At 71.3% G+C, this 57,671-nt stretch carries 46 protein-coding genes, 1 tRNA gene and 1 pseudogene (2 of these 48 cut by a window edge); 30 read left to right on the forward strand and 18 right to left on the reverse strand.

From position 1 onward, the window contains the following. From OG272_RS44955 to OG272_RS44980, 6 genes are all read left to right on the forward strand, one after another. On the forward strand, window positions 1-312 hold the 3' portion of the coding sequence (locus tag OG272_RS44955; protein ID WP_405895903.1) for an ABC transporter substrate-binding protein. 1,017 nt of this gene lie to the left of the window's left edge; only the last 312 of its 1,329 coding nucleotides appear in the window; its start codon lies off the left edge, out of view; it ends in the stop codon at window positions 310-312. A gap of 79 nt (window positions 313-391) precedes the next feature. Continuing rightward, window positions 392-1,345 (forward strand): sugar ABC transporter permease, encoded by a 954-nt coding sequence (locus OG272_RS44960; RefSeq protein WP_328224587.1) that lies wholly within the window; start codon window positions 392-394, stop codon window positions 1,343-1,345. Further along, entirely contained in the window at window positions 1,342-2,208 is an 867-nt protein-coding gene (locus OG272_RS44965) for a carbohydrate ABC transporter permease (RefSeq protein WP_326584591.1), read from the forward strand. Before OG272_RS44960 ends, OG272_RS44965 begins: the two co-directional genes overlap by 4 nt. Window positions 2,209-2,222: 14 nt before the next feature. Next, a complete protein-coding gene (locus tag OG272_RS44970) occupies window positions 2,223-5,639 on the forward strand; it encodes a Tat pathway signal sequence domain protein (RefSeq protein ID WP_405895904.1) in 3,417 nt (1,138 codons plus the stop codon). A gap of 95 nt (window positions 5,640-5,734) precedes the next feature. After that, on the forward strand, window positions 5,735-6,916 hold the full coding sequence (locus tag OG272_RS44975; RefSeq protein WP_327726365.1) for an alginate lyase family protein: 1,182 nt from the start codon (window positions 5,735-5,737) through the stop codon (window positions 6,914-6,916). 45 nt (window positions 6,917-6,961) lie between these two features. After that, window positions 6,962-7,756 (forward strand): alpha/beta fold hydrolase, encoded by a 795-nt coding sequence (locus tag OG272_RS44980; RefSeq protein ID WP_405896138.1) that lies wholly within the window; start codon window positions 6,962-6,964, stop codon window positions 7,754-7,756. Between the two features lie 48 nt (window positions 7,757-7,804). Here OG272_RS44980 and OG272_RS44985 read toward each other — a convergent pair whose 3' ends face one another. Next, complete coding sequence (locus OG272_RS44985) at window positions 7,805-12,517, reverse strand: NB-ARC domain-containing protein (RefSeq protein WP_405895905.1); 4,713 nt, start codon at window positions 12,515-12,517, stop codon at window positions 7,805-7,807. 161 nt (window positions 12,518-12,678) lie between these two features. Between OG272_RS44985 and OG272_RS44990 the strand changes: the two genes are divergently transcribed. Continuing rightward, entirely contained in the window at window positions 12,679-13,587 is a 909-nt protein-coding gene (locus OG272_RS44990; protein WP_405895906.1) for an S-4TM family putative pore-forming effector, read from the forward strand. 179 nt (window positions 13,588-13,766) lie between these two features. Next, window positions 13,767-14,300, forward strand: coding sequence for a hypothetical protein (locus tag OG272_RS44995; RefSeq protein WP_405895907.1), 534 nt, complete (start codon window positions 13,767-13,769; stop codon window positions 14,298-14,300). Window positions 14,301-14,520: 220 nt separating this feature from the next. Here the strand turns inward: OG272_RS44995 and OG272_RS45000 are convergent, their stop codons facing one another. Beyond that, the gene (locus OG272_RS45000; protein ID WP_405895908.1) at window positions 14,521-15,423 is read right to left on the reverse strand and encodes an aminoglycoside phosphotransferase family protein; all 903 of its coding nucleotides are present in this window, start codon (window positions 15,421-15,423) and stop codon (window positions 14,521-14,523) included. Between OG272_RS45000 and OG272_RS45005 the strand changes: the two genes are divergently transcribed. Continuing rightward, entirely contained in the window at window positions 15,422-15,676 is a 255-nt protein-coding gene (locus OG272_RS45005; protein WP_405895909.1) for a hypothetical protein, read from the forward strand. The two genes, OG272_RS45000 and OG272_RS45005, sit on opposite strands and share 2 nt — an antisense overlap. A gap of 118 nt (window positions 15,677-15,794) precedes the next feature. Then, entirely contained in the window at window positions 15,795-16,289 is a 495-nt protein-coding gene (locus OG272_RS45010; RefSeq protein WP_327726360.1) for an HAD domain-containing protein, read from the forward strand. Window positions 16,290-16,396: 107 nt separating this feature from the next. Here the strand turns inward: OG272_RS45010 and OG272_RS45015 are convergent, their stop codons facing one another. The 7 genes from OG272_RS45015 to OG272_RS45045 form a co-directional block, all read right to left on the reverse strand. After that, entirely contained in the window at window positions 16,397-18,550 is a 2,154-nt protein-coding gene (locus OG272_RS45015) for a beta-galactosidase (protein ID WP_327726359.1), read from the reverse strand. A gap of 49 nt (window positions 18,551-18,599) precedes the next feature. Then, on the reverse strand, window positions 18,600-19,529 hold the full coding sequence (locus tag OG272_RS45020) for a carbohydrate ABC transporter permease (protein ID WP_405895910.1): 930 nt from the start codon (window positions 19,527-19,529) through the stop codon (window positions 18,600-18,602). Further along, window positions 19,526-20,404 carry a sugar ABC transporter permease gene (locus OG272_RS45025; protein WP_326573874.1) on the reverse strand — a complete coding sequence of 293 codons (879 nt, stop codon included), beginning with the start codon at window positions 20,402-20,404 and terminating at the stop codon, window positions 19,526-19,528. The genes OG272_RS45020 and OG272_RS45025 overlap by 4 nt, the downstream gene beginning before the upstream one ends. Before the next feature lies 1 nt (window position 20,405). Beyond that, complete coding sequence (locus OG272_RS45030) at window positions 20,406-21,797, reverse strand: extracellular solute-binding protein (RefSeq protein ID WP_327732035.1); 1,392 nt, start codon at window positions 21,795-21,797, stop codon at window positions 20,406-20,408. 366 nt (window positions 21,798-22,163) lie between these two features. Continuing rightward, window positions 22,164-23,306, reverse strand: a complete 1,143-nt coding sequence (locus tag OG272_RS45035) for a LacI family DNA-binding transcriptional regulator (RefSeq protein WP_327726358.1) — start codon at window positions 23,304-23,306, stop codon at window positions 22,164-22,166. A gap of 167 nt (window positions 23,307-23,473) precedes the next feature. Next, the gene (locus OG272_RS45040; protein WP_327726357.1) at window positions 23,474-25,141 is read right to left on the reverse strand and encodes an amidohydrolase; all 1,668 of its coding nucleotides are present in this window, start codon (window positions 25,139-25,141) and stop codon (window positions 23,474-23,476) included. Window positions 25,142-25,229: 88 nt separating this feature from the next. Then, window positions 25,230-26,771: an APC family permease gene (locus OG272_RS45045; RefSeq protein ID WP_405896139.1), complete on the reverse strand. Its 1,542-nt coding sequence runs from the start codon at window positions 26,769-26,771 to the stop codon at window positions 25,230-25,232. Between the two features lie 187 nt (window positions 26,772-26,958). Between OG272_RS45045 and OG272_RS45050 the strand changes: the two genes are divergently transcribed. Further along, window positions 26,959-27,651, forward strand: a complete 693-nt coding sequence (locus tag OG272_RS45050) for a TetR/AcrR family transcriptional regulator (RefSeq protein WP_405895911.1) — start codon at window positions 26,959-26,961, stop codon at window positions 27,649-27,651. A 123-nt stretch (window positions 27,652-27,774) separates the two neighbouring features. Here the strand turns inward: OG272_RS45050 and OG272_RS45055 are convergent, their stop codons facing one another. Beyond that, window positions 27,775-28,014 carry a hypothetical protein gene (locus tag OG272_RS45055; protein ID WP_327726354.1) on the reverse strand — a complete coding sequence of 80 codons (240 nt, stop codon included), beginning with the start codon at window positions 28,012-28,014 and terminating at the stop codon, window positions 27,775-27,777. Between the two features lie 797 nt (window positions 28,015-28,811). Here OG272_RS45055 and OG272_RS45060 point away from each other — a divergent pair. The 5 genes and pseudogenes from OG272_RS45060 to OG272_RS45080 all read left to right on the forward strand — a co-directional run bounded on the left by OG272_RS45060 (window position 28,812) and on the right by OG272_RS45080 (window position 33,527). Continuing rightward, window positions 28,812-29,079: pseudogene (locus tag OG272_RS45060) on the forward strand (hypothetical protein). Beyond that, a complete protein-coding gene (locus OG272_RS45065) occupies window positions 29,076-29,207 on the forward strand; it encodes a hypothetical protein (protein WP_327732389.1) in 132 nt (43 codons plus the stop codon). Before OG272_RS45060 ends, OG272_RS45065 begins: the two are co-directional and overlap by 4 nt. Window positions 29,208-29,243: 36 nt before the next feature. After that, window positions 29,244-29,315 (forward strand) — tRNA-Pro (locus OG272_RS45070). 3 nt (window positions 29,316-29,318) lie between these two features. Further along, window positions 29,319-31,619: a hypothetical protein gene (locus OG272_RS45075; RefSeq protein WP_405895912.1), complete on the forward strand. Its 2,301-nt coding sequence runs from the start codon at window positions 29,319-29,321 to the stop codon at window positions 31,617-31,619. Window positions 31,620-32,099: 480 nt separating this feature from the next. Next, a complete protein-coding gene (locus tag OG272_RS45080) occupies window positions 32,100-33,527 on the forward strand; it encodes a hypothetical protein (RefSeq protein ID WP_326573862.1) in 1,428 nt (475 codons plus the stop codon). Window positions 33,528-33,546: 19 nt separating this feature from the next. Here OG272_RS45080 and OG272_RS45085 read toward each other — a convergent pair whose 3' ends face one another. The 4 genes from OG272_RS45085 to OG272_RS45100 all read right to left on the reverse strand — a co-directional run bounded on the left by OG272_RS45085 (window position 33,547) and on the right by OG272_RS45100 (window position 38,783). Further along, complete coding sequence (locus OG272_RS45085) at window positions 33,547-33,783, reverse strand: hypothetical protein (protein ID WP_327726352.1); 237 nt, start codon at window positions 33,781-33,783, stop codon at window positions 33,547-33,549. A 278-nt stretch (window positions 33,784-34,061) separates the two neighbouring features. Continuing rightward, on the reverse strand, window positions 34,062-34,193 hold the full coding sequence (locus tag OG272_RS45090) for a hypothetical protein (RefSeq protein WP_405896140.1): 132 nt from the start codon (window positions 34,191-34,193) through the stop codon (window positions 34,062-34,064). Window positions 34,194-34,768: 575 nt separating this feature from the next. Beyond that, window positions 34,769-37,573: a glycoside hydrolase family 78 protein gene (locus OG272_RS45095; RefSeq protein WP_327726350.1), complete on the reverse strand. Its 2,805-nt coding sequence runs from the start codon at window positions 37,571-37,573 to the stop codon at window positions 34,769-34,771. Window positions 37,574-37,742: 169 nt separating this feature from the next. Further along, on the reverse strand, window positions 37,743-38,783 hold the full coding sequence (locus OG272_RS45100) for a LacI family DNA-binding transcriptional regulator (protein WP_327726349.1): 1,041 nt from the start codon (window positions 38,781-38,783) through the stop codon (window positions 37,743-37,745). Between the two features lie 266 nt (window positions 38,784-39,049). Here OG272_RS45100 and OG272_RS45105 point away from each other — a divergent pair, with 266 nt between their 5' ends. From OG272_RS45105 to OG272_RS45155, 11 genes are all read left to right on the forward strand, one after another. Then, complete coding sequence (locus tag OG272_RS45105; protein ID WP_326573853.1) at window positions 39,050-40,375, forward strand: extracellular solute-binding protein; 1,326 nt, start codon at window positions 39,050-39,052, stop codon at window positions 40,373-40,375. A 12-nt stretch (window positions 40,376-40,387) separates the two neighbouring features. Further along, window positions 40,388-41,326 carry a sugar ABC transporter permease gene (locus OG272_RS45110; protein ID WP_327726348.1) on the forward strand — a complete coding sequence of 313 codons (939 nt, stop codon included), beginning with the start codon at window positions 40,388-40,390 and terminating at the stop codon, window positions 41,324-41,326. Beyond that, the gene (locus OG272_RS45115; protein ID WP_326573849.1) at window positions 41,323-42,150 is read left to right on the forward strand and encodes a carbohydrate ABC transporter permease; all 828 of its coding nucleotides are present in this window, start codon (window positions 41,323-41,325) and stop codon (window positions 42,148-42,150) included. The genes OG272_RS45110 and OG272_RS45115 overlap by 4 nt, the downstream gene beginning before the upstream one ends. Window positions 42,151-42,247: 97 nt before the next feature. After that, on the forward strand, window positions 42,248-43,678 hold the full coding sequence (locus OG272_RS45120) for a family 43 glycosylhydrolase (protein WP_328224593.1): 1,431 nt from the start codon (window positions 42,248-42,250) through the stop codon (window positions 43,676-43,678). Window positions 43,679-43,733: 55 nt separating this feature from the next. Next, entirely contained in the window at window positions 43,734-47,096 is a 3,363-nt protein-coding gene (locus OG272_RS45125; protein ID WP_405895913.1) for a discoidin domain-containing protein, read from the forward strand. 114 nt (window positions 47,097-47,210) lie between these two features. Further along, window positions 47,211-47,852 carry a superoxide dismutase gene (locus OG272_RS45130; protein ID WP_327726345.1) on the forward strand — a complete coding sequence of 214 codons (642 nt, stop codon included), beginning with the start codon at window positions 47,211-47,213 and terminating at the stop codon, window positions 47,850-47,852. Window positions 47,853-48,057: 205 nt separating this feature from the next. After that, complete coding sequence (locus tag OG272_RS45135) at window positions 48,058-48,600, forward strand: RNA polymerase sigma factor (protein ID WP_328508079.1); 543 nt, start codon at window positions 48,058-48,060, stop codon at window positions 48,598-48,600. Beyond that, window positions 48,597-49,451 carry a zf-HC2 domain-containing protein gene (locus tag OG272_RS45140; protein ID WP_405895914.1) on the forward strand — a complete coding sequence of 285 codons (855 nt, stop codon included), beginning with the start codon at window positions 48,597-48,599 and terminating at the stop codon, window positions 49,449-49,451. Before OG272_RS45135 ends, OG272_RS45140 begins: the two co-directional genes overlap by 4 nt. Further along, the gene (locus tag OG272_RS45145) at window positions 49,448-50,314 is read left to right on the forward strand and encodes an ATP-binding cassette domain-containing protein (protein ID WP_405895915.1); all 867 of its coding nucleotides are present in this window, start codon (window positions 49,448-49,450) and stop codon (window positions 50,312-50,314) included. The genes OG272_RS45140 and OG272_RS45145 overlap by 4 nt, the downstream gene beginning before the upstream one ends. Beyond that, a complete protein-coding gene (locus tag OG272_RS45150) occupies window positions 50,311-51,843 on the forward strand; it encodes an ABC transporter permease (protein ID WP_405895916.1) in 1,533 nt (510 codons plus the stop codon). Before OG272_RS45145 ends, OG272_RS45150 begins: the two co-directional genes overlap by 4 nt. Then, window positions 51,840-52,526, forward strand: coding sequence for an ABC transporter (locus OG272_RS45155; RefSeq protein WP_326573835.1), 687 nt, complete (start codon window positions 51,840-51,842; stop codon window positions 52,524-52,526). The genes OG272_RS45150 and OG272_RS45155 overlap by 4 nt, the downstream gene beginning before the upstream one ends. Before the next feature lie 112 nt (window positions 52,527-52,638). On the opposite strand, the gene OG272_RS45160 is transcribed toward OG272_RS45155, so the two are convergent. Continuing rightward, window positions 52,639-53,205 carry an alpha/beta fold hydrolase gene (locus OG272_RS45160; protein ID WP_326573833.1) on the reverse strand — a complete coding sequence of 189 codons (567 nt, stop codon included), beginning with the start codon at window positions 53,203-53,205 and terminating at the stop codon, window positions 52,639-52,641. Window positions 53,206-53,266: 61 nt separating this feature from the next. Between OG272_RS45160 and OG272_RS45165 the strand changes: the two genes are divergently transcribed. The 3 genes from OG272_RS45165 (at window position 53,267) to OG272_RS45175 (ending at window position 55,956) form a co-directional block, all read left to right on the forward strand. Next, entirely contained in the window at window positions 53,267-53,617 is a 351-nt protein-coding gene (locus OG272_RS45165; protein WP_327726341.1) for a MerR family transcriptional regulator, read from the forward strand. 1,022 nt (window positions 53,618-54,639) lie between these two features. Further along, window positions 54,640-55,569: an alpha/beta hydrolase gene (locus OG272_RS45170; RefSeq protein ID WP_405895917.1), complete on the forward strand. Its 930-nt coding sequence runs from the start codon at window positions 54,640-54,642 to the stop codon at window positions 55,567-55,569. 9 nt (window positions 55,570-55,578) lie between these two features. Next, window positions 55,579-55,956 carry an MFS transporter gene (locus tag OG272_RS45175; RefSeq protein ID WP_405895918.1) on the forward strand — a complete coding sequence of 126 codons (378 nt, stop codon included), beginning with the start codon at window positions 55,579-55,581 and terminating at the stop codon, window positions 55,954-55,956. Here the strand turns inward: OG272_RS45175 and OG272_RS45180 are convergent. The 3 genes in view from OG272_RS45180 to OG272_RS45190 are tightly spaced (at most 49 nt apart) and all read right to left on the reverse strand, a layout consistent with a single transcriptional unit that may run on beyond the window. Continuing rightward, window positions 55,919-56,887 (reverse strand): helix-turn-helix domain-containing protein, encoded by a 969-nt coding sequence (locus OG272_RS45180; RefSeq protein WP_327726340.1) that lies wholly within the window; start codon window positions 56,885-56,887, stop codon window positions 55,919-55,921. The two genes, OG272_RS45175 and OG272_RS45180, sit on opposite strands and share 38 nt — an antisense overlap. A gap of 49 nt (window positions 56,888-56,936) precedes the next feature. After that, window positions 56,937-57,656, reverse strand: coding sequence for an SDR family NAD(P)-dependent oxidoreductase (locus OG272_RS45185; RefSeq protein ID WP_327726339.1), 720 nt, complete (start codon window positions 57,654-57,656; stop codon window positions 56,937-56,939). Next, on the reverse strand, window positions 57,653-57,671 hold the end of the coding sequence (locus OG272_RS45190) for an alcohol dehydrogenase catalytic domain-containing protein (RefSeq protein WP_327726338.1). 1,019 nt of this gene lie beyond the right edge of the window; the window shows 19 of its 1,038 coding nt (coding positions 1,020-1,038); the start codon falls outside the window, past its right edge — the gene reads right to left on this strand; it ends in the stop codon at window positions 57,653-57,655. Before OG272_RS45190 ends, OG272_RS45185 begins: the two co-directional genes overlap by 4 nt.

Consider the following 57,671-nt stretch of genomic DNA (forward strand, 5'->3'; position numbering starts at 1 on the left):
ACCGACCCCGCCTCCAAGTCCGGTCTCTTCCCGGCGGTCCCGGACGTCTCGCCGTACGTCGACAAGATCATCCCCACCGAGATGTTCAACGGCGAGTCCGACAGCGCCGAGGTGATCACGACCGCCGCCTCCCGGGTGGGGGAGCAGTGGCAGTACGGCCCGAACTACGCGGCCATGTACTCCGAGATGCAGAAGCAGTGGGGCAAGGTCATGAAGAAGGAGATCACGGTCGAGGAGATGCTGACGAGCATCGAGAAGTGGACCGTCGACGACCTCAACGACAAGGGCATCAAGGCGGTCGCGGGCAGCTGACCCCCGCCGGGAGCCGCGCGGTCGCGCCCCGCTCCGCCGACAGCCGACCCACCCTCACCCGGAGACATTGGAGACACCCGTGTCCACCCTGACGCGACCGGCGAAGGCCGCGACCGACTCCCCGGTCCGGCGGCCCTTCCCCCGCCGGGCCGGGAGGCGGGGAGCCTACAAGGGGCTGCTGTTCATGCTCCCCTTCCTGCTGGGCTTCATGGCCACCTACGTCGTGCCGATCGGCTACGCCTTCGGCCAGAGCCTGCACGAGAAGAGGAGCAGTGGCCTCGGCTTCGGCCCGACACGGGTCGTCTACACCGGCTTCGCCAACTTAGCCTCGGTTCTCGGGGACAGCGCCTTCTGGACGGGCATGGGGCGCACCCTGCTGTTCGGCGCGGCGCAGATCACGGTGATGCTGGGCATCGCCCTGCTGCTGGCACTCCTGCTCGACGGGGTGGCCGCCCGCGCGGTGCGCTTCTTCCGCGCGGCACTGCTCATCCCGTACGTCATCCCCGCCGTGGTCTCCACCCTGATGTGGCTGTTCCTCTACAGCCCGACGGGCAGCCCGCTGCTGGACCTCGCGGAGCGTTTCGGCGCGGAGATCACGTTCTTCGGCGGCCTCAACACGTACCTCTCGCTGGGCAATCTGCTCACCTGGCAGGGGATCGGCTTCAACATGATCCTGATCTCCGCCTCGCTGCAGGCACTGCCCCGCGAGCTGTACGAGGCGGCCCGGCTGGACGGCGCGCGGGAGTGGCGGATCGCCTGGTCGATCAAAGTGCCGAACATCACCGGGATCCTGGTGCTGACCGGCATGTTCTCCCTGATCAGCCGGCTCCAGCTGTTCGGTGAGCCGCTGATCATGCGGCAGATCGCACCGGAGTCCATCAACACGGACTTCACGCCGATGATGGAGATCTACGACAAGGCCTTCAAGGTCGGCGACTACCAGTACGCCGCCGCCGAGTCCCTGGTCCTGGCCGTCGTCACCGGCATCCTCGCCTTCGTCTTCTACCGCGCCACGAACAGGAAGATGTCATGAGCAGTGTTGCCTCCGGGGGCGGCGTGCGCCCCTCCCGCCGCGCGGTGGTGCTCACCACCGGTCTGCTGGTGGTCTTCCTGCTCTACTCGCTCGCCCCGACCTGGTTCCTGATCGTCTCCGCGACCAAGGACCAGACCGACCTCTACTCCACGTTCGGTCTGTGGTTCTCCTCCAACCACCTCGGCGACAACCTCCAGGACATCGCGACCTACCACGACGGGGTGTTCCTGCGCTGGATCGGCAACTCCGTCCTCTACTCCACCCTGGGGGCGGCGGGTTCCACCCTCGTCTCGCTCGCCGCCGGGTACGGACTGTCGAAGTTCGACTTCCGCGGCCGGGGCGCGCTCTTCGCCGTCATCGTCGGCGCCTCGCTGCTGCCGAGCACGCTGCTGGCGTTCCCGCTGTACCTGGTGTTCTCCGAGATCGGGCTCACCAACACCATCTGGTCGGTGCTCATCCCGTACTTCATCAACCCCTTCGGGGTCTACCTCGGCAAGGTGTACGCCGACAGTTCGGTGCCCACCGAGCTGATGGAGGCGGCCCGTATCGACGGCGCCGGCGAGCTGCGGATCTTCTACGCGGTCGCGCTGCGGCTGATGAGCACCGGCGGCATCACCATCTTCATGCTCGAGTTCATCAACATCTGGAACAACTTCTTCCTCCCCCTGTTCATGCTCAACGGCGAGCGCACCTTCCCTGTCACCCTGGGCCTCTACTCATGGCTCCAGCAGGCGCAGACCGCACGCGACATGAACACCCTCGTGCTCACCGGGTCCCTGCTGTCGATCGTTCCGCTCGCGATCTTCATGTTCACGCTCCAGAAGTACTGGCGCAGCGGAATTCTCATGGGCAGCCTCAAGTAAGAAGGAACAGTGTCGTGTCCCACGCCCCCAGAAGACGTGAAGTGCTCAAGTACGCCGGGACGACCGGCGTCGCCGCCGCCGGCCTCGGCCTGCTGACCTCCCAGCCCGTCGCCGCGGCACCGGTCACCGAGTCCGACGACTCGGCCGCGTTCAAGAAGGCCGTCTGCGAGCCCCTCGACATCGTCGTCTTCGGCGATGCCGAGTCCGAGGCCGCGCACGACCTCACCGCCACCCTCTCCGACACCGTCACCGGCGGCCTCGGCCAGAGCGCCCGCGTCCTCAACCCCACCGCACCGGCGAGCTACTGGGGCGGCACGCTGACGTTCGACGTCGCCGTCAGCCCGACCGACACCACCTACGTCACGGTGCGCCTGTGGGGCGACGACCACGACGACACCGCCGAACAGGCCGGCTCCGGCACGAACATGTGGCGGCTGCAGCTCTTCGTCGACGGCCGCCAGGTCGGCTACCAGGACGAGGGAGCCGTCGACAGCCTCGACATCCTGGACACCGCGCCGCGCACCCCGGGCCGCTTCTTCTTCCACACGCTGCCGCTGCCGGAGAGCATGACGTCCGGGAAGAAGAAGGTCACGCTGGAGATCCGCGCCATGGGGCGCATCTGGTCGTACGGCCAGAACCCCGAGCAGCTGTACCGGAGGATGACGACGCCCTCGCGCGGCATCTATCGCGTCTACACCCACACCGAGCCGTACTTCGTGCCGCCGAAAGGCGAACAGCAAGGACCCGCACCGGAGTTCAAGCCGCGAGCGGTCGAGGGCGCCGAGGTGCTGGAGGCCGTGCGCCGGCGCGTCGCGAAGGACCAGAAGCACTACCTCACCACGGCGAACCCGGCCGGCATGGACGCCTTCGCGTTCCAGTCCCTCGCCGAGGGCTATCTCTGGTCCGGCAGCCCCGCCCACCAGAAGCCGGCCGCCCTGGACCGCGTGCTGCGGGCCATCGACGGCCGCTACATGGCCTGGAAGTCCGACGCCTCGGTCCTCACCGGCTCCGACCAGCAGTGGCAGGGCTTCGGCCGCGTCGGCCTGACACTGGCCCTGCTCTGGGAACACCTCGGCGACCGCCTCGACCAGCGGGTCACCGGCTCCCCGTACGAGATCACCAACCCGGGCTTCGAGGAGGGCGACGAGACCCCCATGGGATGGTCGGCGCCCGGCTGGGGGCAGACCTCCGGCGCCACCTGGTCGCGGGACACCACGGCCTCCCGTACCGGCTCCGCCTCGCTGAAGCTCCAGGTGCCCGCCTCCGGCGGCAACATGTACACCTACTCCAGCCCCAAGACCCGTATAAGAAAGGGTACTTACACCTACGGGACCTGGATCCGGACCGAGGGCGTCACCGGGACCGGCGCGCACATCGACCCGCTGTTCTACGACGCCGACGGCAAGCTCGTCGGCAGCGACCACAAGAAGTTCGCGACCACCGGCACCCACGGCTGGGAGTACGTCTCCATCGACCTGGAGACCCCGTCCGGTGCCACCCAGGTGGAGATACACCTACGGCTGTCCGGCCCCGGCACCGCCTGGTTCGACTCCGTGGAGCTGGTCGAGCCGACCGAGATACGCAACCCCGGCTTCGAGCAGGGCACCGCCACCGTGCCCACGGGCTGGACCGTCCCCAGCTGGGGCAGGACCGCCGACGCCACCTGGTCCCGGGTCACGGACGTCTCCCGCTCCGGCTCCGCCTCGCTGAAGGTCGCGGCGACCGCGTCGAACGGCTTCGTCACCGCCTACAACACGACGAAGTTCCAGGTCGGCGAGGGCACGTACACCTACAGCGTCTGGATCAAAACGGACGGCGTCACCGGGACCGGTGCCCATGTCGACCCGCTGTTCTACGACGCGAACGGCAAGCTCGTCGGCAGCGACCACCGCGAGTTCGCGGCCACCGGCACCCACGGCTGGGAGCAGGTCTCGATCGACCTGGAGACCCCGTCGGGCGCCACCCAGGTGGAGTTCCACCTGCGGCTGTCCGGCCCCGGCACCGCCTGGTTCGACGACCTGACCGTCACCCCGCCGAAGAGCGCCGGCACCGCCGAACAGCCGGTGCGCCGCGCCGCGTACACCGACATGCTCAAGTCCAGCCGGGACTACTGGCGGCAGCACTTCCCGCACTACACCAACCAGTCGCAGATCTGCGCCATCGGCCTGTACCAGGCCAACCGGGGCCTGAGGCTCCTCGCCCCGGACCTCGCACTGCCGGAGGACAGGGCCCGCGACTACCTGTACCAGTCGCTCGGCATGAAGCCCTACCTCGGCCGGGAGGACAAGGACGGCAACCCCACCAAGCCGCTCGGCGAGACCTACCATCAGGTCACCAAAGCCGGTCTGACCCGCGAGTTGGGCTATGTGGGCAGCTACGGCGAGGTCATCGACTGGCTGGTCATGATGTACGAGTCCGTCACGCGCGGCCACGACGCCCAGGAGGCGCCCGAACTGCGCGAACAGATGGTCAAGATCATCAAGGCGCGCGGCCGGTTCCGGGTCGTGGACGTCGACGAGACGGGCGCCCGCGTGTCCCGGATCGAAACGGTCATCGGCTGGCGCAACGAGGTCTACCCCGGCGAGATCGCCTACGCGTCCCGCACCGCCTGGGACTCCAACCCCGTGATGTCCGCCGCGGTCTTCAAGGACCCGGACATCGTCGGCTGGACCCAGGAGATGGTGGACGACGGCCAGTTCTTCCGGCAGCTGGGCCTGCTCGTCAACCACACCTGGACCCGCGTCGGCCTCTCCGCGCTGCGCCTGGTCTCCCGCGACTGGGACGCCTTCCAGGCCCTCGCGAACCGCCCCGCCCGCATCCCCACCGCCTGGGAGCAGCCCGACTTCGTCTTCACCGACGAGGAGAACGGCTGCCTGGCCGTCAAGAACGGCGAGGAGCTGCTGTTCGCCTCCCTCTACTGGCGGTCCCGCCAGGGCGTGAACAACTACGCCCGCATCCACCACCTCACGCCCGTCGACCAGCGCTCGGCGACCGTCCGTGAGCGCAGTGCGGGCACGACGGACGAGACGTTCACGGCCCGCGACTGGATCCTCTGGGACTACGCCATCAACGACCCCGGCGCCGGACATCTCCCGCCGGGCGGTTTCCCTCCGCCGGGCGACACGCTCCACCAGTCGCAGGAGGGCGACGTCTACCGTCTCGCCCCGATCCCCGACGACATCCCCGACCCCGCCCTGGGCGTCCACTTCGACGGCGTGGAGACCATGCTCGTCGGCCGCGCGCCGTTCTACCTCTGCGAGTACGGCGACTACCTGATCGCCATGAACACCACCACCGACAGGACGTTCACCCTGCCCGCCCGTCAGGACTTCGGCCCGGCCCGTGACCTGGCCACCGGCAGGACGATCGGTGCCGGGCAGCGACCGAAGCTCGGCCCCCTCAGCACCCTGGTGCTTCACCGGGGCCGCTGACCGACCAGCGGGCCGGTGCGGCGCGGGGGACCGCACCGGCCCCCGTTCGCCTCCACTTCCGCACTCAACGTCGAGTGAAAGAGGACCGACAGCCCATGGCAGAGCCGCGACCCTCCACGACGCCGGGCACCCCCGGCCGTCGGCGCTTCCTCCAGATCACCGCTGCCGGCGTCGGCACCGCGGGCTTCGCCGGAGCGTCCCTCGCCGGGGCGAACCCGGCCGCCGCCGTCACCTCCGGCCTGGCCTCCCTGACCCATCCCGGGGTGCTGCACAGCCGTGCCGACCTCGACCGGATGCGCGCCAAGGTCGCGGCCGGCGCCGAACCCTGGCTGAGCGGCTACAACGTCTTCAAGAACGACTTCTTCTCCCGCTCCACCTACACCGTGGCGGGCGGCCGGGCCACGGTCACCCGCGACCCCGCCGGCGATCCCGGCAACGCGGAGCTCTGGTACGACTGCAACGCCGCGTACCAGAACGCCCTCATGTGGTACATCACCCGCGACACCGCGCACGCCACCAAGGCCCTGAGCATCATCAAGTCCTGGACCGACGCCCTCCAGGAGATCAACGGCAAGGACGCCGGACTCGCCGCCGGAATCTACGGGGCCAAACTCGCCGCCGCCGTCGAGATCATGCACTACACCGGCCCCGCGGGCAGCTGGACGGCCGCCGAACTCGCCGACACGGTCGCCATGTTCGAGAACGTCTTCGTCCCGCTCATCAACATCTACGGCGACGGCGCCTACGGCCTGATGGGCCTCAAGGGCATGCTGCAGATCGCGGTGGCCTGCGACAACCTCACCCTGTTCGACCACGCGTACAACGCCTTCATGACGCACACCTGCTGCGGACTCACCAAGCTCATCCAGTCCGGCACGGGCCAGTGCTGCGAGTCCGGCCGCAGCCAGGGGTACGCCCAGCTGATCCTCGGCTCGCTCGCCGAGATCTGCCAGACCGGCTGGATCCAGGGCCTCGACCTGTTCGGCGCCTCCAACTCCCTGCTGCTGGCGGGCTACGAGTACACGGCGAAGTACAACCTCGGCAACACCGTCCCGTACGACGCCACGTTCGGACGGTGCGACTGGCACTGGTCGACCATCTCCACCGACGGGCGCGGCACCTACCGCGCCATCTACGAGATCGCCCACAACCATTACGTGAAGCGCGCCGGCAAGTCCGCCCCGTACACCGCCCAGGTGGCGAGCCGACTCCGGCCGGAAGGCGCTCCCCAGCAGTGCGACCACCCGGGTTTCGGCACCCTGCTGTTCACCCTCTGACTCCGATCACTCACTGCGGAGCTTTTCGTGATCCACAACCCCGTCCTGCTCGACCTCGGCCGCATCCGTGTCTTCTGCACGTCCCTCGGTCCGGACGACGCCCCGGCGCTGCTGCTGGTGCACGGCTGGGGCGGCGACGGACGGGAGTGGTCGCCCCACGCCGAGGCACTGGCCGACCGGTTCCGCGTCCTCGTCCCCGACCTGCGCGGCCACGGCCGCTCCGAGGTGCCGGACGAGGGCAACACCCCGGCGGAGATGGCGGATGACCTGGCCGCGCTGATCGGCTCCCTGGGCGTCGGGCCGGTCGTCGCCGTCGGTCACTCCATGGGCGTGCAGGTCGTCAACCTGCTCGCCACCCGCCACCCGCGAACCGTACGGTCGGTCATCGCCCTCGACCCCGCGCACGGCGCGCACGGAGCCGAGGTCGCGAAGATCCCCGCCCGCCTCGCCGAGTACCGGGAGCACGGCGCCCGCGCCGCCGCCTCCTTCGTGGCCGGTGCCTTCTCCCCACAGGCCCCGCCCGGCCTTCGTACGGCGCACATCCGCACCATGCTCGGCACACCGGACCACGTCGTCGCCCAGGCCTACGCGGGCATGTACACCGACCCCGGCGCGGTGGGCGCCCGCCCCTACAGCGAGGCGTATCTGCGCCGTCGAACGCAGCCGGCGCTGACCGTGTGGACGTTCGACAAGGCCGCCGAGTGGGAACGCGGCACACTGCGGGTGCCCGGCTCACGGGTCGAGCACTGGCCCGACACCGGCCACTATCTGCACGAGGAGCGGACCGAGCGCACGATCCGGCTCATCCGTGACTGGGCGGACGGGGAGACGCCCGGCTGAGGGTGGCGCCCGCGCTCGGCCGTCCGGTTCGACCACGGAGTCCGACGACTACACAGCCGGGTACGCGACCTCACTCACCGGCCCGGCGGCCTCGCACAGGTAGAGGCCGGCCGAGCCGCCGAGGACGATGCGGTCGTCGTGCGGGTGGAACGCGCAGGAGGACAGGTGGTTGTCCACGCGAAGGCGGCACGGCTCGGCCGCCGACTCGGTGTCCCAAAGGAAGGCGGAGCCTTCCATGGTGACGGCGACCAGACGGTTCCCGTCGCGTGACAGGGCTACGGACCACACCGCCGTGCCGTCGCCCTCGAGCACGCGGCGGGGCTCTCCCGTCGCCGGATCCCACAGCAGCGTGTAGCCGTCGTACCCGGCGGTGGCCAGGTGCCGGCCGTCGGGCGACCAGGACACCGAACTGATCGAACCGACATGACCGTCCCACTCGCCGACCGTGCCCGTGGGCCGGCCGGTCGGGTCGAGAGGGACGATGCGCAGCTCCATGGACGAGGTGGCCACGGTCAGTCGGGACCCGTCGGGTGCGAACGCCAGGGCGTTGACACTGGCGCCCACCGCAATGGTGCCGGCCCGCTGCCACTCGGTCGTCCGCCACAGCAGCACATCGGTGCCGTCCCCGGCGGCCACCCAGCGGCCGTCGGCGCTCCAGGCGACCGCGCCCGGATAGGTCAGCCTCCGGGCCAGGACGCGGATCACCTCATGCCGTTCGGCGTCCCACAGCACCAGCCGGTTGTCGTCACCGGCGGTGAGCAGTCGCCGCCCGTCCGGCGCCCAGGCGACGGCCCGCAGGTCGCCTTCGTGGGCGGACACCGCGTACTCCGACCAGACCGGCAGGTCCGCGACACCCGCCGGTGTCGACATCAGCTGTCCTCCGGTGTTTCCGGCGGCCAGGGCACCCCTGGAGGACCAGGCCACGGTGTTCACCCGGTCGGCCAGTCCGGCGTCGGGGGAGTCCTGTCGCTCGGGGATCCAGAGGCGCACCACGGGCTGACGGGTGCCGACGGCGATCCGGTCCTCGCGCGGATGCGGAGCGATAGCCTTCGCCTGGACACCACGGGCGGAGAAGCTGTCGGTGAGCTCCAGCCGCGGTGTGTTCGCCCACCAGGAGACCTTCCAGACGAAGACGGTGCCGTCGTTGTCGCCCGTGAGCAGGGTGTCGCCCGACCGCGTCCAGGCCAGCGACTGGAGCCAGGTCGCCCGGGAGGGGTCCTCTCCGTGGATCCGGGCCACGGCGTCGGACCCGGCGCAGTCGATGAGGGTCACCTTCGCCGAGTGCCCGGCGACGGCCAGCAGGTTCCCCTCCGGATGCCAGTCCAGGGCCTGGACCACGGACTGCCCGCTGCCGAGCACCGCGGGTTCGCCCGCCGGCTCCCCCCGCCACAGCTGGACCCCGCCGTCGCCGAGGCCGACGGCCAGCCCGCCCCGCTCGTGCCAGCCCACTACCGTGCAGGTGGCGTCGCGTCGGCCGGGCAGAGGCGGCCCCAGACTGTCCTCGGTGAACGGCGCGTGCCAGAGCCGCACGTCGCTCCCGCAGGCGACGGCGACGGCCCGGGAGTCGGGAGCGAAGGCCACCTGGACCCGGGGACGGTCATCGTCACCGACGGTCAGCCGCCGCACGATCCGTCCCTCCGAGGGGTCCACCAGCAGGACGTCACCCCAGTCGGTGCCCACGGCCAGGAACACCACGTCCGGGCTCCACGACAGGCCGATCACCGCACCGTCGTCGCCCGCCGCGTCCACGCCGGGTTCCGGTCCGCCGCCCGCCGCGTCCACCACGAGGTCCGGTCTGCCGTCCTCGTCGACCCAGCGGATCCGCACCGTGCCGTCACCGCCGCCGGTGGCCAGCAGCCGGCCGTCCGATCTCCAGCACAGGGCGTGCACGGACCCCGTATGACCGGTCAATACCCGCAACAACCGCCCGTCGGGACCATCGGGGAAGGGCGCCTTCGCGATCAGCCCTCCGGCCAGGACCTCATGGGAGTGGTGCAACCGCCGCATCACCTCGGGTGAGGCCAGGCAGCGGCTGTACAGGGTGACGGCCAGGTCGACGCGTCGCGCGTGCCCGGTCAGCAGATGGGCCTCCCCGTAGACCAGCGAACCGAGTTCCGCCGCGTAGATGTCCATGCCCAGGGGCAGGAAGACCTGCCTGCGGCGCACCGCTTCCGCCTCCAGGGCCGTGGGGCCGCTGCGCCAGACCCGTTCCACCAGGAAGCGGAAGTCGGTGGTGGTGTGGCCGATGCCGATGCCGTCGTCGGCTGCGGCGAGGTGGTACGTGACCTGGTCCAGGAACTCGGGGTCGGCGTCGGGCTCGGCCAGGGCGTGCCAGCCCGCTCCGCCGCACAGCGGGGCGTGCGCGTCCAGCAGGGTGCGATGGGCCCGCCGTACCGCGTGCGGGTCGCGGCGGCGGAGGACGTCACGGATGACGTCGTGGAGCCGTACGCCCTCGGCGTCGAGCTGGGCCAGCAGGGAGTGGTCGTCCAGGCGGAGGCACTCCTGCCGCGCGGTCAGCTCGGACACTCCCCAGAGCCGGGCGAGCCAGCGGTACGGGATGTGCTGGTCCTCCGGGAAGCAGGCCGTGGCCAGCAGCCGGGCCAGGGAGGCATGGCCGGTGTTCCGGATCCGGGCGAGTTCGACGAGACTGAGGTCGACGGTGGCTTCCATCGTGCGCGTGTGGGGGTCCGGGTAGGTGTGGATCGGATCCCGCAGCCCTCGGCGGTCCAGTTCGTCGGTCATGGCGCGCACGACGTCCGCCAGGTCCATACCGCTGCGCTGCACCATGCTGCGCAGCACGCCGTTGAACAGGCGCAGTGCCAGCGGCCAGCGGCCGGAACGCTCGGACAGCGGCAGCACGGTGGTGTTGTCGGCCCCGTCGATTCCCGCCGTCAGCAGGTTCAGCGACTGGGCGAAGGACATCCGGTCCACGCGGATCAGCGGCGCCGACCGGTCCAGGACCCCGCGTCTGCGGGTGGTCACCAGCCGGACGCAGCCGCTGCCGTCCCGCAGGAACGGCTCCAGGTCCTCGCGCCGCCACACGTCGTCGACGACGAGCAGGACGCGCCGCCCGTCGAGCGCCGCCCCCAGTTCGACGCCCGCCGCCTCCACGGTCGCGTAGGCCGGGGGTTCGGCGCCGGTGAGGAGGGCGACCAGGTCACGCGCCACGGCGATGATCCGCTGCTGCGACGCGTCCTGGCCGAGCTGTACCCACAGCACGCCGTCGGGGAAGGCCGCCAGTACGTCGGGGTGGTGGCAGGCCCAGGCGGCCAGCGTGGTCTTGCCGAACCCGCCGGTGCCGTGGACGCCGGTGACGGTGGAGGTCAGGCCCACGGCGGAGGGGGCGTCGGCGGGACCGGCCCCGCCCTCCGGCGCCGCTGCCTTCAGCAGCGACCTGACCACGTCCTCGCCCTGCTCGGGCCGTTCGACGAAGTCCGAGGGGACGGGGGGCGCCATGTGCGGCATGCCCCTCGGCCGCCGCGAGCCGGAGGACGGGGCCGCCTCCACCCCCGGCCCGCGCGCGGGCCGGCCGGGCACGGTCACGGCGCCCGTGGACGGAGGCGGCACGATCTTCATTGCGGACGGTGGCCGTTCCACCTCGTGCCGCGCCAGCAACTCGCCGCCCGCGTAGGCCGCCAGACGGAAGAACCGCCATCTGCAGGTGTCGCCCAGGTTCGTGTAGGTGGTGAAGCGCAGGGCCGTCGCCTGGACGGACAGGAGCAGCTGATCCGCCCACAGGTCCTGCCAGCTGTCTGGGACGACGTCGGCGCAGGCGGTGTGCATGCCGTCCACGAGCTCCCGCAACCAGGGGACGAGATGGGGGACATGGGCATCCCGGGGGTTCACCACGTGGGACAGCAGCGCGTGTTCCTGCCGCGGGTCGAGGCCGACGGGCACCTTCTCGTCGGCCAGGACCGACAGCATCAGCGTCGCGAGGTCCCGCGTCAGCGGGGCCTCGTCGGAGAAGTCGGGCAGATCGATGAGTCGATAGGAGTCGGGGCGCAGCGTCCCTCCGGGAGAGGGCACCATGACGTTCTGCAGATGCAGGTCGGAGTGGGCCAGACCGTGCACCACGTGGAACAGCGGGTCGGCCGGCCGGGGGTTCTCCCCTGCCATGAGCAGCGGGTTCGGTACGACGACACCGTCGATCTCGATCCACCCCGGCTCGTTCGGGTCCAGCAGACGCGCGTCGACTCCGGCGGCGTACGCCCGTACCTCCCCCTCTTCCTCGACCAGTGCCCCGAGTTCACCGCGCAGGAATCGGGAGACGGGGACCTCCTGGGCCTCCCGGTCCCGGACTCCTCTGTTCCAGTCGGTCACCAGCCCCGTGACCACGGCACGGAAGACGGACAGCAGTTCCTCCGGGCCCAGGCGGGCCATCGTCACCACATCGCGCAGGCTGCCGCCGGCGGGCTTCTGGAAGGTGAGCAGCCGTCCGTCACCCACCGGGTACGGCGGGAAGGCCTGCTCGGTCAGGTGCCGTTTGGCGAAGTCCCCCCGGAGCCGGGAAGCGCGGAACGCGTGCTCGTGCGTGGCGTGTTCCGCGTGCTGGTCGGCGGGACACAGCTTGACCACGACGATCCCCGGCCCCGGAATGACCGTCACGGCCGTGAGCGCCGCGCCCGTGTAGCCCTTCCCCGACGGTTTCCACCGGGGCCTGACCGGCGTGACCTTCGACCTGTTGCCGTCGGCCCACCGCAGCAGGGCCCGTGCCGCGTCCTCGTCCCCCAGGCACGCGGTCAGCTCGACAAGTTCGGTCATCGTCCCCCCGCGCGAAGGCGCCGGTACGCCGGTCATGGCTCGCCACGCATCGATCGGAGCCATTGTGGCACCGCCGAGGGCGGCGGCCGGCCCATGCCCTGTGTACACCGGACCGCGCGGCGGGCACAGTTGAGGGTACGGCCGAGGACGAGGGGGACGTCATGGGCAGTGAGCCGGTCGGGGGCTCCCGCATCCTGTCGGAACAGAACGAGGAGGCGGCCCGGCACCGGCTGCGGGCCATGACGGTCTCCCACCGCAGGGCCCAGCGTCTGGCCAACGCTCGCCTGGGTGTGTCGGTACTGCTGGCCGCCGCGGGACTCGGCACCGCCCTCCTTCCCGAACTCACCGTCACCGTGACCGTGTTGGGCGGAGTCTGGGCCGTGGCGCACTCCGTCGGCCTCACCTCGTGGGAGAGCAGCGAGTCCCGTCGCGCGGCGCTGCTGCAGGAGTCGTTCGACGTCCGGCTGTTCCACCTGGAGTGGAACGGCGCGATGGCGGGATCCCCGCCCGCCCCGCAGCTGATCAGCAGCCTCAGCAGGCGCTTCACGGGCGACGAGGCCGAACTGCGCGACTACTACGAGATTCCCGAACTGCCGCACCCCTACGACGTGCTCGCCTGCCAGCAGCAGAACCTCGGGTGGGGTGCCCGGGTCCGCCGCCGCTACGCCCGGACCGTGCTGACGGCCCTGCTGCTCTGGCTGGGCACGGGGCTCGCCATCGGCCTCTCGGCACGCATGAGCCTGCTCGACCTGCTGCTGTTGTGGTACGTGCCCTCCCTCGGCGCGGTGATGATGGGCGTGGAGGTGTGCCGTACGCAGTGGCAGGTGGTCGCGGACCGGGAGCGCGTGATGGAACTCCTGGAGGCCAGGGTCGCCGCCGGCGGTGACACGGCCGCCCTGCTGCTCTTCGCCCGGCAGGTCCAGGACGTGATCTTCCAGTCCCGGCAGCGGCACACCCGTGTGCCCGGCTGGTTCTTCCGCCGCTTCAAGAGCGCGGACCGGGTCGACTTCCAGGCAGCGATGCACGACCTGCAGACCGTCGTCGCACGCACGACACCACAACCCAACTGACAACGGGGCGACTTGGTACGACAGGAGGGCTGGGGAGGCCTCGACGCTCCCGTGACGGCCATCCGGTGAAGTGATGTACCGTCAGCGTCTGCTCAGGTGGGCGCGTCGTCCGGACACCCGCGAAGCCGAAGCCGAGCGCGGCGTCGGGCGCGGACGGTTCCTGGACGGGGGAAGGCGCGGTGGAGAACGAGGACGGCCTCAGGGATCTGTTCGACGACGAGCCGGCCTCCGACGCCCTGGTCCAGTGGGCCCGCCACGGAGGACACGGCGGCACCGTCCGGCCGCTCGCCCCCCGCTGGCGGCCGACCGGAGTGAGCGCCAGTGGGGCCCTGCTGACCGCGGTACTGGTCGCCCCGCGCCCCGGTGCCGTGGTGGTCAAGGTGTCCACCGCCGCACAGGCCGACGAGGGGCACACCCACGCCCGCGCCCAGCGGACGGCACCGGACCGCGTCGCCCCGCTGCTCTGGACGTGGCCGGTGGGCGACGGGCGCATGCTGACGTTCCAGTCGCCGGCCGGCGAGAGCCTGTACGACGTGGACACGATGGCGTACCTGGGCACCCGCGAACTGCCGGACGCCTGCGCCTTCGTGACGCGGTGGCTGTTGACGGAGTGGAACGACGGACCGGCAGTCCGGGAAACCGTTCCGACGGCCCTCTCGACGCTCCTGCGCGGCGAACTCGGCGCGCTCACCAGGTCAGGGCTTGTTTCGTGAGCGCGCGCACGGGCGGGTGGGAGCCTTCCGGAAGGCCGTCGGCCCAGGACTCTCGAACCACCGCCGCATCGCGGCCCCGGGCCCGTCGGGGCGGCGTACGCCCTCGTTCCCGGCGGACCGGAGGTCCCCGATTTCGGCGTGCGGGCGCACGACGACTCCCGATCGCGTGAACTGCAACCGCGCTTGAGGGGCGTCACGAACCGACGTCGTCGCTGCGCGCCTACACCAAACCGTCTCTCAGCACACGATCGAGCGCTGCCCGGCCCGCGGGTCCCCATGTCGGCTTGCCGCCAGGAAGTCCCCGGTCCCCGTTCTGGCCCATCAGCATGAGGAACAGGCACTTCATCGCAGCCAGCCCGCGGGCGCGCCGGATCGTCGCCTCGTCCGCGTGCGCGTACACGTCGAAGAAGCGTGAGGCGGCGCCCGCGGGAAGGATCACCCATGCGGCCGCGAGGTCCCATGCCGGATCGCCGGCGAACAGGGCATCGAAGTCGATCACGCCTGAGAGCGTCCCGTCCGAGACGACGACATTCGCGGGATGAAGGTCACCGTGCACCCATACCTGCGGGCCTTCCCACTCGGGGGCCGCGACGGCGTCGTCCCAGACGGCCCGGACCTCGTCGGCGATGTCGCCGGGTGCGACGGCTCGAAAGAAGTGGTCGAAGCCGTCCGTGCACTTCTCGGGATGAGCGCCGCGGTCCGAACTGGCCGGCGCCTCGGCGGGAGCCTCCACGTGGAGCGCCCTGAGGAAGCCCGCCAGATGGTCGGCCGCGTGGTCGCCGCAGCTGATCGAGGTGTGGTCCAGTGGCTCGCCCGGAACCCACGTCATGATGGTCCAGGGCTTCGGGAAGCGGGCGGACGGTTCACCGATCCGTACAGGCCGGGGGACCGGGAGCGGCAGGCGCGGAGCCAGGACGGGCAGCCACCGGTACTCCTTGCGCAGGAGGTCCGGGGCATCTTCTGTACGCGGCATGCGCACAGCCAGGTCGTCCCCAAGGCGCCACATCTGATTGCCCCACCCACCCGCCACTTCGCGGATGGCCAGCCCCGCAAGGTCCGGATGCTGCTCCCGCAGCAGGTCATGGACCAGGCCTGCGGTGATCTTGATTTCGGAATCGGTCATGCGAAGCCACAGTACTGGGGCGCCGTGTTTCAGGGATGAGAAACCCAGCGGCCTCCGTCCCGAGGGGCCCGGCTGGTACACCACCCCGACCCTGGCGTACGCCGAGGAGCTCGGCTGCGAGATCCGCCCGGTCGAGGCGTATCTGCGTCGCGACACGGGCGCCTACCTGGACCCGTGGCACGACCGGCTCAAGAACGCCTACCTCACCACCAGCGAACGGCTCGCCAGGTCTGCCGATGGTCGTCACGCGTGACATCGCGGCGACGCGGATGCGGGCCGAGCGGGCCGAGCGGGCCGAGGTGATCTGATGCCGATCGCCGTCGAGTGCCGACCGGCGACCTGCCGCGCCGGAAAACGGAGAAGATGCGGTCATGACCGATCACCCGAGGTCCCCGCTGCTCTTCCTGGACGTCGACGGAACCCTCCTGCCCTACGGCGGAGCGCGACTTCCGGCAGTCGCCGAAGAGTGGGACGCCTGGCAGCACACGTCGAATCCCCAGCTGGCGAAGATCGACCTCAGTCACGGTCCACGTCTGCTGGGACTGCCCTGTGCGCTGATGTGGGCCACCGCGTGGATGGACGACGCCAACGCGGTCATAGCGCCGCTCCTCGGGCTGCCGGAGCTTCCGGTCGTGGACCTGCCGGAGGAGGACGGCACGGACCTGTTGCACTGGAAGACCCGAGCCCTGGTCCGGGCAGCCGCCGGACGCCCGTTCATCTGGGTCGACGACGAGATCACCGACCTCGATCGCGCCTGGGTGTCACGGCATCACCGAGGGCGGGCCCTCCTCCACCGCGTCGAACCCGAGGTCGGCCTGACCTCTGCGGATTTCACCGTGCTCCAGGAGTGGTTGGGCGGCGCCTGACAGGAGCCGCCGCCACGCCGTCGTCAGGCGGTCGCCGCCCGCATCGGCTGAAACCCCGTCGAGCCACCGAGCGGGGAGGGAACCGGAACGGTTGGCGGCCCGCCGCCTCAGGCCTCGGAGGTGGTGGAGGGGTTGGTGGAGACGAGCACGCGGACGTCCCACGGCCCGAGTTCCAGCGGCGCTCCCGCCGGGAGGGACGTGCCGGTCAGGACGTCGGCCAGGGACGCCGGGACGGGGACGCGCGCGGGCTCCCAGGCCCAGTTGTGGACGATGTGGACGCGGCGTCCGTCGGGCGAGGTGCCGGTCGTGGCGGTCACGGACGGCGGGAGGTCGCCCCAGGCGTGCCGGGCGGACGGCGTGAGCCACTCGGCCAGTGCCCGGCCGAGATCGCGGCCGGGGACCGTGCCGACGCAGGTGACCCGGCCCGCGCCGTGGCGGCGGGTGGTGACGGCGGGCCAGCGGCCGAAGTGCGGGTGGTCGTAGGTGACGAGCACGTCGGCGTCGGTGGCGGTCAGGCCCTCCGCCCAGCGTGTCGCCGTCGCGCTCTCGGGGAGGCGGAGCGGCCCGCCCGGGACCGGCCGTACGGGCACCTCCCGCGCGAGGTTGCCGAACTCGTCGTAGCCGACGCCCGCGGCCTCGGTGAGGCGCCCGGGGGCCCGCTCGGCGCGGGCGCGGGCCTCGTGGTCGGCGTAGCCGGTGCGCGGGCCGAGGACGAGGTGGCCGCCCGCGTGGGCGTAGGCGGCGAGCCAGTCGAGGGTGGAGTCGGCGGCGATGTACAACGCCGGGACGACGAGGACCGGGTGGCGGCGCACGGCCTCCTCGGGGGAGAGACCCTCGCGCTCGCCGCTCGGGTCGTGCAGCTGGCGGGCGTGGACGATGCGGACCTGGCGGCCCGCGTCGAAGGCGCCGCGGTAGAAGGGGTCGAAGATGCGGTGGTAGGCGGTGGGGTCCGGCTCGCCGTCCGGCTTGGCGAGCGGCGGGTACTTCTGCATGAGCCACTTGCTGGGCGTCGAGTACACCATCGTGATGTCGGAGTCCGGTTCGAGTCCGGCGACGAGGGGGCCGGCCGCCTCGAACTCCGCGCCGAGGCGGGCGAGTTCGGCGTACGTGCGGCCGGGCTGCCCGGTGTGGGGGAGGATGCCGCCCCAGTAGGTCTCGGCGCCGAAGTGCAGGGTGTGCCAGTGCCAGTACTCGATCATCCGGGCGCCGCGCGAGACGAGCGCCCAGGCGGCCTGCCGCCACTGGCCGTCGTAGCCGGGGCGGTTGTCCCAGGCCATGCCGATCGAGCCGGCGTTGGTCTCGGTGACGAGGAACGGCTCCTGGCGGGAGGAGAACATCCAGTCGGCGGTCTGGTAGAGCGACCACACCCCGGTGGTCTTCCACTTCTGCTCGTGGTCGTCGGGGGTGGGGTCCGGCAGAAGGAGTCCGTCCTGCATGTCGTAGTAGGGGTTGCCGGAGGCGATGTCGAGGCGGTCGGTCAACTCGTCGTCCTCCACTCCCTGGCGGGTGTAGGAGATGCAGGTGGTGACGAACTGCTCCGGCCCGGCGTACTCGCGGACCAGGTCGGCCTGCCAGCCGATGAACTCGGTGACCTGCCGGGCCTGGAACTCCCGCCAGGCCACGTCGTACTGCGGCTGTTCGTTGCCGTCCGGCGTCCACAGGTCGGCCCAGGTCGACAGCCGGTGGGACCAGTAGACCAGGCCCCATTCGCGGTTGAGGGTCTCCACGTCGCCGTACTTCTCGCGCAGATGGTCCACGAAGCGCTGGAAGACACCCTGGTTGTGGAAGAGGTGCAGACCGGGCTCGTTGTCGACCTGGAAGCCGATGACGGCGGGGTGATCGGCGTACCGGCCGACGACCTTGCGGATGATCCGCTCGGCGTGGAAGCGGAAGGCGGGGTGGGTGAAGTCGACCTCCTGCCGGGCGCCCCAGCCGATGCGCTCACCGGTGCGCCGCTCGCCCGTGATCTCCGGGTACTGGCGGGCCAGCCACGGCGGTGCCGCGTACGTCGGGGTGCCGAGCACGACGGAGATGCCGCGTTCGTGGGCACCGTCCAGGACGGGCTGGAGCCAGTCGAGGTCGAACTTCCCGTTCTCCGGCTCCCAGGTGGACCACACCGACTCGCCGACCCGGATGACGGAGACATGCGCGTCGGCCATCAGGTCCAGGTCGGTCTTGAGGCGTTCGGCGGGCCGTTCGTAGGGCTGGTATTCGTGGTAGTACGCGGCGCCGAACAGGACGCGGGCAGGCAGAGCCGCCATGAAGGGAAACCTCCGGGTCGGTGGGGGAGAGGTACGAGGGCTGCGTGCCCTACTGCTTGACGCCGCCGGTGGCCAGACCACTCTGCCAGTACCGCTGCAGCATGAGGAAGGCCACGACGAGCGGGACGATCGAGATCAGAGAGCCGGTCACGACCAGCGCGAGCATGTCGCTGCTGGCGCCGGCCCCGCCGTTCTGCGCCTGTGCGGCCCAGGAGGCCAGGCCCACGGTGATCGGGTACAGATCGGGGTCGTTGAGCATGATCAGCGGCAGGAAGTAGTTGTTCCAGGTCGCCACCAGGGTGAACAGCAGGACCGTCACCACGCCGGGACCCATCAGCCGCAGCGCGATCCGGAAGAAGATCCTGGCCTCGCCGGCACCGTCGATGCGGGCGGCCTCCAGAATGCTGTCCGGGACGGCGTCCTCGGCGTAGACGCGCATGAGGTAGAGACCGAAGGGGTTGACCAGCGAGGGCAGGATGATCGCCCAGGGGGTGTTGGCCAGGCCCGCCTGCGCGAAGAGCAGATAGGTCGGGATGGCCAGTGCGGTGGTCGGGACCATGACGGCGCCGAGGACGAGGTTGAAGGCGGCCCGGTCGCCGCGGAAGCGGTACTTGGCGAAGCCGTACCCGGCGGCGGCCGCGAGCAGCGCGGCTCCGACCGCGCTGACTCCGGCGTACATGACCGTGTTGAGCAGCCAGTGCACGAAGACGCCGTTGTCCGCGCTGAAGGTCGCCTTGATGTTCGACAGCAGTTGGGGGGCGTCGGAGAACCACAGGCCGAAGCTGTTGAAGAGGTCCTGGGTGCTCTTGGTCGAGGCGATCAGCAGCCAGAACAGCGGAAGGAGGAAGTAGGCCAGGGCGGCCAGCATGGCGATCGTCAGCGGGGTGCTGCGACGGGCCGGGCGGCCCTTGCGGTGTGCGATGCGCGCCGGCTTCTTCGCCGTGGCGGTGACCGTGGGCGCCGGGGTGGTCGTCGTCACGGGGTCCTCCTGCGGTTCGCGGTGAGCAGGACGCCGTAGGAGGCGATCACGATGACGAGGCCGAGGAGGAAGGACACCGTGGCCGCGTAGTTGACCTGCTGGCCGGTGAAGGCGAGCGTGTAGGCGTAGAGGTTGGCGGTGTAGGAGCTGCTGATGACGTCCGGGGCGATCTTCATCAGCAGGTTCGGCTCGTTGAACAGCTGGAAGCTGCCGATCACGGAGAACAACAGCGTGAGCAGCAGGGCAGGGCGGAGCGCGGGGAGTTTGATCGACCAGGCGATGCGCCAGGCCCCGGCGCCGTCCATCGCGGCCGCCTCGTACAGCTCATGGGGGACCGTACGCAGGGCGGCGTACAGGATGATCATGTTGTAGCCGACGAACTCCCAGGTCACGATGTTCGCCAGACTGCCGAGCATCCAGCCTTCGCTGAGGAAGGCGGGGGCCGGCAGGTCCAGGTTCCGGCTCAGCTGGGCGAACGGGCCGAAGTCCGGGCCGTACAGATAGCCCCACATGAGCGCGGCGACCACGCTGGGTACGGCGTACGGGACGAAGATGCCCAGCCGGATCACGCGCGACAGCCGTAGCAGTCCGCTGTCGAGTGCGAGGGCGAACAGCAGGGCGAGCAGCAGCATCACGGGGACCTGGACCACGAAGAACAGTGCGACGCGGCCGACTCCGTGCAGGAACTGGGAGTCGCCGAAGGCCTTGACGTAGTTGTCGAGGCCGACGAAGACCGTCCCGCCGATCAGGCGCTCCTGGAAGAGGCTGAGGTAGGCGGCGTAGCCGAGCGGGGCGAGGAAGAGCAGGAGGAACAGCACCAGGAACGGTGCGACGAACAGTGGTCCCGCCGAGCGGTGACGGCGTGCGGCGGCCATCTCAGCTCCCCTTGACGGTGAAGCCCTGGTTCTTGGCGTACGTGGTCAGCCGTGACTGCCAGGTGCCGAGCGCGCGGACGGTGTCGGTCTTGTCGGCGAGGGACTTGCCGACGGTCTCGGTCCAGTCGGTGGCCGCCTGGTCGAGGAACGGCGGCCACTGGAAGGAGGGGTCCACGGTGGCGCTGATGTCGGCGAACAGCTGGTTGACCTTCTGGCCGCCGTAGAAGGACGGCGCGTCCGAGACGAACTCCTTGTCCGTGAGCAGGGCCTTGGTCGCCGGGAAGAAGAACTGCTCGGTGGCGAACATCCTGGCGCTCGCGGGGTCGGTGTTGAGGAACTGCGCGAACACGGCGGCCGCGATGGGGTTCTTGGTGGAGCGGATGACCGCGGTGGTCGAGCCGCCCCAGTTGCCCGCGCTGGGCTTGGCGGCGTCCCACTGGGGGAGCGGGGCCGCGCGCCACTTGCCGGCGGTGGCCTTGGCCGAGCCGGAGAGGAAGGCCGGGCCCCACGCGGCGGTGAGCCAGGTGGCGTACTTGCCCTTGTTGAGCCCGGCGTACCAGCCGTCGGTGAAGTCCGGGTCGACGCTGATCACGCCTTCCTTCGCCAGTCCGCCCCAGTACTCGCCGAGCTTCCGGGAGGCGGCGTCGTCGACGCTGATGGTGATGTCACTGTCGCCGGAGGTGGCGTACGGTTCGGCGCCGGCCTGCCACTGCAGGCCGTGCCAGGCGGCGGGCTGGTTGGCCGCGAGGTTGGTGAGGTAGACGTCGGGGTCGGCCTTGTGGAGCTTGCGTGCCGCTTCGGCGAACTCGTCCCAGGTCTTGGGGACTTCGATGCCGTGCTTGTCGAAGATGTCCTTGCGGTACAGCATGCCCATCGGGCCGGTGTCCTGGGGGATCGCCCACACCTCGCCGTCGCTGCCGCTGACCTGGCCCCAGGTCCAGTCGACGAACTGGTCCTTCAACTTGTCGGCGCCGTACGGCCGCAGGTCCAGCAGGCTGTCGGTGATGGTGAACGTCGGGATGGCCTGGTACTCGATCTGCACCATGTCCGGTGCCCCGCTGCCCGCCTTCAGCGCCGTACGCAGCTTGGTGTACTGCGGGGTGCCCTGGCCGGCGTTGACGACCTTGACCTTGATGGCCGGGTACTTCTTCTCGAAGAGCGCGATCTCCTTGGCGATGTTCGGGACCCAGGTCCAGAACGTCAGCTCGGTGGGCGTCTTCATCGCCTTGTCGATGTCGGCCTGGCCGACCGGCTCGGCGGAGCCGGAGGAGCCGCCGGAGTCACCGCCGCCGCAGGCGGTGAGGGCGGCCCCGAGCGACAGGGCACCCGTCGTGGTGAGGAACAGCCGACGGCTCATGGAGGAGGAAGCGGCTGTGAACGTGTTTCTGGACATGGTGAACTCCGGCATGTGGCGAGGGTGGCGGCACGCCTGATGAGGACGTGCGGAAGTGTGTGATGCGAAGGGGCGGACGACGACCGGGCTCGAACGCCGACGTGGTCGCCGATCGCGTCCTCGTGTACGGAGCCGACGACACACACCGAGCGCTGCGGGCACGGCGGGGATCGTGGCCGGGGAGAGAGGGGCGAGGGTGTCCGGGGCAGGTGCGGGGACGCGGCTCCGGGCACACCGCTGGATACGGGGGCGGCCCTACGGCGACTGCGTGCGGGGCGCGCCGGGGCGGGGCGTGACGGGTACAGCGGCTCGTTCAGGGGTCACGCGCCGGCCGTGCGTGGTGCTGTCCGGGCGGGCAGGTGGCGGTCAGTGTCGTGGGGCGGCGCCTCCGTACGGAACGGGCGGGGCGGATGTGGCCCCTCGGGGGCGGGAGGCGGTGCGCCGTGCGCGAGCCGGGGTCCTCCGGCTGGGCGGTGGCGCGGTCGAGGCGCGGACGACAAGGTCGACCGGTGGGTCGCTCGGCGGCAAGGGGTCCGCGTCGGGGTTCTCGATGGCGTGCACGAGTCGCTTGAGCCCCTCCTGCGCCACGGCGTCGAACGGCTGCCGCACCGTGGTCAGGGGAGGTGTCACATAGGCGGCGACCGGGATGTCGTCGAAGCCGACGACGCTGACGTCCTCCGGGACCCGGCGCCCGGCCTCCGCCAGCGCGCGGATCAGGCCGATCGCCATGTCGTCGTTGGCGGCGAAGACCGCGGTGACACCGCCGTCCTCGGCCAGTTCGCGCCCGGCCGCGTACCCGGACGCGGCCGACCAGTCCCCTCGGACGACATCAGGCAGATCCCTCCCCTGGGCGGTGAGGGTGGCCCGCCATCCCTCCAGACGGTCCCGGGCGGCGTACCAGCGCTGCGGACCGGCCAGGTGATGGACCGTCGTGTGGCCCAGCCCCAGCAGGTGCTCGGTGGCGGTACGCGCCATCAGGTCGGCGCCGTCACCCGCGTTCAGCACCGCGGGCGCGGTGACGAACGGCGGGGCGCCGATGACCAGCACCGGCACGGCGACCCGCAGCGTCGGGTCACCGTCCTCTCCCGACTCGTCGATCGGCTCGGAGATGACGATGCCGTCCACGCCCTGGTCGAGGAGCGAGTCCACGGCGCCCGCGACACCCGCCGGATCACCCTCCACGGTGTTGACCACCCGGAGTGCGTAGCCCGTGTCCCGGACGACCCGCTCGACTCCCATGAGCAGCGAGGCCGGACCGTACAGAGCCGTCCCCAGCGTCACCACTCCGATGGAGCGGGTCCGCCCCGAGGCCAGTGCCCGGGCGGCGTTGTTACGCCGGTAACCGAGCCGCTCGGCGGCTTCCGTGACCCGCCTGCGCACCTCGGCGGAGACGTACGGCTCGTCGTTGAAGACCCGCGACACGGTCTTCTGCGAGACCCCGGCCAGCCGTGCCACATCCGTGCTGCTCGGCGCCGCGGGGCTGCCGCCCCGTCCCGTACCTCGCGTCATGGTTGCCTCCCGGTGACCGTACGAACCAGCCCAATGATGTCAGACATCACCTCTCTGACTGCGCTGTCATGTCTGCGTAGTCATGTCTACGCAGTCACACGGCTGTCGTCAAGAGGTCGGGACGCATCCGCCCCGACCGGGGCGTCGGGTGCCGGGAGCCTCGGGCATCACGCGTCGGGAGCCGCGTGCACGCGTTCTCCCTCCACGAAGGTCTGCAGGACCCGGGTGGCGGCGATGCCCTCGGGCGGGCCCGTGAACGGGTCGCGGTCGAGGACGACCAGGTCGGCCGCCCTGCCGACGGTGATGCTGCCGGTGAGGGCGTCGAGGTGGTTCACGTAGGCACTGCCCGCCGTGTAGGCGGCGAGGGCGGTGCCGAGATCGAGGCGCTGTCCGGGCAGGAACTCCGGGGTGCCGTCGGGGGCGTCCGGGGAGACGCGGTTGACGGCGACATGGAGGGCCTGGAGCGGGTCGGGGCTGCTGACCGGCCAGTCGCTGCCCGCCGCCAGCGTCGCCCCGGCGCGCAGCAGGTCGCCGAACGGGTACTGCCGGGCGCCGCGTTCGGGGCCCAGCAAGGGCAGGGTCAGTTCGTCCATCTGCGGCTCGTGGGCGGCCCACAGCATCTGGAGGTTGGCGGTGGCGCCGAGTGCCCGGAACCGTCGTACGTCGTCGGGGTGGACGACCTGGAGGTGCGCCAGGTGGTGGCGGGTGTCGCGGTGCCCGTTGGCGGTACGGGCGGCCTCGACGGCGTCGAGCGCCTCGCGCACCGCCCGGTCGCCGAGGGCGTGGAAGTGCACCTGGAAACCGAGCGCGTCGAGCTCGGTGACGTACTTCCTCAGCTCGCCCGGTTCGACGAAACTGAGGCCGCTGCCGTCCGAGGCGCACCCGCAGCCGGTGAGATAGGGGTCGAGCATGGCGGCCGTGCGGTTCTCGGCGATGCCGTCCTGCATGATCTTCACCGTACCGGCGCGGAACCGGCCCCCGCTCAACTCCGCGCGCCGCGCGACGAGTTCGGGGATCTGCTCGGCACCGCGTTCACGGTCCCACCACAGGGCGCCGGTGACGCGCGCGGTGAGGAGCCCCCGGTCCAGAGCCGTGCGGTACGCGGGCGCCGGGTCCGTCATGGTGGCGTACGCGCCGACGATGGCGTCCTGCCAGGCGGTGACCCCGTGGGCGTGCAGCACGGCCTGGGCGCGCAGCAGGGCGGTCAGCTGTTCCTCGGGGGTGGGGTCGGGCACCAGTCGGCCCACGAGGTGGACGGCGCCCTCCTGCAGCATGCCGGTCGGCCGGCCGTCGGCGTCGCGTTCGATGCGGCCGTCGGCGGGGTCGGGGGTGCGGGCGTCGATGCCGGCCCGTTCGAGTGCCCGGGTGTTGACCCAGGCGCCGTGGTGGTCGCGGTTGGGCAGGAAGACGGGCCGGTCGGGGACGATCGCGTCGAGGGTGGCGGCGGTGGGGGCGCCGCCGGGGAAGGCCTCCAGGGACCAGCCGCCACCGGTGATCCATTCGGCGTCGGGGTGCTCGTCGGCGTACGTCCGGATCCGCCGCAGGTACTCGGTGGGGTCGACCGTGTCGGCGAGGTGGCACAGGCCGAGTTCCAGGCCCGCGCCCTGCGGGTGCACATGGGCGTCCTGGAAGCCGGGCAGCAGCAGCTTTCCGGCGAGGTCGACGACCTCGGTGCGGGGCCCGACGAGGGCGTGCACCTCGTCGTGGCCGACGGCCGTGATCCGCCCGCCGTGCACGGCCACGGCGGTGGCGCGGACGCGGGCGGGATCGACGGTGTGCACGGGCCCGCCGGTGAGGACGAGGTCGGCGGGGCCCGTGGCCTGGGACTGCGACATGGGGGTGGACTCCGTGGAGGGGGTCGGGGCGCGGGCAGGGGCGTCGAGCGGCCGGGGTGAGGTCGCCGGCCGGGAGCGGGCGGCGGGCTCAGACGGGCGTGCGGTCCATGGGGAGGTCGATGGCCTCGGCGTCGGTGCCGCGCCCGGTGGCGAAGTACGGCGACCGGCGGACGTACTTGGCGATCGCGGCCATGACCAGCCCCACGAGGACGATCACGGCGGGCAGGGAGAACATGAACCACCCGTTGTCGGGGCTCAGTTCGAAGTGGTCGCTCATGGTCAGGTAGGAGTATCCGAGGTAGCCGCCGAGGCCCAGCAGCACCAGGCCGGACACGCCGGGCACACCCACGGCGAGCACCGCCGTCCGCGGCCCCTCGCGCAGGGCGGACCGGAAACGGACGGCACACGCGAGCGCGGTGAGGCCGTAGTAGAGGGCCACGAGCAGGCCGATGGCGTTGACGGCGGCCAGCAGCATGTCGCTCAGCCGAGGCAGGGCGACGGCCAGCAGGGCGATCGCGGCGGCGATGGACAGCACGACGACCGTGCCGGCGGCGGGGGTGCCGTACCGCGGATGCACCCGGGTCCACACCGGGCCCATGGTGCGGTCCCGGCCCATCGCGAGCAGCCCGCGTGCCGTGGGGATCAGCGTGGACTGCACGGAGGCCGCGGCGGAGAACATCAGGGCCACCAGGGGCAGGGTGGCCCAGGGCTCGGCGGCCAGCTTCTGCCCGAGGTACGGCAGGGCCTGCGGGCCGTTCCCGATGAGCTCGGCGAGGCTCATCTCCCGCTGGAAGGCGATCGAGGCGAAGAGGAACAGGCCGAGCATGGCGAAGAGGGCGATCAGCCCGCCGCGGGCCGCGTCGCCCGGCTTCCTGGTCTCCTCGGTGACGCTGAAGGCCGCGTCCCAGCCCCAGAAGAAGAACACCGCGAGCACCATGCCCTGGGCGAAGGTGGTGCCGTCGGCGATCTCGAAGGGGTTGAACCAGGAGAGGGAGAAGGACTGCCCGCCGGTGACGAGCGCCCAGCCGCAGAACCCGATCAGCACGGCGTATTCGAAGACCAGCAGCGCGAACTGGAAACGGGTCGTGGCGCGTGTGCCGGTGACGGCGAGGGCGGTGAGGCCGAGCAGGAGCACCAGCCCCACGGCCGTACTGACGCCGGTGGACGCCGGATCGAGCGCGACGCCCCCCAGGGTGTGCAGGCCTGCCTTGTTCGCGAAGACCAGGGTGACCGAGCCCATCACGGCGCTGGTGTAGGCGCAGAAGATGACCGATCCGACGATGGTGACCCAGCCGGTCAGGAAACCGGGCCAGGGGCCGAGGGTCTTGCCGACCCAGGTGTAGCCGTTGCCGCAGTTGGGCTCCGAGCGGTTGAGGCGGGCGTAGGCGGTGGCGATGCCGAGCACCGGCAGGAAGGCGAGGAGCAGCAGCGCCGGGCCCTGCAGGCCCACGATGGTCGCGATCGTGCCCATGCCGATGGCGATGCTGGTGGTGGCGGCCGTGCTGGAGGCGGCGATGGCGACGCCGTCGACCACGCCGAGGGAACGGCGCAGCCCGGAACCCGGTCCGACGGCCGGGGCCGGGGCCGGGGACGGGGACGGGGACGGGGACGAGGGCGAGGGCGAGGCCATGGGCGACATGGACGGTTGGGGAGGCAGGGACGGCATGAAGGGCTCCTCGTGGGGAGGGTGACGAGGGTAGAGCCGCGGCGGGACTGTGATGGAACACCTGGCATTCGTCATGCGTCAATCCTGTTGACATAAGGGGACCGGGCCCCTTCACTGCCGGTACGCGGTCCCGACCGACAGGAGCCCCGGAATGCCCACCCGTGTCCCGCAGGAACGCAGACGCCGTCGCCCCACCCGCTCGGGCGTGCTGCTGTCGGAGGAGCTGATCGTGGAGACCGCGCTGCGGCTGATCGGCGAGCACGGCCCGGAGGCACTCAGCGTGCGCCGGCTCGGCACCGCCCTCGGCTGCGACCCCAGCGCCCTCTACCGCTACTTCGACGGCACCGACGACCTGGTGCTCGCCATCGCCGACCGCATCATCGGCGACGCCATGGCGGGCTTCGCCCCGGGGGACGACTGGGTGGCCGCGTTGCGCGAGATGGCCCTGCGGGTCCGCGCCGGCTACCTCGCCCACCCGCGCGCGGCCGCCTTCGCCTCGTACCGGGTCACCCGGCGCCCGAACGAGATCCGCGCCGTCGAGACCGGAATCGGACTGCTGCTCTCCGCGGGGTTCGGCCCGGCTGACGCGACCCGCCTGTACCTGACGTTCATCGACACCGTGCTCAGCCACGCGGCCATGGACGCGGCGCTCCAGGCACTGCCGCGGCGACAGCGAGAGGCCGACGAGCGGGCGTGGCTGGACGTGTACCAGGGGCTGGACCCGGCGTCGTACCCCGCCCTGACCAGCGTGCGGCAGGACCTGCGCACCGTGGGCGACAGTTCCTTCGAGGAAGCGGTCGACCTGCTCCTGGAGGCCCTGGCCGCCCGCGCCCCTACGGGGTGACCTCCGGGCCCGGCCTCGGCCTCCATCCCCTCTGACATGTTCGCGTTCACGCTGTTCCCGCCGCCCTGGTCCGAGCCCGTCGCGACAGTGGATGCCGGTCGGCCGGAATGCCGCGGGGCCGGCTCAGTCGCCGCCGGGGACGAGGACCAGGCCGCTCGCTCTGTGAAGGTGGTGAAGCACCCGCCGGTCGCGGTCGATCACCACGGCACTGCACGTGATGTGCGTCGGCATCGTCGTACGGCTCGTGGGGTCGCCCGCTGCGTCGAGAACTGCCGGCAGCGCTTCTATGACGGCGTTTTCGGCGGGGTGGTGCACCAGGTATGTCCGGACGAGAGCGCTGATGGCAGTTGGGGCGGGCGGCATGTCAGCACCTTTCAAGAGCCGGGGAACAGGATTCGGCGGGCTCGGCGTACGAGCCGGCGGCCGGGAGCACTCGGCTGCCGAGGCGCCGTCGTCCACAAGCCCCATGCCAACTGGGGCGCGGGACCCGTTGTGGGCGCGGGACGGGCGCCGGATTCGTAGGTCACGCGGTGCGGCTTCGCTCTCGAGCCCTGCTCCAGGAATCCGCCTTGCACGAACAGCCCGATGGCCGGGGTGGGTCCGCCTGTCGAGGGCAGGAGAGCCAACCCGCTGGTGTGGATCTTGAAGCCCTGGTCTTCTTCGCGCCAGGTCTGCCGCTTTCTGGGGAAACCGGGGCCGTTGGGATCAGCGCGGTACCCGGCTTGGCCCAGGATCTCTCGGGCGGCTGATCACCGAAGAGCCGCCGGGCCATCCACCAGTGCTCGACGTAGCCTCGACCAGGTCATCCGCCAGCGTCGGTGGCCGCCCTGCGAGTTGAGCGGCAGCCGTGAGCAGGACGAGCCGGTCGGGCTGCTGGTGTCCACCGGGGCAGTGTGCGGTGTCGCATCTCGGAGCGCGGCGTCTGCGCAGCCGTCGGCCCTCCCGTGGGGAGGACGGGAGGGACGGCGCGGCCCCGCCCAGGTGAAAGCACACGGGCGGGGCCAAGGGTCGGGACCTCCGTCGGTGGACTGGGAGGATCACCGCGGTCACAGCATTGCACCGGATTCGGCCACGCAACAGGGTCGTGACTGGAATCAGTGGCATGGCGGGTGGGGTACGGGTACCTCCCCCACCCCTGGGGGAGGGGAAGGAGCACGACGATGTCCGATGCCAACGTCCGAACCCCATGGAAGTCGAGGACCGGCTGGCCGCCGTAGCTGCTGCTGAGGGGCTGTCGCTGCGCGCGTATCTCGCTCGTCCCGCCGAGACGCTGCTGACTCCGGCCGAGCGTGCCGAGCGTGCCGCGAGGGCGGAGAAGGCCCCTGGCCGCGTTTGACGGAGTGGAACGGCTACGCGCCGACCGCTGCCGAGGAACAGGACCTGGACAGCGAGCCGGACCGGCGCCTGGCCCAGGTGACCAGCCGGTGAGCGACGCTGTGCACATCGTCCTGGACGACACCGCGATGGCCGCAGCCGACCAGGGCAACGTCCTCGCTTCCCGTCTGATCCACAGGCGTACTGCTCGCCACCGTGACGCCCTGCCGAAACCCGGTTGAACGGTGACCATCCCAGCGTCTAACTTCGGCGGTCAACGGCGTGTAGCTCAGCAGCAGAGCACCGGGCTCGGGACCCGGAGGGCGCAGGGGCGGAACCTGCCATGTCGGCTTATGAACGACAACGCTGAGCAGCAGCCCCTCACCGCGGCCCCGTCCTATGCGGCGGCCCAACTGGCCAAGGCCTTCACGACCGCGCTGACCCACGAGGACGCCGGCACCCGGCGCCGCGCCGAGGCACGCGGGCAGCGCTGGCGGGAGGTTCTCGCGGGCTTGGCCGCGGGACGGCTGACCGTCGGCTCACGTACCCCGGTCGCGGGGCTTCCGGCCTGGGTGACCCCCGAGGTGGTGCGGGGTGGCTTCGCCACCGGGACCGCGAGCGGGGGCGGTCCGCTCCAGCCGTACGAGACCGAGGCCGCGCGGAGTTTCGGCGTGCCCGCCGAGCGGCGCGCGCTCTTCGCGCACTGCCTCACCGCATCCGGACTCGCCTGGCTGTGGGCCCGGTTGGACAGCGGCCACTACGAGATCTGCGTACCGGAGGAGGCGGCGCTGCTCACCATGGCGTGGCTGGTGCGGCACGGGGAGACGGACGCGGCGCTGGACCTCGCGGCGGAACTGGAGCCGTTCGCCGACCGGCTGCGGTTCCTGCCACGCCCGGCGGACGGGCCCGCGCCGGACGCCACCGCGGCCGTCCACCGGCACACCGTCTCCGACGCGGTCGACACCCTGATACGGCGGCGGCCGAACGAGGCCGTCGAGACCCAGCGCGAGGCGCTCGCCGTCTGGCAGCCGTTCGGCGACGAACTGCTCGTTCACTGGCTGCGGACGGCGCGGGACGGCCGGGTCCTCGAACTCGCCCCGGACGCCGACTGGTTGGCGCGCGGCGAGGTCCTGCTCGGCCGCTACCGGCTGCTCGCCGCAGAGCACACCCGCTGTACCAAGCACCGCAGCCCCAAGGAGAACCTGGGCATTCTGCGCGGCGCGCTGGAGGAGCTCGTCGCCGGACGGCCGCTGGACGCGCGCCGGCTCGGTCTGCTGCGGCATGCGGTGGCGTCTATGGTTCGGCGGCGCGGTCTGCCCGGATCCGCCGGGCATACGGCCCTGCGCCGGAGCCAGGCCGAGCAGGCGGCGCGCCCCTCCCACCACGCCCTGGCCCAGCTGATGCTGCGCCGGCTCGCCGTACTCCCGCAGGAGACGGGCATCCGCGATGTCGCCCCGCTTCTTCGCGCGGTGACCGAGGAGGAGAGCCGGGAGACCGGGCTGCCCGCCGCGGCTGCCGTACCGCCCACGATCGGCCAGGTGGTCGAGTCCGCGCTGAGCGCACCGCTCGGCACACTCGTGGAGCGGGGCGTCGTCCCGTCCGCCGAGGTCCTGGCCGAGCTGGTACCTCAGCTGGTCGCCGCCACCACCGCGCAGGCGTACCGCGACGAGGCGCTGCGGTCGCTGATGGCCGCGAACTACCGGGCGTTCCGCGACCGCCGCTCCCTGCTGCTGCTCAACCTGGAACGGCAGGTGCGCGTCGAGGAGCTGCCCTGGGTACGGGCGGTGTCCGGGCAGCGGTCCGCGGTGCCGGGCACGTCGGACGGCGAAGGTGCGCTCACCGTGCTGCGGCAGCTGGGCGAGCTGGCTGTGCAGGCCTTCCCGGGCACCATCCTGCCCAATCCGTTGGTCCGTGAGCTCGGTGTCCTCGAGCGCGAGTGCGACCTGGGCGCACCGTTCGTGGAGGAGCTGGCCGCCGACATCTTCATGGGCACGTTCAGCCCGAAGTTCCTCACGGCGGCGCGGATCGCGGGCGAACTGCTCGGCGGCACGCTGTACGAGCGCTACTACGGCATCGACTACGCGGCGATCCGTAATCTGGCGATCGCCGAGGCCGGCACGGCCCTGATCCGTTCTCACGGCGCCCGTACCTCTCCCGGTTTCGCGCGGCTGTGCGCCGAACGGGCCGGGACGACGTCCGGGGCCTGGTCGGTCGCCGCGAACGGCACGGTGATCGAGCAGGCGCAGATCCTCACCACCCACAACCTGGCCACGCTGGTCCACCGGGTGGGCATCGTCCCGCGGCCCGGCCGGGCCGACCTGGCGCGCCGCTGTTTCGTGACCGTGTGCCGGCTGACCGCCCGTGTCCACCACCACTCGCGTCCCTTGGGCACGATCAAGGACGCTGCGTACGCGTGGCGCCAGATGGTGTTCCACCTGTCCCTGTGCCCGACGGAGGACCAGCGGCGGATCATCGCCGACCTGGACGAGGAGACGGCGCGCCACTCCGCCCAGGTCGCGACCCGGCTGGCCCCCGCCCTGGCAGGCCTGGCCCTGGTCGCCGAGGGCGGCACCTTCGGCGGGGACGGAACCACGGACGGCGGCCGCGCCCGGCGCTTCCTGGGATGGAGCACCGACGGGCACTGGATGCGCTGAAAGGGATCCGAACCAACCCGCTGCCGCCCGGCCGTCAACGAGGCAGGCAGCGGCGAGGGGCGCACCCGTGCCCCGCAAGGAGCGACGAGGGGGTGCAGGGGGCAGAGCGTGAGGCAGTGAGGGTGAGCCGGTGCTCGGCCGTCTGCATGGGGGCGTATCGAATTTCCCTCTGCCCAGGGAGGTGCTGCCCGTAGGCGACCCCATGGGGGAGGACGCGGCGGCCGGATGTCCCCGGCGGAAACCCCGACTACCTCGTCGAGAACGTGGCGGCGGGGCGATCCGGCTCACGGATGCGGAGGTGAGGCGGCTCGACGTGCTCGCGTGAAACACGGTCACCCGGTCCACGGTCACCCATCGTGTTCGAATTGACACGCGGAGGCATGCGTCGCGTACTGGACATAAAGGACTTTTCCCCCGGGGTTCGGTCGGTGGCGCATCCACCGTGTGCCGGCTCCCCCTCCCCTCTCTCCTGGAGCGGCAATGACCGTGCAGCAGCACGCGATGACCCAGACGGTTCTCGTGTACGAGGACGATCCCGGACCTCCTCTGCAGGAAAATGTGCCGGTGCGACACCCGGTTCCCCAGCTCGACACGCAGCCCTTTCCGACGGTCATCGCCGAGGCCGTGCCGCAGCCGGACAGTGCCGGGCCGGGCACGCCGGCCTTCCGCTACTGGGTGGCGGCCGACGCGCTGAGCACGGGTTGCCAGACCTGGGGTCCGCTGGTTCCCACGGGAACTCAGTGGGTCCCGTCGGTCGGACGCGTCCTGTCCGTGCATCTCGACGAGGGGGTCGACCTCAACGCCTTCTACGACCGGCGGAGCCTCAAGTTCTTCCACCAGAGGGTGGAAGGAGTGGACGTCTTCTCGGGCGGAAGCCCCGAGATCGTCCGGCACGAGTTGGGTCACGCGGTCCTCGACGCCCTGCGCCCCCAGCTGTGGAACGCGGCGATGCACGAGGCCGACGCCCTGCACGAGGCGTTCGGTGATATCAGCGCCCTGCTGACCGCACTCCAGATGGAGTCGCTGCGGACCGCCGTCCTGACCCATACGCAGGGCCGCATCGAGCAGTCCTCCCGCATGTCGCGGCTGGCCGAACAACTGGGCTGGGCGCTGGACAAGGTGGCACCGGGCGCGGCCGAACCCGACTGCCTGCGCAACATGTCCAACCGCTTCTTCTACCGTGACCCGGTGGAGCTGCCGCCGAGCGGACCCGCGAACATGCTCACCAGCGGGCCGCACTCGTTCTCCCGCGTCTTCAGCGGCGCGTTCCTGAAGATCGTCGCGGGGATCTTCCGCCAGCAGGACAGCCAGGACCAGGCGGCGCTGGCCGAGGCGGGCAGGATCGCCGGCCAGCTGCTGGTGGACGCCGTCGTGGCCGCGCCGGTGGTGGCGGGCTACTACGCGCAGGTCGCGGGCCACATGATCGCGGCGGACCAGCGTCGCCACAGCGGCAGGTACGGTACCTCCCTGCGCTCGGCGTTCACCCGCCACGGCATCCTCTCCCTGAACGCCGCCACGTCCCTCACCGCGCAGGAGATCGCACTTCAGGGCGCCGCCATGGCCGAGGCGACGCCGGGCGGCCGGGATGAGGACGGTCTGACGGCCGTCACGGTCCAGGGGGCCGGGTACGGCATCACCGGACCGCTCACCCTCTACGCCCCCGGGGAGTCCCGACGCTTCGGCGTCGCCGGCTCCGACCCCGCGGGCGGCTCGGTGCGGCCCGCCGACCCCGAACAGGTCGCCACGTCGTATCTGGAGGACCTCCTCCGGCGCGGCCGGGTCGAGATCCCCGCCGAGAACCGTTCCCACGTCGCGATCGTCGACGACAGCCCCCGCCTCAAGACCCACGAGATCGTCCGGAGCGAGACCGCCGACGGCCTCGCCCTGGTCCGGCGCTGCTTCGACTGAGCAGCCGCCGCCCGGGAAGTCAGCCGTAGCCGAGAAAGCGCAGACGGCGGACGGTGAGCCGTCCGTCGTCCTCGCGTTTGACGACGTGGGTCGTCCGGGACGTCGGTTCCTCGCCCTCGAACACCGCCTGGCCCCGTGCCAGCAGATCGCTGACGTACTTCTCGGTCGCCCGGCGCTCGGCCTCGTCGTTCTGCTCGTGGTCGTGCTCGTGCCCGCCTTCGCCCGAGGCTGGGTTCGTGTCATTGTCCGTGCCCATATGTGAACTTTATTCCGTCGGGTCCTACAGTCCGGCGAAGGTCAGAGCGGTCGCCGTGACCGACCTGGCGAAGGTGGCGGCGAAACCGGTGTCGTGGTCCTCGTCGAGGAGCGTGTCGCCCGGGGTGTGGTACTGCCGGGTGCCGGTCCCGGTCGCGCCGTCGGGGGTGGAGAAAAGGTCCTCGGAGACGGCGACGGCGGCCCATCCCCGCTCAAGGAAGCCGGCGTGGTCACTGCGTCCCACCGCCGGGTCGCCGGGGCTCGTCAGGTGCTGGACGGTCACCGTGGGATCGAAACCGGCGCGGGCTGTTCGGGTTCCCAGCCGCCGCTGGGCAGTTCGATCCAGCGCGAAGCCTTCCCGTCGCCGTCGGCCTCGACGGTCTTGAACGCGACATCCTTGGCGTCCGGCAGCTACCGGACCTTGATCGCGTGCGGCGTCGACCCCGGTCTCCTTGGCCGGGCCGCCGACGATGTAGCCGTCGTCGGTGGCCCTGAGCTTCCAGTCCTTGGGCGCCTCGGCGAGCGTCACGGCACGGGGAGCGATGCCCTCGGGCGGCGCGACGCGCAGTTCGGTCAAGCCTGCCGCGTCGGACTCGGCCTCGGAGCGACGGTGAGGCTGACGTTCTCCGCGAGGGCCTGGGGCTCGTCGGCCTGGACTCCGGGTGCGCGGCTGCCGACGCGGCCGGCCCGAGCACGGCCGTCAACGCGGCGGCACCGACGAGCCCGGCCCGACGGCCGGCATACGGGTGGATGAACATGGACACAGGGGGAGTTCCTCGCCGGTGGATGAAGGGCCGGACCCGCGACTGACGGGACCGGTGAAGGACCGACGGTGCTCCCGGCGCGGTGGTCCCCCTGCGCACCACCGCGTGGTGCAGTGCCTCCCTCCAGACATGTCCCTTCGACGGCGTGAGAGCCGTCGAAGGGACAGCTGGGGTGCATGGCCCGTGGACCGCCCGGTCGCGCGACCGCCCGATCCCTGGACGTCAGCCCGCCGTGCCGCTCAGGAGGGCGTCGAGTTCGGCGGTCGCGTCGGCGCCGCCGTCCTCGAAGACGACCTTGTTCAGCAGTGCGGGCAGCCGGCCGGCCGGCAGGTCCAGGAAGGGCCCCAGCCGCCGGGCCAGTTGCGCGGAGTCGTCCCCCAGACCGTGCCGGGCCAGGACGGCTGCCGTGCGCCCCCAGAGGCCGGGCTCGTCCATCAGGTCCCGCACGGTGACCACCTCGGGCGGCGCCGGGGCGAGGCAGGGATCGTCGACGGTCCACGCGTGCGTGCCGTGCGCCACGGTCACCGGAGGTGCCCCGGGACCCGGAAGGTGGACGGTGGCCCGTGTTCCCGCGGGCACGACCACCTCCAGGTCGAAGCGGCCGTCCTCGCGCCGCCAGCACACCGACACCTCGCCGTACGGAGTCAGATGCCGGGCCGCGGCGTGGGTCAGGGACCGGTCCGGCAGCGGGCGTACGAGGATCTCGCGGTAACCGGGCGCGGCCGGGGCCAGTCCCGCCACGGTGCGGTGCATCCAGTCGGCGACGGCCCCGAGGGCGTAGTGGTTGAAGGAGGTCATCCGGCCGGGGTTGACCGTGCCGTCGGGCAGCATGCTGTCCCAGCGTTCCCAGACCGTGGTGGCACCCATCGTCACGGGATACAGCCAGGAGGGGCAGCCCTTCTCCAGCAGCAGCCGGTGGGCGAGGTCCGGGTGGCCGGCGGAGGTGAGGGCGTCGGTCATCAGCGGGGTGCCGACGAAGCCGGTGGCGATGCGGAAGCCGTTCGTGCGGACGAGGTCGGCGAGCCGGTGTCCGGCGGCCTCGCGCCGGCGCGCGGTGGGCAGCAGATCCCACTGCAGGGCCATGGCGTACGCCGTCGGGGAGTCGCCCAGCACGCGCCCGGCCGGGGTGACGAACGCGCGGGCGAACGCCGCACGGGTCCGGTCGGCGAGTCCGGAGTACCGGGCGGCCTCCTCGGCGTGGCCCAGTACCTCCGCGGTGCGGGCCACGACGTCGGCGCACCGGACCAGACAGGCGGTGGCGACGACATCGGGCGGTGTACGGGCGGCGAACGGGTCCTCGGGCGGGGCGGCCGGGTCGAGCCAGTCGCCGAACTGGAAGCCGCCCGCCCACACCCCGTCGGTGGTGAGCGAGGCGATCTTGTCGACCCAGCCTCGGGCGCTGGTGAACTGCCGCCGGAGGACGCCGGCATCGCCGTAGCGCTCGTACAGCACCCAGGGCACCACGGGCGCCGCGTCGCCCCAGGCCGCCGCCGTCGGGGCCTCGGTGTCCAGGACGTCGGGGACCACCCAGGGCACCGCGCCGTCGGTGTGCTGGTCGGCGGCGAGGTCGGCGAGCCAGGAGGACAGGAAGCCGGCCGAGTCGAAGAGGAAGGAGGCGGTGGGGGAGAAGACCTGGATGTCGCCGGTCCAGCCGAGCCGCTCGTCACGCTGCGGGCAGTCCGTGGGGATGTCCAGGAAGTTGCCTCGTGTGCCCCGGACGACGTTCTCGTGGAACTGCTCCAGGTCCGGGTCGGAGCAGGAGAACCAGCCCGTGCGGCGCAGGTCGCTGCCCACCACCACGGCGTGCAGGTCCTCGCCGGCCAGGTCCGGTACGCCGGTGATCTCGGCGTACCGGAAACCGTGGAACGTGAGCGAGGGTTCGAGGACGGTCTCCTCGGCGTCGGCCAGGAGGTAGGTGTCGACGGAGTCGGCCGTCCGCAGCGGCCTGGTGCACAGCTCCCCGTTCTCCAGGACCTCGGCGTGCCGGACGACGACCTCCGCGCCGGCGGTGGCGTCACGCACGTGCAGCCGGACCCGGCCGACGATGTTCTGCCCGAAGTCGACGAGCGTACGGCCGGACGGCGACTGCCAGACCCGCAGGGCCGGCAGCACCTCGGTGACACGGACGGGCGGACCCTCCGGGGCCACGAGCCGGGCGAGGTCCGCCTCCTCGTCGGACAGCACGTCCACCGGGCCGTCGGCGGCGCCCGGTGTGAACCGCAGGTCGGTGCGCTGGCCCTTGTAGAGGTCGTCCGTGACGATGCCGGTGTCCCGGGCCCGCCACTCCTCGTCGGAGCCGAAGACCTCCACCGATCCGTCGGTGTAGCGGACCTCGAGCTGCGCGAGCAGGGCCAGCCGGTCGCCGTACCGGGCGCGGGCGCCCCACCAGCCGAGGTGTCCGCGGTACCAGCCGTTGCCGAGCACGACCGAGAGAGTGTTCTCGCCCTCGCGCAGCAGTGCGGTGACGTCGTGCGTCTGGTAGCGCAGCCGGTGGTGGTAGCTGGTCCAGCCGGGGGCGAGCACCTCGTCGCCGACCCGGCTGCCGTTGAGGGACGCGGTGTAGACCCCGTGGGCGGTGGCGTAGAGGCGGGCGGAGGCCACGTCCGTCCGCAGCACGACCGTCCGGACGAGCTCCGGAGCCGGCGCGTCCAGGGCGCCGTGGTGGCGGGGGGTGATGAAGCGGGCGGTCCAGTCGTCGGGGCGCAGCAGTCCCGTCTCCACGGTGGCGGGCGCGCTCCAGTCGCTCCAGCGCGCCGCGGAGGCCACCCGGATCCGGACGCTCGCCCGGCCGCGCGAGGCCAGGGGCGCGAAGGGCCAGGGCACCAGCACCTGTTCGGCCGACTCGACCCGTGCCGTCGTACCGCCGTCCAGCTCCACCTCGTACGCCGTCTGCCGCCAGGCGGGGTCGTCGGTGCGGACCTGCCAGGACAGGCGGGGTTCGGGGGTGCCGACGCCGAGCGCGTCCTCGCGGTGCTCGAAACGGATCGACACCACTGCGGTGCCGGGTTCCGGACGCTCAAGACTCATGCCGGCTCCTTGCTCGTGTGGAACGTTCCACGCTTGAAACGAGTCAACCGTGAGGTGAAGACGCCCGGCGCGTCAAGAGGGGGCGCGGGGGATCCCGCGGCTCCGATCGCCCGACGGCCACCGTCCGCTCGGTCGTGCGAGGACCGGGGGCCGAGCGTCGGGGCCCGGGTCAGGTGCGGGGCGGTGCCGTACTGCCGCGCGTCACCAGGTGTGGTGTCGACGCCATGACCAGGGAGCGCTCACGCCGCTTCTCGATCCGCTCCAGCAGCAGCCGGGCGGCCGTCTCGCCCATCACGGCGCCCGCCTGGTCGACGCTGGTCAGGCTCACCGGCGCGAGTGCGGCGACCGAGGTGTTGTTGTATCCGGCGAGCGAGAGGTCGTCGGGGATGCGCAGGCCGAGCTCGGAGGCGGCACGGAAGACGCCGGTCGCCGCCACGTCCGCGCCGGCGAAGATCGCGGTGGGCGGGCGCGTGGAGGTGAGCAGTTCCATGGCGCCGCGGTACCCGCCCTCGTCCGAGTACCCGGACCGCACCACCCGGGCCAGGTCCGCCAGGCCGTGCCGGGTCATCGCCGCCCGGTAGGCGGCCCGGACGTGGTGCTCGGGCCGCTGCTCCCACTCTGTGCCGCGCGCCGTCGGATGCGATACATGGGCTATGTCGCGGTGCCCGAGGGCGACCAGGTGGTCGACGACGAGATCGGCGCCGGCGCCGTCCTGGTTGACCACGCAGTCGTACGCCGGGGAGGGGTCGTGATGGCCGATCACCACGGTCGGCACCTCGGTCGCGACGCGCACCACCTCCGTGCGGGGCACGGCCGGCGCGATCAGGACCAGGCCGTCCATCTGCCGGTCCACCATGGCGTGGATCAGCTTGGTCTGGTCCTCCATCTCGGAGGAGCCGCTGGAGCCGAGGAACAGCGCGTACTCGGTGTTCCGCAGGGCCGCGTTCATCCCGTCCAGGAGGTCGGCGTAGAAGGCGTTGCGGATGCTCGCGAGAAGGACGCCGAGCGTGTACGTACGGCCCCTCATGCCCCGGGCGGCGGCGTGCGGGCGGTAGCCCAGCTCGGCCATGGCCGTCCGTACCCGGTCGTGCATCGCCGGGCTCACCCCGTAGGCGTTGTTCAGGACCTTCGACACCGCCGAGGTGGACACGCCGGCGACGCGCGCGACATCGGCGATCGTGACTCTCTTCGAGCCGCCCGCTGGTTGCACTGGGGGTCCCCACCTCCGTCGTCATGACCGCTCCGCCCTGTCCGGCGTTTCGGGAACGTTACTCGCAGATGGCTTGACGGCTCCGGCCTCTTCGCCTCAACCTTTGGGTCGTCCCGTTGTGGCACGTTACACGAAGGCGGATCGCGTCGGCTGCGCCGCGGCCGGGCCGCCCGGAGTCCCAGGGGCAGTCGACCGTGACCGGGGTGTCGACCGTGGATTCACCTCACGAATTGAATCGTTTCATCCCTGCCGAACTAAGGAACGTCATGAGGTCAAGCACCCTCGCCAAGAGAAGAGCGGCCCTGGCCGCGGCCGCCGTTCTGCCGCTTCTGCTCAGCGCGTGCAGCGCCGGCTCTCTCGGCTCGTCCGGCGGGGACGGCGGCGCCACGACGATCAAGCTGCTCGTCGACAACGCGCCCGACAACCTTCAGGCAGCCAAGGAGCTGGCGAAGGACTTCGAGGCCGAGAACCCGAAGATCAGGGTCAGCGTGGAGACACGCCCCGGCGGAGCCGACGGCGACAACCTCATCAAGACGCGGCTGCAGACGGGCAGCATGAGTGACGTCTTCGTCTACAACGTGGGTTCGCTGTTCCAGCAGATCGACCCGGCGAAGAACCTCACGCCGCTCACCCGGGACGCGTACGTCGAGAACCTCGACCGGTCGTTCGTCAGCCAGGTCACCGCCGGCAGCCAGACGTACGGCGTCCCGCTGGGCTCGGCACTCGGCGGCGGCGTCCTCTACAACAAGAAGGTCTACGCCGACCTCGGCCTGAAGGTGCCCAGGACCTGGGCGGACTTCATCGCCAACAGCAAGAAGATCAAGGCCGCCGGGATCGCCCCGGTCATCCAGACCTACCAGGACACCTGGACCTCCCAACTCCTCGTCCTGGGCGACTTCCACAACGTGGCCGCCGCGGAACCGGACTTCACCAAGAACTACACCGAGAACAAGGCGAAGTTCGCCGCGGACCCGAACGCGATCAAGGGCTTCCAGCACCTCCAGCAGATCCACGACCTGAAGCTGCAGAACTCCGACTTCGCCTCGGCCACCCTCGTCAAGGGCCTGCAGATGCTGGCCACCGGCAAGGGCGCCCAGTACCCGATGCTCTCCACCGTCATCAGCGGGATCAAGGCGAGCAACCCCGACCAGCTCAACGACATCGGGTTCTTCGCCCTGCCCGGCGACGACGCCGCCGACAACGGCCTGACGGCGTGGTTCCCGAACGCCCTGTACGTCCCCAAGACCACCACGGGAGACAAGCTCGCCGCGGTCAAGAAGCTCCTCGCGTTCGCGGCGAGCCCGGCCGGCTGCGCCGCCCAGGCCAGGGCCTCCACGCCGACCGGGCCGTACCTGGTCAAGGGCTGCACCCTGCCGGCGGACGTCCCGACGATCACCAAGGACGTCGCCGCCTACTTCACGGACGGCTCCCAGAGCCCGGCGCTGGAGTTCCTCTCCCCGGTGAAGGGCCCGAGCCTCGACCAGATCGCCGTCCAGGTCGGCTCCGGCATCACGAACGCGAAGACGGGTGCCGCCCAGTACGACAAGGACGTCCGGAAGCAGGCTCAGCAGCTCGGCCTGCCGGGCTGGTAGAGAGGCCGACCGATGACCACAGTTGTACCGACCGGGCCGTCGACGGCCGAGCGGCCCGAGGCGAAGACCAGGACCGAGCCGCCTCGGTCCGCGCGGACGCACAGCGCCTATCCCACCTGGTTCTACCTGCCGGCGGCGGTGATCTACGGGGCCCTGTTCCTCGTCCCGACCTTCGCGTCGTTCTACTTCAGCCTCACCCGGTGGACCATCTTCAAGTCGACCTTCATCGGGCTGGACAACTTCACCGAGTTCTTCCAGGAACCCGCCCTGGTCAAGGGGTTCGTCAACACCTTCCTCTACGCGGTCGTCACCTCGGGCCTCAAGGTGGTCCTCGGCCTCCTCCTGGGAATCCTGCTGACCAGCCAGATCCGCGCCCGCGGCTATCTGCGCTCGGTGGTGTTCTTCCCGGTGCTGGTCAGCACCGTGGGCGTCGGCATCACCTTCACCGCCTTCATGGACCCGTCCACCGGTGCGATCAACAAGACGCTCGCGGCGCTCGGCGTCGACGGTCCGGGCTGGTTGACGGACCCCTCACTGGCGTTGTTCTCGGTGGCCCTCGTCGACGTCTGGAAGGGCGTCGGCCTGGCCACCGTCATCTACATCGCCGGCATCGTCTCCATCCCGCAGGACTACTACGAGGCGGCGCGGATCGACGGGGCGGGTCCGTGGCAGCTGTTCCGCAACGTCATCCTGCCGCTGAGCCGGCCGGCCACCTCGACCGTCATCATCCTGTCGCTCATCGGCGGCCTGCGGTCCTTCGACCTCATCTGGGCCATGACCCGCGGCGGCCCCGGCTTCAGCTCCGACGTGGTCGCCTCCGTGATCTACAAGCAGTACCAGGCGGGCTTCTACGGCCTGTCGACCGCCGGCAACGTCATCCTCTTCCTCGTCGTGACGGCGATCATCGTCCCGCTGTCCCGCTTCCTGGCCCGCAAGGAGGTGGAGCGATGAACAAGCCCGCCCGTACGGGGCTCGCCGTTGCGTCGGTCGCCGTCAGCCTCGTCGTCTTCGTCGTCCCGTTCGCGTTCATCGTGCTCACGGCCGTGAAGGACCCGCAGCAGGCCGCGCTGCTCGACTTCTCCTGGCCGCGCGACTTCCGACTCGTGGACAACCTCGTCCAGGTGGTCCAGGCGCGGGACTACATCCTCGTCATCGCCTTCATCAACAGCGTGATCCTGACCGTCGCCAGTGTGGCCGCGATGGTCGTCCTCGGGGCGATGGTCGCGTTCGTGCTGCAGCGGCGGATCACCCGCTGGACGGGACTGATCAACTTCCTGGTCCTGTCCGGGCTGATCATCCCGCCGGCGGTGGTGCCGACCATCTGGGTCCTGCAGAAGGCGGGTCTGTTCGGCACGCTCCCCGGGCTGATCCTCGTGGAGATCGCGTTCGGCCTGTCCTTCTCCATCCTGCTCTTCCGCGCCTTCATCGCCACCATCCCGCGCGAACTCGACGAGGCCGCCATCATCGACGGGGCGTCCCCGCTGCGGCTGTTCTTCCGGGTCATCCTCCCGGTACTGCGGTCGGTGATCGTGACGGTGATCGTCGTGCAGTCGGTGGCCGTCTTCAACGACTTCACCAACCCGCTGTACTTCCTGCCAGGCGAACAGAACGCCACCGTCCAGCTGACGCTGTTCAACTTCCAGAGCCAGTACAGCACCAGCTACAACCTGCTCTTCATGGACATCCTGCTCATCACGATCCCGCCGCTGGTCATGTTCCTGTTCTTCAACCGGCAGATCGTGTCGGGCATGACGGCCGGAGCGGTCAAGGGCTGACGAGGCGCCACCGCACGCCGGGCCCCGCAGGGGACAGCGCTCGCCCCGCCTCATCCACAGCGACACAAGCGACACAAGCGACACAAAGGAGTCTCGCATGCGCGTCCACAACCACCCGGGGCCGCGCCCCGGCGCAGGCGCACGACGCGGCCGGCCCGCACTCGCGGCGGCCCTGGTGGCCTTCCTGACCGTCCTCGGCCTGGTCACCGCCTCTCCCGCGCGGGCGCTCAGCGGTGACCTCCGCATGCACGACCCGAGTGTCATCAAGGTGGGCAGCTGCTACTACGGCTTCTCCACCGGGTTCGAGAACGACCCGCTCAACCCCAGCGGGGCCATCACCCTCCGCAAGACGTGCGGCGGCACCGCGGCATCCGGATGGACGAAGGTGGGGAACGTCTGGGGCGCGACGCCGGCCTGGATCACCGAGAAGCTCGGCTCGACGCCACCGAACATCTGGGCCCCGGACATCAAGTACTTCAACGGCAAGTACCACCTGTACTACGCCGGTTCCCGCTGGGGCACCAACTACGCCGTGATGGGCCTGGCCACCGCCACGAACATCGAGGGCCCCTGGACCGACCAGGGCATGGTCACCGACGTCAACTACCCCATCGACCCCAACGTCGACTGGGGCCCGGACGGCCGGCTGTACGTCTCCTGGGGCTCCTGGACCGGCTCCGGCACCTATATGCACGTCCTGGACCAGTCCACGGGCAAGCTGTCCACCACCGACCACAACCTCTGGCGCATCGCCGTCGACATCGAGAACCCGACGATCATCCTCAACGGCGGCTACTACTACCTCTTCGGCTCCAAGGGCCTGTGCTGCAGCGGGACCAACAGCACCTACTACACCGTGGTCGGCCGCTCCACCAGCATCACGGGACCGTACCTCGACCAGAACGGCACCGACATGGCCTCCGGCGGCGGCACCACCGTCCTCACCGGTGCCTACCCCAGGGTGGCCGCCGGTGGCGCCGACGCCTACGACGACGGCACGTCCAAGTTCCTCGCCTACCACTACTACGACGGCGACAACTCCGGGCGGGAGACCCTCGACATCCGCCAGGTGACCTTCGCGGGCGGCTGGCCCGTCATCGCGAGTCCGCTCGGAGCCGCGAACAACCACCTGCTGAACCGCAACAGCGCCAAGTGCGCGGACGTCTGGTCCCTGAGCACGGCCGACGGCGCGCCGGTGAACTCCGGCAACTGCAACTCCGGCGCCAACCAGCAGTGGGTGCCCACCGCCGTCGGCTCCCACCACCGACTGGTCAACGTCAACAGCGGCAAGTGCCTGCAGATCTCCGGCGCCTCCACCACCGACGGCGCGGTGGCCGTCCAGTCGACGTGCACCGGGGCCTCGCACCAACTGTGGACGAGGACCGCGGTGATCGGCGGCTACGTCACCTTCACCAACGTCAACAGCGGCAAGTGCCTCCAGGTCGCCGGAGCGTCGACCGCCAACGGCGCGGCCCTGGCCCAGGCGACCTGCACCACCGGCGCGAACCAGCAGTGGATGGTCGTCTGACCCGCGCCGAGCCACCCCGTCCGACGACCGCCCCCTCGAAAGTAGGAGAGCCACCATGCCCGACCTCACCCGCCGGTCCGCCCTGCGCTCGGCCATAGCCGTCGCCCTCGCTCCCACCCTGGGTTCCCTCCTCCTGCCCCGACTCGCTTCCACGGCGTCCGCCGCCGTCTCCTGGACCGCGAAATGGATCTGGGCCCCCTCCAGTTCGACGAACCAGTGGGTGGCGTTCCGCAGATCGCTCACCCTGGGCGCGGCGCCGACGAAGGCGGTGACGCGGATCGCGGCGGACTCGAAGTACTGGCTGTGGGTGAACGGCACGCTGGTGGTCTTCGAGGGCGGGCTCAAGCGCGGCCCCAACCGTACGGACACCTACTACGACGAGATCGACCTCGCCCCTTACCTGAGAAGCGGCGGCAACACGGTGGCGCTGCTGGTGTGGTACTTCGGCAAGCAGGGCTTCTCGCACAACAGCAGCGGCAAGGGCGGCCTGCTGTTCCAGTCGGACATCGAGGCCGGCTCGACCACCACCCGGCTGGTCAGCGACACCGGTTGGAAGCACCGAGTCCACCCCGGCTACTCGAACAACACCAGCGGTACGCAGGTCAACTTCCGGTTGCCCGAGTCCAATGTGCACTACGACGCCCGTGCCGCCGCTGTCATGTCCGGCTGGCGGTCGCCCGGTTTCGACGACAGCGCCTGGACCGCGCCGACCGACTTCGGCGCCGCGGGCGCCGCGCCCTGGAACGGCCTCGTCGAGCGCCCGATCCCGCAGTTCCGCTACTCCGGCCTGAGGACGTACACCAACGCCTCGTCGCTGCCGACCACGGGGCGCGGATCCACCGCGATCTCGGCCACGCTGCCGTCGAACATCCAGGTGACGCCGTTCCTGAAGGTGGACGCACCGGCCGGAGCCGTGATCGGCATCCAGACCGACCACTACGACGACGGCGCGGGCCTGACCGGGATCGAGCCCGGCACGCAGTACAACATGCGCGCCACCTACATCTGCGCCGGCGGGGTGCAGGAGTTCGAGTCGCTGGCGTGGATGAGCGGTACGGCGGTGCGGTACACGATCCCCGCCGACGTGACGATCCTGGAGCTGAAGTACCGGGAGTCGGGCTACGACACCGACTTCGCCGGGTCGTTCAGCAGCAGCGACCCCTTCCTGGACACGTTGTGGACCAAGGCCGCGCGCACGATGTACGTCAACATGCGGGACAACTACATGGACTGCCCCACCCGTGAGCGTGCCCAGTGGTGGGGGGACGTGGTCAACCAGCTCAAGGAAGGCTTCTACACCTTCGACACCAAGTCCCACGCACTCGGTGAGAAGGCCATCGCCCAGCTCGCCGCCTGGCAGAAGTCGAGCGGCGCCCTGTACTCCCCGGTCCCCTCGACGATCTGGACCGCCGAACTGCCCGTGCAGATGCTGGCCTCGGTGTGGTCGTTCTGGACGTACTACCTCTACACGGGCAACGCCGACGCCGTGACCGTCGCCTACCCGGCGGTGAAGAAGTACCTGGACCTGTGGACCCTGGACGGCGACGGTCTGGTCAACCACCGGGCGGGGGACTGGGACTGGGAGGACTGGGGCTCCGACATCGACGCCCGGGTCCTGGACAACTGCTGGTACTACCTCGCCCTGGACACCGCCGCCAAGCTGGCCGACCTCAGCGGCAACAGTGGCGACGTGGCCGGCTGGAAGTCCAGGCGCGACAGCATCAAGGCCAACTTCGACCGCGTCCTGTGGAACTCCTCGAAGAACGAGTACCGCTCGCCCGGCTACACCCGCGACACCGACGACCGCGCCAACGGCCTCGCCGTCGTCGCGGGCCTGGTCCCCGCCTCCCGCCACCGGGCGGTGACGGAGGTGCTGCGCACGCACCTCAACGCCAGCCCGTACATGGAGTTCTACGTCCTGGAGGCGCTGTATCTGATGGGCGCGGCCACGGTCGCCGAGGAGCGGATACGCAACCGGTTCGCCGCCCAGGTCGCCGACCCCGCCTGCCACACCCTGTGGGAGCTGTGGACCAAGGCCGACGGGACCGACAACCACGCCTGGAACGGCGGCCCGCTGTACGCCCTGTCCGCCTACGCCGCCGGTGTCCGCCCCACCAAGCCCGGCTGGGAGACGTACGAGGTCGTCCCCCAGACCGGCACCCTCACGAAGATCAACACCGTCGTGCCCACGGTCAAGGGCGACATTCGCTTCGGCATCACCCGCGACGGCACCCAGGCGACCCTGACCCTCACCTCACCGAGCGGCACGACGGCCCGGGTGGGCGTGCCCACCTACGGCGGCTCCCAGCCCGTCATCAAGGCGGGCGGCACGACGGTCTTCAGCGGTGGTTCCTCCACCGGGAGTGTCAGCGGTCTGACCTATGACGGCAAGGACGCCTCGTACGTCTACTTCCGGCTCCAGCCGGGCACGTGGACCTTCACGGTCACCGGCGCGGGCCGTCTCGACAACCTCGCGCTGGGCCGCCCGGTCACCAGCAACAACAGCCTGGAGAACGCCAACTGGGGCCGGAACCGGCTCACCGACGGCAAGCTGACGAGCGTGAGCGGGGCGAGGGGCTACACCAGCAACGAGTTCGCCTCCGCCGACGTCGGTGCGACCCCCGTCTGGGTGGAGGTCGACCTCGGGGCCGACACCGACCTCGACGCCGTTCGTCTCTTCCCCCGCACCGACACCGGGGGAGCCGGGGGCGGCACGGCGGGCTTCCCCGTCGATTTCACGCTCCAGACCCGTGTCGACGGCGCCACCTCCTACACGACCGTCCGTACCGTCACCGGGCAGGCCAACCCCGACGGCCGGGTCCAGACGTACGGCTTCCGTACCACCACCGCCCGGTACGTCCGGCTCCAGGCCACGCGGCTCGGCACCCCCGCGTCCGACGAGGCCGCCAAGTACCGTCTCCAGCTCGCCGAACTCGCCGTCCCGACCGCCGCGACCACCGTCACCGGCAACTGCACGCTGGAGAACGGGGACTGGGGCAAGACCAGGGTCCTGGACGGCACCCTCACCAGCGTGACCGGGGCCAAGGGCTTCACCAGCATCGACTTCCCCTCCGCCGACGTCGGCGGCACACCCGTGTGGATCGAGCTCGACCTCGGCGCCGACCGGGCCATCGGCTCCGTCACCCTCCACCCCCGCACCGACACCGGCGCTTCGGGCGGCGGGACGCCGGGCTTCCCCGTCGACTTCACGCTCCAGACCCGTGTCGACGGCGCCACCTCCTACACCACCGCCCGCACCATCACCGGTGAACCGAACCCCAACGGAGCCGCCCAGACCTACACCCTCACCTCCACCACCGGCCGCCATCTGCGCCTGAAGGTCACGAAGCTCGGCAGACCCGCCTCGGACGAGACCGCCAAGTACCGCCTCCAACTCGCCGAGATCCGCATCGGATGACAGCACAGCCGCTTCCCGCGTCGGGTCCTAGGTCCAACGCCTCATCGAGAACAGATCGCTTCTGCTATTAACTTGCAGCTGCACACTATTCGCAATAAGGTGAGGACGTCGGCCATGGCGGTTTACACGCTCCCGGAGCTTCCGTACGACTACACGGCGCTCGCGCCCGTGATCAGCCCCGAGATCATCGAGCTGCACCACGACAAGCACCACGCGGCGTACGTCAAGGGCGCCAATGACACGCTGGAGCAGCTCGCGGAGGCGCGGGACAAGGAGACGTGGGGTTCGATCAACGGTCTGGAGAAGAACCTGGCCTTCCACCTCTCGGGCCACATCCTGCACTCGATCTACTGGCAGAACATGACCGGCGACGGCGGCGGTGAGCCCCTGGAGAAGGACGGCGTGGGCGAGCTGGCGGACGCGATCGCCGCGTCCTTCGGTTCGTTCGCGGGCTTCAAGGCGCAGCTGACCAAGGCGTCGGCGACGACACAGGGCTCCGGCTGGGGCGTCCTCGCCTACGAGCCGCTGAGCGGGCGGCTGGTCGTCGAGCAGGTCTACGACCACCAGGGCAACGTCGGTCAGGGCTCCACCCCGATCCTGGTCTTCGACGCCTGGGAGCACGCCTTCTACCTCCAGTACAAGAACCAGAAGGTCGACTTCATCGACGCCATGTGGGCCGTCGTCAACTGGCAGGACGTGGCCAGGCGCTACGCCGCGGCCAAGGAACGCGGCGACAGCCTGCTGCTCGCCCCGTGAGGCCGTGAGGCCGTAACACCCCGCGGACGACCTGCTCGTGATCGTCTTCTCCGCCTTCACCGGGCAGGCGGCACAACGAAGGGCTCCCACAGGGAAGGGACTGTGGGAGCCCTTCGTCATGCGCTCGACTCCCGCGCCGGGCGCCCCCGTTCGCCGTCGAGTGAACCGTTGGGGGAGTCTCGTCCGATGAGGGGGTGTGAGCGAAATGAAACGGGGGAGTCCGGGCGACGCCGAGCTGTTGCGGGCGGTCGCGGACGGGGATCGTCGGGCGTTCGAGGAGCTGTACCGCCGGTACGCACCGTGGCTCGTGCTGCGGCTGCGCGGGCGGTGCGCCGACCCGGTGCTGGTCGACGACGTCGTACAGGAGACGTTTCTCGACGTGTGGCGGGGAGCCGCCCGCTATCGCCGTGAGGGTGACGTGGCGGGCTGGCTGTGGCGGATCGGATCGCGTCGCCTGGTGGACGCGCTGCGGGGCGACGGGGCCCGTGGCCGACTCCGCCAGGCACTCGCCCGGCTGCGGCAGCGCGACGAGGCGTCGGCCGAGGAACAGGTGCTGGCCCGGGTGCAGCACGGCGACCTGGCCGGTTCGCTGGCCGGGCTCTCGCCGGAGCTGCGGGCGGTGCTGCAGGCGACGGTGATCGACGGCCTGACGACACGTGAGGCGGCGGTCCTCCTCGGCATTCCCCCGGGCACGGTCAAGACCCGGGCCATGCGTGCCCGGAAGCAACTGCGGGAGGGCCTGACATGAGCTGGCACGCCGATGACGGGGACCTGCGGGAGTACGCCCACGGAACGCTGGCGGCCCCCCGGCTGTGGTCCGTCGAGACCCACCTCGCCGCCTGCGCCGACTGCCGGGCCGCGCTCTCGGCCCATGTCCCGCCCGCCGAGATCAGCGCGGGCTGGGCCCGGCTGGACGCCGAACTGGACGCCCCGAGGCCCGGCTTCGCCGAGTCGCTCCTGATCCGGATCGGGGTCGCCGACCACACCGCGCGGCTGCTGGCGGCGACCCCGGTGCTGCGTCGCTCCTGGCTCGGCGCGGTGGCGCTTACCCTCCTGCTCGCGGTCGGTGTGGGACTGGCCGCGTCGCCGCTGATGCTCCTGGCCACGGCGCCGCTGCTGCCGCTGGCGGGGGTGGCGGTGTCGTTCGGGCCGGGGCTCGACCCGACGTACGAGATGGCCGTGGTCGCGCCGATGCACACCTTCCGTCTGCTGATGGTGCGCACGGTCGCGGTGCTGTCGACGACGACGGTGCTGAGTGGGCTGGCGAGTCTGGCGCTGCCGTCGTTCGGCCTGGCGGCGCTCGGCTGGCTGCTGCCGGCGCTCGCGCTGACCTCGACCGGCGTCGCGCTGACGGCCCGGCTGGGACCCGTACTCGCACCGGCACTGGTCGGCGCCGGCTGGACCGTCCTGGTGGTGCTGAGCCGTCTGTTGGCGTCCGGGACGCCGCTGCCCTTCACCGCCGAGGGCCAGGGTGCGGCGGCGGTGGTCGCGTTGCTGGCGACGGTGCTGCTGGTGGCGGCGCGGGACCGCTTCGACAGCGGCCGCCCGCTCGGTCCTTCCTTCCGGTCCCTTCGATTCGCAGCCAGGAGGCTGTCATGACACGACCCACGGTCTCGGCCGCCGGGCTGACCCTGAGCTTTCGCGGTACGAGAGCGGTGGACGAGGTGACGCTGCGGCTCACCGAAGGGGTCACGGGTCTGCTCGGGCCCAACGGCGCGGGCAAGACGACGCTGCTGCGGATCCTGGCGACGGCGACGCCCCCGGACAACGGCGCCTTCACCGTCCTCGGGCACGATCCGAGCACGGTCCACGGACGCCAGGACACACGAAGGGCCCTGGGCTACCTGCCGCAGAACCCCGGACTCCATCCGGACTTCACCGCGTTCGAGTTCATCGACTACGTGGCGATCCTCAAGGAGATGACGGACCGACGGGCCCGGCACGCCGAGGCCCGCCGGGTCCTGGGCGCGGTCGGTCTCGCGGAGCAGCGCGGCAGGCGGATACGACGGCTCTCCGGCGGTATGCGGCAGCGCGTGGCGCTGGCGGCGGCCCTGGTCGGCGACCCGGGCTTCCTGGTCCTGGACGAGCCCACGGTCGGGCTGGACCCCGAACAGCGTATGCGGTTCCGGGAGTTGATCGCGGAGGCCGGCGAGGGCCGGACGGTGCTGCTGTCCACCCATCAGACGGAGGACGTGGCGATGCTGTGTCACCGGGTGGTGGTCATGGACAAGGGCCGGGTGCGGTTCGACGGCACGGCCGCGGAGCTGACGGCGGTGGCGGCCGGCCGGGTGTGGAGCAGCGGGGAGCGGCAGCCGGGCGCCAGAGCCGGATGGCGCACCGGGACGGGCGAGTTCCGCAATGTCGGCGACCCGCCGGCGGGCGCCCGGCTGGTCGAACCGACGCTGGAGGACGGCTATCTGCTGGCGCTCGGCGGCGACCCGGTGGCGGAGGTGGCGGCATGACGGCCGTGGCGGGGACTCGGGTCGCCGTGCCGGCACCGAAGCCGGTGCGGGTCCGGGGCGGTCGGCGGGCCATGCTCGCGCTGGCCCGGGTGGAGGCGCGGCGTCTGCTGCTGCACCCCTTGGTGGTGGTCGCGTCGGTGGCGTACCTGGCGCTGGTGCTGTGGCCGAGTGGTGAGTCGGAGGACGCCTATCCGGTGCTGCAGGACATCGACCGCGAGACTCAGATGGGACAGCTGCTGCTGGGCCTGGCGGTGATGATCGCCGTGAACCTGGCGGTGCTGCGCTCGCACCGGCGGGGCACGGACGCGTATTTCGGGGTGCTGGTCCTGTCTCCGTGGCGGCGCACGGTCGCGCATGTGCTGTCGGTGCTGCCGACGGTGCTGGTGGGGGCGTTGATCGTGGTCGGGCAGTTCACGGCCGCGGCGCTGAAGCCCGGGGCCGTGGGCCATGCGTCGGTGTTCGAGCTGGCGGCCGGGCCGCTGCTGATCCTGCTGCCCGCGGCCGTGGGCGTGCTGCTCGGCCGGGTCGTCCGGTCGGCGTTCGTGGCACCGCTGGCCTCGGTCGCCTTCCTGGCGGTGACCGTGGTCTTCGTCGCCGGCTCGGGGAGCGCGGCCTGGCTGCGCGGGATGGCCCTCGTGGTGTTCGACGAAGGCGCACGGCCGCTGCCGTCCGACCTGCTGGGCCGGCCCGCGGGATGGCACGCGCTGTACCTGCTGGCACTCGCGGTGCTGGTGGCGGCGGGTGCGGTGCTGGTGAGCGGCGGCCGGACGCGAGCCGTACGAGCCACCGCGCTGGGGGCACTCGGCGCGGTCGTGACCGCCGTGGTCCTCCAGGGCACGGCGCCGTCGGACGCGGTCCGCGAGGCGCGCGAGGTGGCGACCCGTGACCCGGCGAAGGTGCAGGACTGCGAGCGGCACGGGGCGACGACGTACTGTGCGTTCCTCGAGTTCACGCCCTGGACCGACGAGTGGGCCCGGGTGACGGACAAGGTGCGGTCGCTGGCCGGCGACCCGGCGACGACGCGGCCACTGACCGTACGGCAGAAGGTCGCGGCACTCGACGGACCGTCGGGCACCACGGCGATCTCGCCCGCCGCGCCCGGCGAGTCGACGGTGACCACGGCGTGGGGCGGCGAACGGGAACTGGAGTTCGCCGCGAGCGTCGCCCGGGGGCTGGTCGTGGGGGACGAGCGCTACCGGGGAGCGTACTGCGACGCGCGGGGCGTCCTCATGGTCTGGCTGGCGGTCCGCGCGACCCGGGACGGCGAAGCCATGTTCGAGAAGACCGGGGAGGGCTTCAACAGTCCCGGCGTGATTCAGGCTCCGGCGACCGCGATCGCCCTGCGGGGCCGCGAACTCGCCGTGTTGCAGCGGCTGTTGGCCGAGCCCCAGGGGGAGGTGGAGCGCAGGGTGAAGGCGTCGTGGAAGGAGCTCTCCGCCCCCGGTACGACCACCGACCGCGCGGCGGCCCTGCTGGGCGTCACCGCCCCGGCCGAGACCGCCGACGACCGGGAGTACCAGTGCGCATGAGACAGCGGCTGCTGGTGGTCGCGGCCCTGGTGCGGCCCACGGTGCGGTCGCTGCCGTGGGCCCTGTTCGCCGCCGGCTGGGGGCTGGGGCTGGCCCTCGCCGCCGTACCGGTGCTGTTCTCGGTGGACCTCCCCGCTGAGGTGCTGGTCAACCTGGTACGGGCGGCCGCGTTGTGCGGGGCCGTGGGGATGGCGTTCCTCCTGGACGATCCGGCCCGGCACACCACCGGCGTCCCTCCCGTGCCGCGTCCGCTGCGGCAGGCGTTGCGCGCGGCCGCCGTGTCGCCGGTCTGCGCGGCATGGTGGGCGACGGTGCTGGCCGTCGTACGGGCGGGGGCCGGCCCCGGGCAACGGGCCGCGCTGCCGTGGGGCGCGGTGACGGTCGAGGCCGGTGCCCTGTCCGCGCTGGCGCTCGCACTCGCCGCGGCGACGGTGCGGTTCAGCGCGGTCCGTGTGCCGGGCCCGGCCGTGGCGGGCGCCGTGCTGGCCCTGCCGGTCACGGCCGGTGCGCTCCTCCCACCCCGCTTCGCCCTCTTCGTACCACCGGGCGACCCGCGGTGGGACGACGCCCACGTGCTGTGGGCCGCCGTTCTCACCGCCGTTCTCGCCGTCTGGCTGGTATGCGCCCCGGAGCCACGCCGCCGCTTCAAAAGCGTGCGCCTCCCACGCGGCGCAGGCGGTTGACCCGCGCTGTCCGCCAGTCCGCCAGTCCGCCAGTCCGCCAGTCCGCCAGTCGGCCAGTCCGCCAGTCCGCCAGTCCGCGAGTCGAAGCGCTCCGGTGTAGGGACCCCGTCCGTCACGACCTGATGGCTTCGACCGCCTGGCGCAGCGAAGTGACGCCGTCGGAAGCGAGGAAGTGACCGGCTCCGGGAACCACCTTCGCACGGACTCCGAGGAGGTCGGCAAGCCGGTCGGTGTGACCAGTCGGAACGTACGGATCGGCGTCGGACCTGATGATCGTGAGCCGGTCGATGTGACTGCTCATTCCCTCCACGTCGCAGCCGTCTTCGATGTAGGCGTCCAGTTCCGGGAGGGCGGGCAGCGGATCGACGAATCCGGAGACCAGCACGAGGGTGCCGAGGCGCCAGGGGCCGGCAAGGGAGCGCAGACAGCGCAGCACGGTCAGACAGCCCAGACTGTGCGCGACGATGATCGAGTTCTCGTCGACGGCCCCCAAGGCGGCACGTGCGGCGTCCGCCCACTGCGCGGGGTGCGGATCCTGTGGGTTCGGCAGAGCCGGAATCGTGGTCCGGACGCCGTCCGCGTGGAGTTGCTCGGCGAGCCGGCCGAACCAGTGGTCTTCGGGGGTCGCACCGTAACCGTGGATGATCGTGGCACGCCGCTGGGTTGTTCCCGTCGTCATGTCACGGGACGGTAGGGGTTCACGCCGGCGTGAAGGTCAAGCCGGTGGGGAGGAATCGACGGTGCTGATCAGCGAACTGGCAGAGTTGACGGGCGTGAGCGCACGAGCGCTGCGTCATTACGAGGACCGAGGACTCCTGGTACCCGCTCGCACCACCAGCGGGTACCGGGTCTACTCCGAGTCCGATGTCACCCGCGTGGCCCAGATCAGGGCGATGCTCTCCGCCGGGCTGGGAACCTCGCTCATCCAGCGGTACTTCGACTGCGTCCGCACGGGCGCTCACGGCACGTTCCTCGAGATATGCCCCGACCTGCGGGCAGAGCTGGACGCCGTGGCCCGACGCCTCGACACCGAACAGGCCGAACTCCGTGAGAAGCGGCGCCGGTTGAGCGTACTCACGGCACAGGACTGAGGCGCCTCGACGCGGCGTCGCCCGCCCCGCGGCCCGCAGGTGCTTCCGCAGCCGCGTGCCGTCGAGCGGCGGACGCGCGGCGAACTGCTCGATCACGGAGTGCTGCATCGTGTGACATGAACGCTCCTCTCCCGAACGGCACGGGCTGCGCGGATAGTTGCTGCGGGAAGAGGCCCGCCGGTTCGGCCGACGATGCTCCCCCGCCGTCCACCCCCTTCACAGTGACCAGAGCCCCCGCACCACCGCGCTGATCCGGCAACTCCAGGCCGACAGCAGGCAGTTCACCGATCAGTGCGGCCAACACGAAGTCGGCGTCCCCCAGGACGACTACACGACCGGTCGTCCACCCCGAACTCGGAAACCTCCACCCGCACGGCCAGACCCTGCCCCAGGCGGACGCCCGCGCGCCTCACCGGTCTACGGCCACGGCAGATCCAGCCACACCCCGCACCCCGGCGACGCCCTCCAATTCGGCGGCGAGGCCCCTGCGCCGCCGACCCTTCCCCAACTGCCGATCCGTAACGAGGGGCCGTGGACCCGCCATCCAGGGGAGGGGCTCACGCTTTCCGTTCACCCGTGAGTACGAGGCCGCGCTGCTTCGGGAACGCACCGGTCGGGCGCGGGAACAGATGTGGGACCAGGCCGGCGTCCCGTTGGTCACCCGTGGCGGCGCGGGTGCGGACACCGGCCGGAGAGGAGAGCCTTGGCGGTACGTCGACACGGTGTCCGCGGATGTCGTGGCCGAGCCCCCGGGGCGGGCGAGACCTCCGGGCGAGACCTCCTGCCGGGGTTCCTGCCGGGGTGCCTGGCGGCCGTCGTCCGGGGCCTGCCGGGCCCGGAGGCCGGCCGTTCGGGCAGCGCGCCGGCCGCCGGGGTGCTGCGGGCCGTCGGCACCCAGGCACAGACCGACCTCCGGCCGACCTCCTACCGAGCATCGAACGGACCCCGCCCGGACGCGGCGCCGGCGTTCACCGCACCCCTGGCCCGCTGACGCCGAGACCACCACCCCGAGGAGACCGACCATGACCCGACCGGCCCACGCATCCTCGCGCGGGGTGCGCCGGATCACCCTCGACGCCGCGGGGCTACCGCTGTCGGCACTGATCAGCGAGCCGCCCGACGGCTCCGCGCGCGCCGTCGTCGTCGCCGTGCACGGCGGCGGCATGAACGCGGGCTACTTCGACTGCCGGGCCCACCCCCGGCAGTCGCTGCTGACGCTGGGAGCGGACCTCGGCTACACCGTCCTGGCCGTGGACCGGCCGGGCTACCGGCACTCCGCCGCCCTGCTGCCCCAGGGCCAGGACCTGGCGGAGCAGGCCGCCTCGCTGCGCGCGGCTCTGCACGACTTCACCTCTCGCCACGACACCGGCGCGGGCCTGTTCCTGCTCGCCCACTCCTATGGCGGCAAGGTGGCACTCACCGCCGCCGCGGACCCTGGTCTGCCGCACCTGCTGGGGACGGACATCTCCGGCTGCGGCCACCTGTACGCCGTGGAGCCGCACGAACTGCCCACCGTCCACGACGACGGGGGCCGACTGCGCAGAAGCTGGGGGCCGCTGCGCCTCTACCCATCGGGCACCTTCAGGGCCAGCGGCTCGATCGTCGAGCCCGTGCCCGCCCTGGAACGGGCCGAGCTGGCCCGCTGGCCGCTGCTCTTCCGTGACACCGCGCCCCGCGTCCGCGTGCCCGTACGGATGACCTTCGCCGAACACGAGGCCTGGTGGCGCCATGACGACGAGGCCCTCACCGATCTGGCCGCACACTTCACGGCCGCCCCGCGCGTGAGCGTCGACCGTCAGCCGGAGGCCGGGCACAACATCAGTCTCGGCTGGGCCGCCCGCCCCTACCATCTGCGCGCCCTCGCCTTCCTCGAAGACTGCCTGACCTCCCGCGAAACCACCCTCACTCCACCGCGTGCCGTCCGCCCCCTGCCGCCCGCGGTGGTCTCCTGAGCATGCCCGGTGTGCTCAGGACAGCCTTCCGCTCGCTGTCGGTCCGTAACGTCCGGCTCTTCGCGTTCGGCTCCGGGAGCGGTCACCGCCGCGCAGTTCGCTCCGATGCTGCTGCTCACGCTCTACGGCGGCCGGATCGCCGACCGGTACGACAGGCGCCGGTCGCTGATGGTGTGCAACCTCGTCTCCGGCGGCTGCGCGCTCGCGCTCGCCGTGCCGGACCTCGGCGGGGCGGTACGGCTGTGGCATGTGTTCCTGTTCGCCCTCTGCCTGGCCACGGTCGACGCGGTCGAGGTCCCCACCCGGATGTCGTTCGCGGCGACTGCTCGAACCGCGTCGTCCGTGTGCGCTACCGCGTCGTCTCCGCGCGGGCCTCGCTCGGGGTGAGGCCGAACCTGGAGCGGAAGAGACGGGCGAAGTGGGCCTGGCTGGAGAACCCCCACCGGTGCGCGACATCGGCGATCCTGGCCGACGGCGCTCCGGGCCCGGTGAGTTCCTGATGCGCCCTGACCAGGCGACGTTCCGTGATGTGCCGTGCCGGAGACCTGCCGGTCGATGCGAAGATCCGCCCCAGGTGCCGTACCGAGATGCCCATGACGCCGGCCACCTGCGCGGCTCCGAGACCGGGGTCGTGCAGGTGCCGGTCGATGTAGTTCTCGGCCACCATGAGCTGCGACCGGTAGGCGTCGGACCCCGGACTTCCTCCCGTACGCTCCCCGGTGAGCTGCCTGAGCAGGTCGAGTACGGCCCCCACGGCGTCGGCGGGGTCGTGCGGCCCGCCACGCGACGAGGTCAGCCCCGTGAGGTGGGAACCCAGCGCGGCCACGAGCGCGCCCTCCCGTGCCGTGCCCCGCCCGAACAGCATCGGCCCGGGCAGCCCGCCTCCCAGGCACGCTTGCGCGAACATGTCACGCGGCACGTCCACCAGGATCTGGCGCATCGACGAGGAGAAACCGAAGAGATACGGCCTTCGCGTGTCGTAGACGAACAGTTCGCCCGCGGCGGCCGCGAGGCAGCCGTTCTCGTGCAGGAACGCCGCCTCTCCCTTGAGCAGGAGTGTCGCGAACACCGAGTCCTTGGGCGCCGACCTGACGGTCTGCGGGCTGCGTTCGATGGCGTGGGCGTTGCCGGCGATCTCGGCGAGACGCAGTGCGCCCAGCTCGATGTTGGTCTGCCTGGCCAGCAGACCCTGCTCGGAGTAGGAGGTGCAGGACAGGCCCACCAGAGCCTTGCGGTTGTAGTCCTCCCAGTAGTGGATGCGCTCGGCGGGTGCGATGTGCTCGGTGGTGGCCCGGGAGATCACGGAGGGGGCGGACACGTGACCTCCCATGTGCGTCCATGTCAGGGGGCTCAGCCTAGGTGATGGGTCACACGGCCAGATAGCCTCCGTCCACCGGGACGACCGCGCCGGTGACGTACGAGGCCGCCGGGGAGCACAGGAACGCCACCACCGAGGCGACCTCGTGCGGCTGCCCGAGGCGCCCGGCCGGGATACGGGCCAGTACCCGGGCCGTGGCCTCGGGGTCGTCGAGCACCCCCCGCGCCAGCGGGGTGACCACGAAGCCGGGCGCGACGGCGTTGACCCTGATGCCGTCGGCGGCGTACTCGGCGGCCAGCGACTTCGTGAGCTGGGACACGCCGCCCTTGCTCGCGCTGTAGGCGGGCCGGTCCCTGCTGCCGGAGAAGGCGAACATGGACGAGACGTTCACGATGGTGCCGCCGTTCTCGGCCAGGGCCGGGCGGGCGGCCTGGCAGGCGGCCATGGTGGCGGTGAGGTTGATCTCGATGACCCGCTGCCAGCGGGCGAGGTCGTACTCCTCGCGGTCGTGGCTGACGCCCGCGCAGTTCACCAGGGCGTCCAGCGGCTGGTGCGCGGACAGCAGACCGGTCAGCCCGGCGCGGTCGAGCACGTCGTGCTCCACGACGCGGACGCGGGCGTGGTCGGGCAGGTCGCCGGGGTCGGCCGGTGCCAGGCCGAGCGCGGTCACCTCGGCGCCCAGCTCGGCGAGGAGGACGGCCGTGGCCGCGCCGATCCCCGAGGTGCCACCGGTCACGAACGCCCGCCGCCCCGCGAACTCGCCGCTCACGGACGCCGCTCCCTT

Source organism: Streptomyces sp. NBC_00104 (genome assembly GCF_045160825.1).
Lineage (GTDB): Bacteria > Actinomycetota > Actinomycetes > Streptomycetales > Streptomycetaceae > Streptomyces.

What these genes read in the sequence shown, in the direction of transcription:
- OG272_RS44965 (WP_326584591.1), top strand. Translation starts at nt 1,342, where the DNA reads ATGAGCAGTGTTGCCTCCGGGGGCGGCGTGCGCCCCTCCCGCCGCGCG.
- OG272_RS44975 (WP_327726365.1), top strand. Translation starts at nt 5,735, where the DNA reads ATGGCAGAGCCGCGACCCTCCACGACGCCGGGCACCCCCGGCCGTCGG.
- OG272_RS44985 (WP_405895905.1), bottom strand. Translation starts at nt 12,517, where the DNA reads ATGACCGAACTTGTCGAGCTGACCGCGTGCCTGGGGGACGAGGACGCG.
- OG272_RS44990 (WP_405895906.1), top strand. Translation starts at nt 12,679, where the DNA reads ATGGGCAGTGAGCCGGTCGGGGGCTCCCGCATCCTGTCGGAACAGAAC.
- OG272_RS45005 (WP_405895909.1), top strand. Translation starts at nt 15,422, where the DNA reads ATGCGAAGCCACAGTACTGGGGCGCCGTGTTTCAGGGATGAGAAACCC.
- OG272_RS45000 (WP_405895908.1), bottom strand. Translation starts at nt 15,423, where the DNA reads ATGACCGATTCCGAAATCAAGATCACCGCAGGCCTGGTCCATGACCTG.
- OG272_RS45010 (WP_327726360.1), top strand. Translation starts at nt 15,795, where the DNA reads ATGACCGATCACCCGAGGTCCCCGCTGCTCTTCCTGGACGTCGACGGA.
- OG272_RS45015 (WP_327726359.1), bottom strand. Translation starts at nt 18,550, where the DNA reads ATGGCGGCTCTGCCTGCCCGCGTCCTGTTCGGCGCCGCGTACTACCAC.
- OG272_RS45025 (WP_326573874.1), bottom strand. Translation starts at nt 20,404, where the DNA reads ATGGCCGCCGCACGCCGTCACCGCTCGGCGGGACCACTGTTCGTCGCA.
- OG272_RS45030 (WP_327732035.1), bottom strand. Translation starts at nt 21,797, where the DNA reads ATGTCCAGAAACACGTTCACAGCCGCTTCCTCCTCCATGAGCCGTCGG.
- OG272_RS45035 (WP_327726358.1), bottom strand. Translation starts at nt 23,306, where the DNA reads ATGACGCGAGGTACGGGACGGGGCGGCAGCCCCGCGGCGCCGAGCAGC.
- OG272_RS45040 (WP_327726357.1), bottom strand. Translation starts at nt 25,141, where the DNA reads ATGTCGCAGTCCCAGGCCACGGGCCCCGCCGACCTCGTCCTCACCGGC.
- OG272_RS45045 (WP_405896139.1), bottom strand. Translation starts at nt 26,771, where the DNA reads ATGGCCTCGCCCTCGCCCTCGTCCCCGTCCCCGTCCCCGTCCCCGGCC.
- OG272_RS45050 (WP_405895911.1), top strand. Translation starts at nt 26,959, where the DNA reads ATGCCCACCCGTGTCCCGCAGGAACGCAGACGCCGTCGCCCCACCCGC.
- OG272_RS45055 (WP_327726354.1), bottom strand. Translation starts at nt 28,014, where the DNA reads ATGCCGCCCGCCCCAACTGCCATCAGCGCTCTCGTCCGGACATACCTG.
- OG272_RS45075 (WP_405895912.1), top strand. Translation starts at nt 29,319, where the DNA reads ATGAACGACAACGCTGAGCAGCAGCCCCTCACCGCGGCCCCGTCCTAT.
- OG272_RS45080 (WP_326573862.1), top strand. Translation starts at nt 32,100, where the DNA reads ATGACCGTGCAGCAGCACGCGATGACCCAGACGGTTCTCGTGTACGAG.
- OG272_RS45085 (WP_327726352.1), bottom strand. Translation starts at nt 33,783, where the DNA reads ATGGGCACGGACAATGACACGAACCCAGCCTCGGGCGAAGGCGGGCAC.
- OG272_RS45095 (WP_327726350.1), bottom strand. Translation starts at nt 37,573, where the DNA reads ATGAGTCTTGAGCGTCCGGAACCCGGCACCGCAGTGGTGTCGATCCGT.
- OG272_RS45105 (WP_326573853.1), top strand. Translation starts at nt 39,050, where the DNA reads ATGAGGTCAAGCACCCTCGCCAAGAGAAGAGCGGCCCTGGCCGCGGCC.
- OG272_RS45110 (WP_327726348.1), top strand. Translation starts at nt 40,388, where the DNA reads ATGACCACAGTTGTACCGACCGGGCCGTCGACGGCCGAGCGGCCCGAG.
- OG272_RS45115 (WP_326573849.1), top strand. Translation starts at nt 41,323, where the DNA reads ATGAACAAGCCCGCCCGTACGGGGCTCGCCGTTGCGTCGGTCGCCGTC.
- OG272_RS45120 (WP_328224593.1), top strand. Translation starts at nt 42,248, where the DNA reads ATGCGCGTCCACAACCACCCGGGGCCGCGCCCCGGCGCAGGCGCACGA.
- OG272_RS45125 (WP_405895913.1), top strand. Translation starts at nt 43,734, where the DNA reads ATGCCCGACCTCACCCGCCGGTCCGCCCTGCGCTCGGCCATAGCCGTC.
- OG272_RS45130 (WP_327726345.1), top strand. Translation starts at nt 47,211, where the DNA reads ATGGCGGTTTACACGCTCCCGGAGCTTCCGTACGACTACACGGCGCTC.
- OG272_RS45135 (WP_328508079.1), top strand. Translation starts at nt 48,058, where the DNA reads ATGAAACGGGGGAGTCCGGGCGACGCCGAGCTGTTGCGGGCGGTCGCG.
- OG272_RS45140 (WP_405895914.1), top strand. Translation starts at nt 48,597, where the DNA reads ATGAGCTGGCACGCCGATGACGGGGACCTGCGGGAGTACGCCCACGGA.
- OG272_RS45145 (WP_405895915.1), top strand. Translation starts at nt 49,448, where the DNA reads ATGACACGACCCACGGTCTCGGCCGCCGGGCTGACCCTGAGCTTTCGC.
- OG272_RS45150 (WP_405895916.1), top strand. Translation starts at nt 50,311, where the DNA reads ATGACGGCCGTGGCGGGGACTCGGGTCGCCGTGCCGGCACCGAAGCCG.
- OG272_RS45155 (WP_326573835.1), top strand. Translation starts at nt 51,840, where the DNA reads ATGAGACAGCGGCTGCTGGTGGTCGCGGCCCTGGTGCGGCCCACGGTG.
- OG272_RS45160 (WP_326573833.1), bottom strand. Translation starts at nt 53,205, where the DNA reads ATGACGACGGGAACAACCCAGCGGCGTGCCACGATCATCCACGGTTAC.
- OG272_RS45170 (WP_405895917.1), top strand. Translation starts at nt 54,640, where the DNA reads ATGACCCGACCGGCCCACGCATCCTCGCGCGGGGTGCGCCGGATCACC.